This is a genomic window from Microbispora sp. NPDC046933, from assembly GCF_040644635.1.
GTDB lineage: Bacteria > Actinomycetota > Actinomycetes > Streptosporangiales > Streptosporangiaceae > Microbispora.
Window position 1 is genome coordinate 1 of the sequence record NZ_JBEYWW010000005.1, and the last position, 55,874, is coordinate 55,874.

Here is a 55,874-nt window from a genome sequence, read left to right on the forward strand (position 1 = left end):
CCACGCCGACAACTGGAGCACCGGCGGCCTGACCGACCTGAAACTGCTCGGCCCCGCCTGCCAGTTCCACAACCGCGACCGCTACCGCCACCCCGACCGCTACACCCGCCGCAAGGAAGGCACCGACCGCTGGGTCTTCACCTACCACCGGCCCCCAGGAGCCAGACGACTGCGGACCTAGCGGGGCCACGGGTGGCATGGGCTCGCCGAGGTTGGGAGGCGGGACATTCCGAGGCGACCGGCGGCGGTCAGACGGCCGCACGGCGGAGGCGGCGCAGGCCGGCCGCGGCCAGATTCCGCATGCCCAGGTTCCGCATGCCCAGATCGCGTATGCCCAGCGCCGCCGCGACGCAGGCCACGGGAACGGCGGGCAGCACGTAGCGGTGGTCGAAGTCGAGCGCGGCGATGGGGCCGAGGAACAGGAAGGTGGCCACCGTCCAGGGCAGCAGCGCCGCCCGCCGCCGGCCGATCGCCCCGATACCCCCGAGCAGCAGGGCCACGCCGAACAACGGCCCGTGCAGCAGGCCGGGCAAGCGATACGCGCCGAGAAGCGACGCGTACGGCGCGACCGACGACATGCCGCGGATAGCGGGGTCGTACTCGCCGCGCACGGTCTCAATGAGCGGGAAGGAGGGCAGCGGCCAGGAGCCGACGGGGAACGACAGCGCCGGGGACACGCGCCTCGGGTGCCGCACGGGGGTGGGCGCGAAGGCGAGCGAGGCGTCGTGCGCCACCTCGCGCAGGTAGTCGAGCGGCTGCGCCGCGATGGCGCGCAGCGCGAACCGGCGGGCCAGGTCGTTGTGGGAGAAGCGATCGCCGGGCAGCAGGTTGAGCGAGGCGCCCGGCGCCCACACGTACTCGGACGCGGCGTCCACGACCGTGCCGTTCGGGCACAGCTTCGCCTCGTCGGCGGGCGGCCTGATGACCGCGCAGTCGGCGAACGTCATCGTCCGCGCCCACAGCGCCACCCCGTCGGAGCTGCTGAGCGCGAAGCGCCCGTGATGGGCCTGATACCAGCCCGCGTAGGCCGCCAGCGGCAGCACCCCGGCGAGGGCAAGCGCGGCCACCTGACGTACCCCGGACCGCCGCACGACCAGATACAGCAGGACCAGGCCGAGCAGCGGCACGGCGGCGGTCCGGGTGAGCCCGGCCAGCGCGAGCAGCGCCCCCGCGACGGCAGCCGTCCGTACGGACGGTTTCGCCCGCCACATGACGACGGTCAGGGCGGCGACGACGAGGAAGATCAGCTGGGTGTCGGAGAGCACGGCGTGCTCAAGCCGGACGAAAGCCGGGTCGAACAGCACGGGCAGCGTTGCCAGGGTGGCGCCCCACGCGGGCAGCCGGTGGCGGCGCAGCAGCGCGTAGATCATCACGGCGATGCCCAGGCCCATGGCGTGCTGCACGCCGGCCACCAGCTCCACGCTGTGGAACGGCCACAGCAGCCGCAGGAAGAAGGAGTATCCGGCGGGGTGGAACGCGCCGCCCGGCTTCAGGTGCACCGCGGTGTCGAGATAGGTGAACGAGTCGTACCAGTAGAGCTGCGCGGTGTCGTACGCCAGCATGACGAGCACGCGCAGGGCCGCCGCCGCGGTGAGCACGGCGGCGAACAGGCCGTGTCCGCCAGCCGACGCCCATCTCGCGGGGCCCGGCCTGGGCGGCTCGATGCGGACGTCGGGTGTCGAGGCGAGCATGGACGATCCCCCGGGTCAGGGCCGGGGCGGCCCCCCGGCGATGCCCGGACACTTCAGCGAATGATCGATAAACTCGCCGTCACCTGATTCGGTTACGTCCTGGTTATGCCGCTCCTGGCAGCCTGGGACGGTTTCGATGGGTGAAGGGGGCTTCGATGCGGGTGCTGGTCGCGGAAGACGAGCGCATGCTCGCCGACTCGATCGCCGAGGGCCTGCGGGAGGAGGCGCTCGCGGTGGACGTCGCCTACGACGGAGACGGGGCGCTGGAGCGGGTGCGCGTCCACGACTATGACGTGCTGATCCTCGACCGGGACCTGCCGGGGACGCACGGCGACGACGTGTGCCGGGCGGTGGTAGCCGAGGCCGCGCACGTCCGCGTGCTCATGCTGACCGCCGCGGGCGACGTGCGCTCCCGGGTGGAGGGGCTGTCGCTGGGCGCCGACGACTACCTCCCCAAGCCGTTCGCGTTCGAGGAACTGGTGGCGCGGGTGCACGCGCTGGGCCGCCGGGTGCGACCCGCCGACCCGCCGATCCTGGAGCGGGCGGGCATCCGGCTCGACTGGGCGCACCGGCAGGTCTTCCGCGGCGGGCGGTACGTGCCGCTCGCCCGCAAGGAGTTCGGCGTGCTGGCCGAGTTGCTGCGCGCGGACGGTGCGGTGGTCTCCGCCGAGACGCTGCTCGAGAAGGTCTGGGACGAGCACATCGACCCGTTCACGAACACCGTCCGCACGACGATGATGAAGCTGCGCCGCAAGATCGGCGATCCGCCGGTCATCGAGACGGTCACGGGAGCGGGGTATCGCATCCCGTGACGAAGAACCTGCGGCTGCGCTTCGCGCTCGCCTGCGGCGGGGTGTTCGTCCTCGCCGGCGCCGTCCTGGTCGGGGTCGTCGCCTTCGTCGTACGGCAGAGCCTGGAGCCCCGCGACGGGCTGCGTGAGCCCAAGTTCGTCAGCGTCGCGGGCTCCCTCCTGCTGCCGGGGAACGCGTCGTACTACGTGGCCCAGCAGCGGGTCGCGCAGGTCAGGCGGATCTACCAGGCCGACACCGTCAAGAACGTGCTCGTCGCGGGCGGGATCGCGCTCGTCCCCGGGGGCGCGCTGGCGGCGCTGCTCGGCTGGCGGGCGGCCGGATGGGCGCTGCGGCCGATGCGGTCGGTCACGGCGAGCGCCCGGCGGATCGCGCAGAGCCATGACCTGACCGAACGCATCGCGCACGACGGCCCGGACGACGAAGTCAAGGAGCTGGCCGACATCGTGGACACCGTGCTGGGCCGCCTGGCCCGCTCGTTCGACGGCCAGCGGCGCTTCGTCGCCAACGCCTCGCACGAGCTGCGCACGCCGCTGACCATCAACCGCACGCTGGTGGACGTGGCGGTCCGCCGCGCCGACGCGAGCGAGGACGTCAAGCGCCTGGGCGAGTCGCTGCTGCTGGTCAACGCCCGGCACGAACGGCTGATCGACGGCCTGCTCGCCCTGGCCGAGGGCGAGCAGAAGATCCTCGACCGGCGGCCCTTCGACCTGACCGACGTGGCCGAACACGTGCTGGACACCGCGGCCGAGGAGGCGAAGGCGGCCCAGGTGACCGTGCACCGGCTGCTCGACCCCGCGCCGACGGCCGGCGAGGCGGTGCTGGTGGAGCGGCTGGTGCAGAACCTCGTGGAGAACGCGATCCGGCACAACCATCCCGGCGGTGAGGTGTGGGTGTCCACCCGGCGGCGGGCCGATCGGGTGGAGCTCGTCGTGGCCAACACCGGCCTGCCCGTGCCGCCGTACGAGATCGAGACGATCTTCGAGCCGTTCCGGCGGCTGCACGGCGACCGGCTGCGCTCCGAACGCGGCAGCGGCCTCGGGCTGTCGATCGTGCGCGCCATCGCCGACGCCCACGACGGCGTGGTGACCGCCACCCCGCGCGAGGAGGGCGGCCTCACCCTCGCCGTCGAGCTGCCTCACGAGGGCGGCTGAGCGGCCTACGCGAATTCCCGGCGAGCTGCGCCGACCACGAAGGACTCCAGCCGGTACAGCAGGGTGGCGATCTCCGCCTCGGGCAGGCGGGTGGTGTCGGCGCTCAGCTCCACACCGAGCGTGCCCTTCCAGCGCATCAGGGCCACGCAGAAGTGGCAGCTGCGCTGGTCCGTGCCGGGGAGCCATTCCAGCTCGGGCTCCTCGTCCGCCCGGTCGGCGCCGCCCGGATCTTCGCCTGGGCGCAGGTCGTTGAAGCAGCACGACGGAAACACGGAGATGCCCCGGTCGGCGCTCACTCGGTCGATCATCGCGTCGAAGGCAAGCGTGTCGAAGCGGGCGCGCCGGTAGGACGCGAGAACCGCCGGATAGGCGCTCACGAGGGTCTCGGCGAGTCCTCCGCACGGGCCCAGGGTGAACAGTCCCAGCTGGTTCAGGCTGGTGACCAGGTCCCGGGTCCGGTCGTCGAAGCGGTTGTGCACGATCGGGGTGATCGCGCACACCTCGTGCCCGGTCAGCTCGCGCAACTGCATGGCGACCGCCACCAGCAGCACCGTGGCGGAGCTGACGCCGGCACGGCGGGCGAGCACCTGTGCGGCGTGGTTGAGCCGGGGCGACGACAGCACGGCCCGCGCGTACCTCGGCGTCGCGCCCGCCCCGACCGCTCTCGGGAACATGGCGGACGGCACGGTCCGGAGAAGCGCCTCCCACTGCGCGATCGCCCGATCAGAACGGGCCGCCGCCGCCTTCTCCTCCCGCACCAGGTCGAGCAACTGCGACGACGGCGGTCGCGCGATCGCGCCGCGGAGCAGCAGCATCCGCAGGTCACGCGCCACGACGTCGGCCGCGCGCCAGTCCGCGACGACATGACTGATCACGAGCGCCACGTGGGTCACGGCGCCGTCGCAGACCACGAATCCGGCGCGCAGCGGCTGCTCGCCGTCGCCGAAGGACCGCCCGGACAGGCGGGCGACGAGTTCCGCCGCGGCGTCGTCCGCGTCGCCGCGTGCCGCCTCGACCAGCTCGATCGACAGCGTCCCGGCCGCCGTCACCTCCTGGTACGGCCCGGCCTCGCCGAGCCGTACCAGGGATCGCAGGCCGTCGTGCCGGCCCACCGTCTCGGCGAGGGCCGCCGCCACGACCTCAGGATGGCGCGGGCCGCCCGCACGCGGGACGACGAGCAGCCGGGGCACGTTGAAGTAGTGCGCGTCGTCCGGCCCCACGTCGTGGATGGCCCCCCAGATGGCCCGTTGTCCCCACGCGAGCTCCGTTGTGCCGGAACGGTTGGCGGCGAAGTCCACCGAAAGCCGCATGACTCTCCTTCGACTGTCAGGCACGTCTAGCTCCGGAACCGTGGCGGCGCCGAACAGGTCGGCCGAAACAGCGGGGCCGGTGGAACGTGGTGCGGGCGGCCGTGGGAACGCTCCCACAAAGGCTAGGTTTGGCCTCTGGACGGGTCAAGATCTCCCTGTGCCGTTCGCCGCGGCCCGATGTGACCTGACAGGGACGCCCGGCGATTCGTGCACGTGGCGGCTGCCGCCACGAGCGCTCCATCCCGGCGTTTGACAAGCTGGAAACCTCTTCGTCCGATGCCGGCCGCGTCCGGTCCGGCCTTATCCCGAGGATGAGGCCGGACCGGATTATGACGCGGGCGGGTGAGACGCGAGGGCGGCCTTGTCGATCTTGCCGCTGGCGTTGCGCGGCAGGCCGTCCACGAGGACGACCTCGCGTGGCACCTTGAAGTTGGCCAGCCGCTCCCGGCAGTAGGCCGTGAGCGCCCCCGGGGTGACCGCCGCGCCGGGGCGGGGCACGACGTAGGCGCGGCCGACCTCGCCCATGCGGGCGTCCGGAACGCCGATCACCACGGCCTCGGCGACGCCCTCATGGGCGGCGAGCACCTGCTCGATCTCGGCCGGGTACACGTTGAAGCCGCCGGCCACGAACATGTCCTTCGACCGGCCGGTGATGGCGAGGTAGCCCCGCTCGTCGAGCCGGCCGCGGTCGCCGGTCACCAGCCAGCCGTCCACGATCGCCGCCGCGGTCGCCGCGTCGTCGTCCAGGTAGCCGACCATCACGTTGTGCCCGCGCACCAGGATCTCGCCGTCCTGGCCGACCGGCACCGGCGCGCCGTCCGGGCCGGTCACCTTCACCTCCACGCCCTCGATCGGACGGCCGGAGGTGGAGGCGACGGTCACGTCGTCGTCCTCCAGCGAGCACGCTGTGACCGTGCCGCACGATTCGGTCAGCCCGTACGCGGTGACGACCTGGGGGAACAGCTCGGCCCGCAGGCGGCGTACGAGCGCCACCGGGACGACCGAGGCGCCGGTGACCGCGAGCCGCAGCGACGACAGGTCGTGGCGGGAGCGGCCCGGCGCGTCGAGCATGGAGACGTAGACGGTCGGCGGGCCGGGCAGCACGGTGATCTTCTCGGCCTCGATCAGCCGCATCGTCTCGTCCGGCTCGAACACCGGCTGGAGCACCATCGTGGCGGCCCTGAGCAGGCAGGCGAACACCCCGGCCTTGTAGCCGAAGGTGTGGAACATCGGGTTGACGATCAGGTAGCGGTCGCCCTGGCGCAGGCCGGTCCGCGCGCTCCACGCCAGGTAGGTGCGGACGTTCTGCCGGTGGGTGCACATCGCGCCCTTGGACCTGCCGGTGGTGCCGGAGGTGAACAGGATGTCGGCCACGTCGTCGGGGCGCACCGCCGCCGCGCGTTCCCGGGCCGCCTCGTCCGGCATCGCCGCACCGGCCGCAAGGAAGTCCGCCCAGGTCGTGGCGCCCGGCCTGGGGTCCTCGTCGTAGGTGACGACGGTGGTGAGCGCGGGCAGGCCCTCGACGCCGGAATCGGCGACCCCGAGCATGGCGAGGTAGCCGTTGCCGAGGAAGCCGTCCTCGGTGAACAGCACGCGGGCGCGGCCGCGCGCCAGCAGCCAGCGGGCCTCCTCGCCCTTGTATCGGGTGTTGATCGGCACCACGACGGCGCCGGCGCAGAGCGCGCCGAGGGCGGTGACGATCCACCGCGTGCTGTTGGGAGCCCAGATCGCCACCCGCTCCCCCGGCTCAAGGCCGAGCGCGAGGAAACCGCGGGCCACCTCGCGCACCCGGGCGTGCAGCTCCGCGTAGGTCAGGCGGGACGCGCCGTCCACCACCGCCTCCGTGCCCGGGAACTCCCGGGCCGCCTGCTCCAGCACTCCCGGGATCGTCAGCGCCTCGTTCTCGGTCATGACCGTCATGGTGAGCCGTCTCGGCCCGGCCCGTCAGGCGTGGTCCCGCTGGCCGGTACCTCTCCCCCACCGGCGGGCGGCCGGCCGTACCCTCCCTGGGTCGTATCGAGACGTGGGAGGAAACGGTGAACGTGACGATGGACTTCGGCGGCCGGGCGGTGCTGGTCACCGGGGGGACCAAGGGCATCGGCTTCGTGATCGCCGAGGCGTTCCTCGCCGCGGGCGCCGGTGTGGTGGTGTGCGGGCGGAACGAGCCGGACAAGCTGCCCTCGGCGGACGGCCGGACCGCGCGCTTCGTCGCCGCCGACATCCGCGACCCTGAGGAGGCGGCCCGGCTGGTGAAGCAGACCGTGGACCACCTGGGCCGGCTCGACGTGCTGGTCAACAACGCCGGAGGATCGCCGAACGCCGACGCGGCGACGGTCTCCCCGCGGTTCGTCGAGCGGATCGTGGACCTCAACCTGCTCGCGCCGTTCTACGTGGCCCAGCCGGCCAACCTCGTCATGCGCGAGCAGGAGACCGGCGGGTCGATCGTCAACATCGGCAGCGTCTCCGGCGTGGACCCGCAGCCGGGCACCGCGGCGTACTCGGCGGCCAAGGCCGGGCTGCTCGTGCTCACCAGGGCGCTGGCGCTGGAATGGTCGCCGAAGGTGCGGGTCAACCACATCACCACCGGCCTGATCAGGACCGAGGCCGCCGCCTCCCTGTACGGCGAGGACGGCGGCGCGGCGCTGTCGGAGGTCATCCCGATGCGCCGGATGGCGGTGCCGCAGGACGTGGCGAACGCCTGCCTCTTCCTGGCGAGCGACCTCGCCTCCTACCTCACCGGGGCGGACGTCCCGGTGCACGGCGGAGGCGAGGTCCCGGCTCGCTACCTGGTGACCGGCGGCTGAGTGACCGGAGACTGAGCCTCGCGGAAGACGGCACGCCCGCCCGTCAGCACGGGGGTGCCGTTCACCGCCGCCTCGAAGACCACGCCGCCCTCCTCGTCCCACGTACGCAGGTCGAGTCGGTCGCCGGGGAAGACCGGGGCGGCGAACCTGCCCGCCAGCTCGGCCAGGTCGGCCGGGTGCGCGCCCACGGCGTCGGCCAGCGGCAGCGTCACCGCCGCCAGCGTGCACAGGCCGTGCATGAACGGCCCGGGCATCCCGGCCGCCTTCGCCGCCTCCGGATCGATGTGTATGTGGTGCCGGTCGCCGAGCAGGCGGTAGAGCGCGGCCTGGTTGGGCGAGGTGTCCAGCCGCAGCTGACGCGCGGGCGGCGTCTCGGGCCGCTTCGGGGCCGAAGGACCGCGCTCGCCGCCGAACCCGCCGCGGCCTGGCGCGAACAGCGACCAGGTGGCGAGGAAGAACTCGCTGTCCACCTCGACCTCGAAGACCGCGGCGCCGCCCTTGTCCCAGACCCTGGCGACACGGGCCTTCATGGTCAGCTCGCCCGCCGGCGGCAGCGGCTCGCGCACCACCAGCCGCTGGGAGCCGTGCACGGCCGTCCGGGTGTCGAACGCGCCCAGAGAGCCGAGCGCGTCCGGCGCCCACTGGGCCTTGGTCAGCGCGAACGTCGGCAGCACCCGCAGCCGTTCCTCGAAGACGAGGCCGAGGTCGGTGGCCGGGGCGCCGACGGCGAGCGCGTAGAGGATCGCCTCCCGCTCGTCGTAGGCGACCGTGCGCTCGCCGAGGTCGCGGCCGGCCCACTCGCCGGTGTTCATCCCGCCGGTGTTCATCTGTCGGCTCCGAGCACCAGGCCGCTGGTGGGCACCCCGGTGCCCGCCGTCACGATCACGTTGCGCACTCCTTCCGGCTGGTTGACGCTGGTGCCCCGCACCAGGCGGACGGCCTCGGCGATGCCGTTCATGCCGTGCAGGTAGGCCTCGCCGAGCTGGCCGCCGTGGGTGTTGAACGGCAGCCGCCCGCCGAGCTCCAGGTTGCCGTCGGCGACGAAGTCCTTGGCCTCGCCGGGGGCGCAGAAGCCCAGCTCCTCCAGTTGCGGCAGCACCAGCGGCGTGAAGTGGTCGTACAGGATCGCCGCGTCCATGTCGGCGGGGCCGAGGCCGCTCTGCACGTACAGCTGCCGCCCGACCAGCCCCATCTCGGGGATGCCGGTGATGCGGGGACGGTAGTAGCTCGTCATCATGTGCTGGTCGTCGCCCGAGCCCTGGGCCGCGCCGAGGATGACGGCGGGCGGGTGCGGCAGGTCGCGCGCCCGCTCGGCCGAGACCACGACCAGCGCCTGGCCGCCGTCGGTCTCCTGGCAGCAGTCCAGCAGGTGAAGCGGCTCGGCGATCCAGCGCGACGCCTGGTGCTCCTCCAGCGTGATGGGCCGCTGGTAGAACCAGGCCGCCGGATTGTTCGCGGCGTGCCTGCGGTCCACCACGGCCACACGGCCGAAGTCCTCGCTGGTCGCGCCGTACTCGTGCATGTAGCGGCGGGCGAACATGGCCACCCACTGGGCGGGCGTCGACAGGCCGAACGGGTTGAGCCACGCGTACGCCGCGCTGTCCGCGCCCGTCTCGACCGGCCGGTCCGCCTGGCCGAGACCGTAACGCACTCCGGACCGCTCGTTGAACGCCCGGTAGCAGACCACGACGTCGGCGACGCCGGTCGCGACGGCCAGCGCCGCCTGCTGGACGGTGCCGCAGGCCGCGCCGCCGCCGTGCGGGATGCGCGAGAAGAACGTCAGGTCACCCATGCCGGTGTTGCGGGCGACGTGGATCTCGGCGTTGGTGTCGGCGGTGAACGTGACCATCCCGTCCACGTCGGACGGCTTCAGGCCGGCGTCGGCGACGGCCGCGAGCACGGCCTCGCAGGCGAGCCGGAGCTCGCTGCGGCCGGAGTCCTTGGAGAACCGGGTCGCGCCGATACCGGCGATGGCGGCGGCACCCGAGAGACTGCTCATGTCGCACCCTTCGCTGGGAGCCGTACGACGGCGGTGCCGGTGACGTGAGCGCCCAGGCCGTTCTCGCCGCGTACGGCGATCTCGACCCGGTGGTCCTCGTCGTGCTTGGCGGTGACCGTGCCGGTCAGCGTCATCGTGTCGCCGGGGTAGTTGGGCACGCCGAGCCTGATCCTGATCGCCTTGACGACGGCGGCCGGGCCCGCCCACTCGGTGACGTACCGGTCGACCAGGCCGTTCGTGGTGAGGATGTTCATGAAGACGTCCTTCGACCCGCGCTCGGCCGCGAGGCCGGGGTCGTGGTGGACGTCCTGGTAGTCGCGGCTGGCGATCGCGGTCGCCACGATGAGCGTGCGGGTCAGCGGGATCGGCAGCGGGGGCAGCTCCTCCCCCACCGCCACCTCGTCGTACGTCCTGCCGGTCATGACGTGATCCTTCCGGCGGCGATGACCGCGCCGAGCCGGGCGAGGTCGGCGCTCGGCCCGCCGAGCGTGCCCGAGATCTGCCTGGCCCACAGGAAGTGCCGGTGGACCGGATAGTCGACGTCGACGCCGATGCCGCCGTGGACGTGCTGCACCCGGTGCGCCACGGTCAGCCCGGCGTCCCCGGCCCACCATTTGGCGACGAGCACGGCCGCCGCGGCGTCCTCGCCTCCCTGCAGCGAGGTGACCGCCTGCCACAGGCACACGCGCATCGCGTCGACGTCGATGTAGCAGTCGGCGAGCTGGTGCTGCACGGCCTGGAAGGTGCCGAGCGGACGGCCGAACTGCCTGCGCTCGGAGAGGTACGTCACGGCGTGCCGGATCGCGCCCTGGGCGACGCCGAGTTGCACGGCCGCCAGCGCGACCGCCGCCCGCTCGATCGTCCACCCGACCGCGCCGTCCCCCGGCGTGCCGACCGCCCGCGCCGGGGCGTCGTCCAGGGTGAGGGTGCCGGCGAGGTCGTGCGTCGTGGTCTCCTCGGCCTCCCAGGAGACGCCTTCCGCGTCCGAGGCCACCAGGAACAGGCCCGGCACTCCCTCCGCCGCCGCCGAGACCAGTACGTGGGCCGCGCCGAACGGCGAGGGGACCACCGCCTTGACGCCGGTCAGCCGCCAGCTGTCCCCATCCGGGCGGGCCGCGCAGCGCGGCTCGGCCGGGTCGGCCGGGCCGAACTCCTCCAGTGCCACGGTGAGCCGGGACGAGCCGTCCGCCGCCGCGGGGAGCAGGCTTTCGCGCTGCTCGCGGGTGCCGTGCGCGGCGACCGCGAGCGCGCCGACGGCCGCGGGCCACAGCGGCACCGGGGCGACATGGCGGCCCTGCTCCTCCAGCAGCACGCACAGGGCGCCCAGGCCCAGCCCGGCCCCGCCCGCCTCCTCCGGTAGCGCGATGCCGAGCAGGCCGGCCTTGCCCAGCTCCGCCCACAGCTCCTCGTCCAGGCGGTCCGGCGAGCCCTCCGCCTCGCGTACGCGCTCGGTCGTGGCGCGGTCGGCGAAGATCTGGTTCGCCAGGCCACGCACCGCTTCGAGCTCTTCGTCCAGCGTGAAGTCCATCAGTCTTTCTCCTGCGGGCGGAACACCGGAAGTGACAGGTCGGGGTCGGCGTCCAGCCAGTCGAGGACGACGGGCATGCCGATCTCGACCTCTCCGGGTTCCACGCCGACCAGGTTGGTGATGAGCCGCGTGCCCTCGTCGAGCGCCACGACCGCGACGATCAGCGGATACTCGAACGCCGGGTGGCGGGGGTGGTGGGCGACCACGAAGCTGTAGACCTGCCCGCGGCCCGACGCCTCGGCGACGTCCCACTCGAACGAGCCGCAGTGCGGGCAGCACGGGCCGGGCGGGTGGCGCAGCGTCGCGCACCCGGAGCAACGCTGGATCACCAGCCGGTGCTCACGCGCCGCCTCGAACCAGAACGCGTTGTCCCGGTTGACCGCGGGCCTGGGCCGCAGCGCCTTCGGCTCCCGCGTGTTCTTGGGCTTGAAGCGCAACAGACGCCAGCGCTGCACGGCGACGACCTCGCCGTCCTGGTCGGTGTAGGTGCGGACCGTGGTCACGAACCGTCCGACGCCCAGCGCGGTGCTCTTCTCCGGGGAGATCGACTCCACGACCTCCCGGACGCTCACGCGGTCGCCGACGACCAGCTCACGGTGGAACTCGAACTCCGAGTCGGTCGCCACCACCGAGGTGTAGCCGTCCTTCTCGAGCAGCGCGTTCAGCTCCTCGGCCCCCTGACCGTTCGCAACGGTCGCGGCGTACCCCCGCATCGTCCACGCCTGCGTCATCGACGCGGGCGCGACGATCCCTGGGCGGCCGGTCGCGCGTGCGGCGTCGTCGTCCAGGTACACGGGGTTGCGGTCGCCCATCGCCTCGGCCCAGTGCCGGATCATGGGCACGTTCACGGGGTCGGGCCCCTCACGCGGCGGGACGATCTCCCGTCCGGCGAAGTCCTCGTATGCGGTCATCAGCGGCCCGCCCCCATCATCGAGTAGCCCGGGGAAGGCCGAGGCCCTGGGTGGCGACCATGTCCCGCAGGACCTCGTTCACGCCGCCGCCGAAGGTGTTGACGATGCCCTGCCGCGACAGCTGCTCGATCTGCCCGGCGAGCACGGCGCCGGGCGACTCGGGGCGGACGCGCCCGCCCGCGCCGATGATCCCCGACAGCGTGCGCTGCACGTCGATGTGGGTCTCGGTGCCGTAGACCTTGGCCGCCCCGGCGTCCGCGCCCGACAGCGCGTCACGCGCGACCGCGTCGGTCATCTTCCAGTTCATCAGCCGCATCGCCTCCAGGCGGGCGTACGCGCGGGCGAGGTCCCGCTGGACCCACGGCAGCTCCATCGCGCCGTTGTCCCGTGCCCAGTCCGCGACCTGCTCCCAGAGCTGGATCATCCGGCCGCCGAGCGCGGCCAGGCCGATGCGCTCGTGGTTGAGCTGGTGGGTGATGAGCCGCCAGCCGCCGTTCACCTCACCGACGACCGCGTCGGCCGGCACCCGTACGCCGCTGTAGTACGTGGCCGCCACGACCATCCCGCCCACGGCCTGGATGGGGCTCCAGGAGAAGCCGGGCGCGCTCGTCGGCACGATGAGGATCGAGATGCCCTTGTGCTTGGGCGCGTCGGGGTCCGTACGGCAGGCCAGCCACACGTAATCGGCCGTGTTGGCGCCGCTGGTGAAGATCTTGCTGCCGTCGATCACCCATTCGTCGCCGTCCCTGACCGCCCGGGTGGTGAGGGAGGCGAGGTCGGTGCCCGCGCCGGGCTCGGTGTAGCCGATCGCGAAGACCACGTCGCCGGACAGGATGCCGGGCAGGAACCGCTTCTTCTGCTCGGGCGACCCGTGGCTCATCAGCGTCGGCCCGACCGTGTTGACGGTGACGAACGGGAACGGCAGCCCGGCCCGCTGGACCTCGTCGAAGAACACGTACTGCTCCTCGACCGACCGGCCCTGCCCGCCGTACTCGACCGGCCAGCCGATGCCGAGCCAGCCGTCGGCGCCGAGGCGACGCACGACCTCGCGGAACCGGGGGCCGCCGACGCCCTCCTCGCCGACGCGGCGCCGCTCGTCCTCCGGCAGCAGGCCCGCGAAGTACTCCCTCAGCTCCCGGCGCAGCTCGCGCTGCTCGGGACTCTCACGCAGATCCATGTCCGCTCTCCTTCACGCCTGACCGAGGAAACGCAGGCGCCCGTTGGCGGCGAACTCCTCGCGCAGCGCGGCCTTGTCCTGTTCGCCCATGAGGGCATAGCAGGGCGCGCCCCGGCCCGCCCATCGGTGGACCGGGTCGCCGGTCCGCCAGCCGTCCATCTGCATCTCCTTCTTGCGCAGCTTGTTCGACCCGGTGGCCGGCAGCGCGTGGGAGACCCGCACGTAGCGCGGCGCCCCCTTGGTGCCGAGGTCCTCCTGCGCGGCCAGGAACTCCGGCAGGCCGAGGTCGTCGAACGACGTGCCCTCGGGGATCTCGATCGCGGCCATGACCTGGTCGCCGGAGCGCGGGTCGGGCACGCCGAACACGGCGGCCGCGACGATCAGCGGGTGACGGCGCAGCACGCGCTCGGTCAGCAGGGCGGAGATGTTCTCGCCGTCCACCCGGATCCAGTCGCCGGACCGGCCCGCGAAGTAGATGTAGCCGTCCTCGTCGACGTAGCCGAGGTCGCCGGTCCAGTACCAGCCGTGCCGGACCCGCTCGGCGTCGGCCGCCTCGTTCTTGTAGTAGCCCTCGAACCTCGCCGCGCCGTCGACGTCCACGATCTCGCCGACGGCCTCCTCGGCGTTGGTCACCCGGCCGTGCGCGTCCAGCACGGCGCGCGGGCAGGTCTGCCGGGTCTCCGGGTCGACCACCCGTACGCCGGGGCGCGCCGGGCGGCCGAGCGCGGCCGCCGGTCCATCGGGCGCGAGCGTGATCATGCCGGCGCCCTCGCTGGAGCCGTACGCCTCGACGAGCCGGCAGCCGAACCTGCGCAGGAACTCCGCCTGGTCCTCCGGCGACGCCTCGGTGCCGAAGGCGTGGTCGAGCGTGTTGTCGGCGTCGTCGGGCCGCTCGGGCTGGGCCAGGACGTACGCGATGGCCTTGCCGACGTAGGTGAAGAACGTGACGCCGTAGAAGCGGACGTCGGGCAGGAACCCGGAGGCGGAGAACCTCGGCACGAGCGCGACCGTCGCCCCCGCGGTCAGCGACGGCGCCCACAGCGCCATCAGCGCGTTGCCGTGGAAGAGCGGCATGCAGCAATAACTGACGTCGTGCCGCCGCACGTCGTACTTCTCGCAGTTGGCGTAGCCGAGCCCGGTCAGTCGGCCCTGGGAGCAGATGGCGGCCTTGGAGGCGCCGGTGGTGCCCGAGGTGAACAGCAGCAGCATCCGCGTCTTCGGCGTGATCTCCGGATCGCGGACCGGCTCGCAGGCGTGCGCGGCGACCGTGTCCGCGTAGCCGTCGCCGTCCACCAGCAGGAAGCGGTCGCGCGGCACGCCGATGTCGAGGCCGTCCAGCAGCTTCAGGCCGGCCTCGTCGGTGACGACGAGCCGCGGGTCGGTGTGCCTGACCTCCTGCTCCAGGTATGCGCCGCGCCGGGTGCTGTTGATCCCGACGATCGTCGCGCCGCTCAGCGCGGCGGCGCCGAGCCAGAAGACGTACTCGGGAGTGTTGTCGAGCAGCACGCCGATGTGGAACGGCCCGTCCTGCCGCAGTGACCGCGCCAGCGCGGCCCGGGCGGCGCTCTCCCGCACCACCGCGTCCCAGGTCCAGGTGTGCTCGCGGGTGCGCAGGCCGGGGTGGTCGTCGCCCAGGCGGTCGAGCAGCAGGTCGGCGATGGTCTCCCGGCGCACCGCTACCCCTTCTGCCGCGCGGAGGCCGACGCCGGGATCGGGCCGGTCAGCACGCAGTGGGTGCCGCCGTAGATCGCGGTCATGCACTTGTTGCAGTGGATGCACAGCGACCTGACGCTGTTGTCGGCCTGGATGCGGTTGATCAGGTCCGGCTCGCGCAGCAGCGCCCGGGCCATCGCGACGAACTGGAAGCCCTCGGCCATCGCCTGGTCCATGACCTGCTTGCCGGTGATCCCGCCGAGCAGGATGAGCGGCATCTTCAGCGCGGCGCGAAACTGCCGGGCGTCATCGAGCAGGTAGGCGTCCTTGTAGGGGTAGGCACGCAGGAAGTGCTTGCCGACGAGCTGAACGCCGAGCTTCACCGGCTGCTTCATCACCGCGGCGAACTCGCGCAGCGGGGCGTCGCCCTTGAACAGGTACATGGGGTTGAGCAGCGAGCTGCCCGCCGTGAGCTCCAGCGCGTCGAGCGAGCCGTCCTCCTCCAGCCACTGGGCGACCTGGATGGACTCGTCCAGCCAGAAGCCGCCGGGCACGCCGTCGTCCATGTTGAGCTTGGCGGTGATCGCGATCCGGTCGCCGACCGCGTCGCGCACCGCGCGGGCGATGTCCCTGGACAGGCGGGCCCGGTTCGCCAGGCTGCCGCCGTACTCGTCCTTGCGGTGGTTGACCCGAGGGCTGAGGAACGAGCTGGCGAGGTAGTTGTGCCCGAGGTGGATCTCGACGGCGTCGAAGCCCGCCTCGATCGCCATCTTCCCCGCGTGGGCGTGGGCGGCGACGATCCGCCGCAGGTCCTCCCGGGTCGCGGCCTTGGTGAAGCTCGTCGTGGTGGCGTGGAAGTGCCGGGTGGGGCCGAGCGAGGGCAGCCTGTTCGACTTGGGGTTGGCGACCGGCCCGGCGTGGCCGATCTGCGCGGCGACGGCGGCGCCCTCGGCGTGCACGGCCTCGGTGAGCCTGCGCAGGCCGGGCAGCGCCTCGGGGGTCCACTGGATCTGGCGCGCGTCCGTGCGCCCCTCGGGGGCGACCGCGCAGTAGGCCACGGTGGTCATGCCGACGCCGCCCCGGGCGTGCCGCACATGGAACTCGATCAGCTCGTCGGTGACCAGGCTCTTGCGGCTCAGCCCTTCGTACGTGGCGGCCTTGATGACGCGGTTGCGCAGGGTCACGGGCCCGAGCCTGGCCGGGGCGAGCACATCCGGCGCTTGTTCAGTCAATGGGGGATCCTCCACTCCGGTCTTCAAGCTGTCCAGACGTTAGTCAGCGGGACCCGCCGGCGATCCGGCGAATCCCGCTGACCGGGAGAAATCCGGCGGTCAGGCCCCCCGTGCCTCACCTGGGTGGGCGACGGCGGCAGGTGGTGCGGGGTGCTGCGGGTCAGCCGAAGAATGCCTGCCCGCCGTCGAGGGGCACGGTCGCGCCGGTCAGGTAGCGCAGGTCCGGGCCCACGAGCGCGACCACGGCACGGCCGATGTCCTGCTCGCAGTCGCCGATGTAGCCGAGGGGGATGGTCTGGCGGAACGCCTCCGCCTCCTCGGGGAAGGCCTCCGTCCACCGCTTCAGCCCGGGAGACAGGGCGTGCGGGGCGATGCAGTTGGCGCGGATGCCGTCCGGCCCCCACTCGGCCGCCGCCGTGCGGGTCAGCGAGCGCAGCGCCTGCTTGGCCGAGGCGTACGCGCCGTAGGTGGTGGGGTCCCAGCGGACCATGGCCGAGGTGACGAGGTTGACGATGCTGCCGCCGCCGCGTGCCTTCATGTGGGGGTGGCAGGCCTTCATGAACGCGAACGCGGCGAACGGGCCGCTGTGGAAGCCCCTCTGGAAGTCCGCGTCGCTCATCGACAGCAGCGGGCCGTACGCGCCGGAGTAGGCGTTGTTGACGAGGATGTCGATCCCGCCCAGCCGCCCGGCCACCTCCTCCACGATCGAGGGGATGGCGTCGGTGTCGGTCACCTCGGACAGGAACGGCTCGGCCCGCGCCCCGCGCTCGCGGATCAGCTCGCAGGTCGCCTCCAGCTTCGCCATGGTGCGCCCGAGCACCGCCACGGACGCACCCTCGGAGGCGAGGGCGAGGGCGATCCCCTGGCCGACGCCCTGACCGGCTCCCGTAACAATCGCGACTTTTCCGTCCAAACTTCCCATACGTCTTCCGTTCCACCATGCGTTGGGCCGAAATAGTGGGGTGACGCGGAACACCGGAAGTGACGAGTCCCGCTCACTGGGAACAGGCTCTCCGCCGCCACAACGGGAGTCGTGAACCGGTCCCGGTCACCGGGAAGCCGTGGCCGCGGCAGGCAAGGAAGAACGACGAACTGGAGGCGGAACTGCCCTTCGGCGGCGTGAAGGCCGGCGGACACAGGTGGTGAACGTCAGGCAGGGCTGAGCCGCAGGCTCTTGAATTCCGTCGCCTGGGCGGCGATCGCCTTCTCCGTGGGGAGGCGTTCCATCGACGACGCCCCGAAGAAGCCGGCGATCCCGTTCGTGTGATCGAGGACGAACTGGGCGTCCTCCGGTTCGGCGATGGGGCCGCCGTGACAGAGCACGATGACCTCGGGGTTCACCGCGACGGCGGCATCGCGCATCTCCTGCACCGCGGCGGCCGCCTCTTCGAGGGTGAGCGCGGTTTCCGCGCCGATGCTGCCGCTCGTGGTCAGCCCGACGTGCGGCACGAGGACGTCGGCTCCGGCTTCGGCCATCGCCGCGGCCTGCTCGGCGTCGAAGACGTAGGGGGCCGTGAGCAGGTCACGCCGGCACGCTTCGCGGATCATGTCCACTTCGAGCCGGTAGCCCATCCCGGTCTCTTCGAGGTTCTGCCGGAACTTGCCGTCGTACAGGCCGACGGTGGGGAAGTTCTGCACGCCGGCGAAGCCCATCGCCTTCAACTGGTCGAGGAAGGGGCCCATGAGACGGAAGGGGTCCGTGCCGCAGACCCCGGCCAGCACGGGGGTGTCGCGCACGACCGGGAGGACCTCCCTGGCCATGTCGACGACGATCGCGTTGGCGTCGCCGTACGGAAGCAACCCGGCGAGCGACCCCCGGCCGGCCATGCGGTAACGGCCCGAGTTGTAGATGATCAACAGGTCGACGCCGCCGGCCTCCGCGGCCTTGGCCGACAGGCCGGTGCCCGCGCCCGCTCCGATGATGGGCCGGCCGGCCTCGGCGGTGGCGCGCAGGCGTTCGAGAGCGGTCTCACGGTTCATCTCAGTCTCCAGTTCGACGTGCGCGGATGAGGCGGTGCAGGGCTTCTGCCGCGGTCCTGCCGAAGCCCGGATCGTTGATGGCGGCGTCCACGTCGTGGACGGGGACGCCGGTGTCCTTCAGGCCGTCCCGGATCGCGGCGAAGCAGGCGGCGTCGGCGTCGGGGTCGGCGAAGGGCCCTCCTTCGACGTCGATCCCGGAGACGCCCTTCAGCGGCAGGTAGACCTCCACCGGCCCGGTGGCGCGGCTGAGCTTGCCGCCGATCCGGGCGCCCAGCTCGGCCATCTCGTCGCGGGTCGTCCGCATGAGGGTGACCGTGGGGTTGTGCACCAGGAACTTCCGGTCCGCGAACTTCTCCGGCACGGTGTCGCGGGGCCCGAAGTTGACCATGTCGAGCGCGCCGACGCTGACCACCTGCGGGATGCCGGCCCGCCCGGCCGCCTCCAGCCGGTCGGGGCCGGCGGTGAGGACCCCGCCGACGAGGTCGTCGGCCAGCTCGGTGGTGGTCAGGTCGAGGACGCCGTCGAGCATGCCGGAGGCGGCGAGGGCCTCCATCGCCCGCCCGCCGGAACCGGTGGCGTGGAAGACCAGCACCTCGTATCCGAGGCCGGTCAGGTGGTCACGGGCCTCGTCGACGGCTGGCGTGGTGAGCCCGAACATCGTGGCGCCGACGAGCTTCCGCTCGTCGCCGGTGGTCTCATGCCGGACCCGGGCGTACCGCTGCGCCATCCCGGCTACGGCGGCCGCGGCGTTGCCGAGAACCGCTCGCGAGAGGCGGTTGATGCCGGAGATGTCCACGACGGAGTACATGAGGGTGACGTCGACGTCCCCGACGTAGGGGCCGACGTCACCCGAGGCCATGGTCGAGACCAGCAGCTTGGGCACTCCGACGGGCAGAGCCTGAAGTGCCCGGGCGGCGACGGACGAGCCGCTGGAGCCGCCGATCGCGAGAAGGCCGTCGAGGCGCCCCTCGTCGAACAGCCGCCGGACGATCACGGCGGCCCCGGTCGCCATGGCGTCCATCGCGGCGCCGCGGTCGCGGGCGTCGCGGAGCCGGTCGAGCTCGGTCCCTGCCGCCCGCGCCACCTCGTCCGCGCCGACGTCGGCGAGTTCCGCCCCGTGGGCGAAGGTGCCGACGTTGATCAAGAGCACGTCGCAGCCCGCGTCACGGAGTCGGTCGCGGACCCAGCGATACTCCTCGGTCTTGGTGTCCAGCGTTCCCAGCAGCACCACCGTCGCCACCGCGACCTCCTGTCGTCATCGACCTGCGCGTACGGTCGAGGATGTCGGTCCGCCACCGGATCGGCCAGGCCAATCACGCAGAATTGGTCCATGGCACGTGCGGAACACCTCGACAGCGCCGCCTTGGCCCGCTTGATCGGCGGGTGGCGGGCGGAGGACGTGCCGCTGCCGCACGCGCTCGCCGACGCGCTCGCCGAGCTGATCGCCGGCAACGTGCTGGTCGACGGTGCCGCGCTGCCGCCGCAACGCGCGCTGTCCGCCGCGCTGGGGGTGTCCCGCGGGACCGTCGCCGAGGCGTACGCGGAGCTGGCCGCCCGTGGGCACCTGACGTCCCGGCAGGGATCCGGGTCGCGCGTCCGGCGCGACCGGAGCGCGGGCGGGGATCACCCCGTCGAGGGGCGGCTGGCGTCCTTCGGCCGCACCCGCCGCCCTGTCGAGCTGGACCTCTCCAGCGGCGCCCTGCCCGCCCTGTCGCTGGTGCGCGACGTCGTCTCGGCGGTCGACCTGCGCGAGCTCGACGTCTACCTCGCGGATGACGGCTACTACGCCGCGGGGCTGCCGCGTCTTCGCGCGATCGTGGCCGAGCAGTACACCCTGCAGGGGCTGCCGACCGAGCCGGACCAGATCCTCGTCACCTCCGGCTCCCAGCAGGCCGTCTGGCTGTGCGCGTCGTCCCTGGTCGCGCCGGGAGACGAGGTCCTGGTCGAGGAGCCGAGCTACCGCGGCGCGATCGAGGCGTTCCGTACGGCCGGGGCGAGGCTGACGGGGGTGCCCGTGCGGGAGGACGGCCTCGACCTCGACCATCTCGAACGGGTCGCGCATCGGGCCGCCCTCCTCTACTGCCAGCCCGCGGCGCACAACCCCACCGGGATCAGCTGGCCGGCGGCGAGCAGGGAGCGGCTCAGCGAGATCGTCGGCAGGCACGACGTGCTGACGATCGAAGACCGATCCTGTGCCGACCTCGTCCTCGACGACCGCGGGGTCCGGCCCCCGCTGCCCAACCCCGCGCATCCCGGCTCGGTGATCAGGATCGGCACCGCGTCCAAACTGCTCTGGGGCGGGCTGCGGGTCGGGTGGATCCGTGCGGAACGCCCGATGATCGTGCGGTTGACGCAGGCCAAGGCGGCACTGGACCTGGCCGCTCCGGTGATCGACCAGATGGTGACCGCCGAGCTCCTGGCGCAGGCCGGCCGGGCCCGGCAGGAACGCACCCATCGTCTGCGGGCCCATCTCGCCGAGGCGGCGGCGGTCCTGGCGGAACGGCGCCCCGCGTGGCGGTGGACGCCGCCGCACGGTGGTACGGCGCTGTGGGTCGACACCGGAACCGACGCCGTCGCCCTGGCCGAACGCGCGCGGAGGAGGGGCGTGCTGGTCACCGCCGGCCCGGCCTTCTCCCCCTCGAACGCTCAGCGTTCCCGGCTGCGGCTGCCGTTCTGGCGGCCCGTGGACCAGTTCGCGCACGCGGTCGAACTCCTGGAGTGACGCGGGTCCAGTCCTACTGGGTGGTGACGATCTTGGCCGCGAACTAGAATTCGTACTAGTTTGTGGACCCTCCGAATCGCACAGGGAGCGGGACATGAGCTCGAACATCAGCCTTGAGGGCAGGACCGCCGTCGTGACCGGCGCCGGCGCGGGCCTGGGCCGCAGCGAGGCGCTGGCACTGGCCGAGCGCGGCGCGAACGTCGTCGTCAACGACGTGGGCCCCGCCGCCGAGGAGGTCGCGGCCGAGATCAGGGCGCTCGGCCGGGAGGCCGTCGCGGTGACGGGCGACGTCGGCGACTGGTCCATCGGCGACCGCCTCGTCGGAGCGGCGGTGGACGCCTGGGGCCGCCTGGACATCGTGGTGAACAACGCGGGCGTGCTGCGCGACAAGATGCTGTTCAACCTGACCGAGTCCGACTGGGACGACGTCATCCGGGTCCACCTCAAGGGGCACGCCGCGGTCTCCCGGGCGGCGGCGGCCCACTGGCGGGCGGCGAGCAAGGCCGCCGGCGGCCCGGTCTACGGCCGCGTCGTCAACACCTCTTCCGAGGCGTTCCTCTTCGGCTCGGCCGGCCAGCCGAACTACTCCGCCGCCAAGGCCGGCATCGTGGCGCTGACCCTCTCGACGGCCCAGGGCCTGAGCAGGTACGGCGTGCGTGCCAACGCGATCTGCCCCCGGGCCCACACCGGGATGACCGCCCACGTGTTCTCCGGCGGGGACGCGGCCGGAGACGGCGAGGGCCCGGGCATCCTCGCCCCGGAGCGGGTGGGCACGTTCGTGAGCTACCTGGCCTCCCCGGCCGCCGAGGAGATCAACGGCCAGGTGTTCGTCGTGTACGGCGACATGGTGGCGCTGATGGCCGCCCCGACCGTCGAGCGGAAGTTCACCGCCGCCGACGGCGTCTTCTCGGCCGAGGAGTTCGACCAGGTGCTCACGCCGTACTTCAGCGGGCGCAGCCCGTACCAGACCTACGCGGCCTACAGCGTGGCCGAGCTCGACACCACGGGAGTGCAGAACACCGCCGGCCGGAAGTGACCCGTAGACCTCGGGGCCGCGCAGGACGGTCTCCGCGCCGCCGTCGACGTAGACGACCTGCCCGGTGGGGACCGATCATCGCGGCGCGGGGAGCGTCCGGCGGCCCTCGGTCCCGGCCACCGGCACGCGGACCGGAGGATGGGAGGGAAATCACGCCGACCAGTCCCGGTGATTGAGAGCTACGCCACCGCATACCCGGCTGTTGCCGACAATTTCCGCCATCGGCCGACTTCGGGTCGCGGAGCATCCGGGGACTGAAGGGAACTTGATATGTCGACAGATCCGAGGCTCGCGGCGGCGGCCGTCATCGGCCGCCTCACCGGCCCGGGCGGCGAGTTCGAGCTGGCCGAGGAGGACGTCCTCGGCTCCCGCATGACCGTGTTCAAGAACCGCCGCCGCAACCTCGGCGAGGTGCTCACCGCCTCGGCGGCGTACGGCGACCGCGACTACATCGTGACCGCCGGCGGGCGGCTGAGCTTCGCCGGGCACGCGCGGCGGGCCGCCTCGCTCGCCGCCGCGTTGCGCGAGGAGCACGGTGTGCGCCCCGGCGACCGCGTCGCGATCAACGCGGCCAACCACCCCGACTGGATCGTCTCGTTCTGGGCGGCGGTGGCCGCCGGCGCCATCGCGGTCGCGTACAACGCCTGGTGGTCGCGGCACGAGATCGAGTACGCCCTGGGCCACACCGAGCCGAAGGTGCTGATCGTGGACGCCAGGCGGGCCGCGCTCACGCCCCGGGGGCGCACGACGGTGCTGACCCTGGAGGAGGACGTGCCCCGGCTGGTCGAGCGGTATCCGGACGCGCCCCTGGCCCCGCATCCCGCCGCCGAGGACGACCCGGCGGTGATCATCTACACCAGCGGCACCTCTGGACGTCCCAAGGGCGCGGTCCACACCCACCGCAACCTCACCTCCGTCGTCGAATACCACCGGATGAACGACGCGCTGGCCCAGGCGTTCGGCGACCCGACGGACCCGGCGGACCGGCGCTACCTGCTGGCGCTGCCGCTGTTCCACATCGCGAGCCTGCACAACCTCGTGGTGCCCCGCCTCGCGACCGGCAGCGCCGTCGTGATGCACCTGGGCGCCTTCGACGTGGACCGCGTGCTGCGGCTCATCGAGCGGGAGCGGGTCACCAACTGGGGCGCGGTGCCGACGATGGCGAACCGCCTGATCGAGCACGGCGACCTGTCGGGCTACGACCTGTCGTCGCTGACCGCCTTCGCGCTGGCCTCGGCGCCGTCCTCCCCCGCGTTCAAGCAGCGGCTGCGCGAGGCGTTCCCGGTCGCCCGGCAGTCCCTGGTGGACAGCTACGGCCTGACCGAGTCGTCCACCGCGATCTCCGTCGCCACCCCGGCCGACCTGGAGCAGGCCCCCGGAACCCTGGGCCGCCCGATCGCCACCGTACGGCTGGAGATCCGCGACCCCGAGGGCAAGCCGGTGCCGGAGGGCGAGGAAGGCGAGGTCTGCGTCCGCAGCCCGTTCAACATGCTCGGCTACTGGCGGGACCCGGAGGCGACCGCGCAGGCCGTGCGGGAGGACCGGTGGCTGCACACCGGCGACATCGGGGTGATCGAGGACGGGCGGCTGCGCCTGAGCACCCGCCGCTCCGATCTGATCATCCGGGGCGGCGAGAACGTCTACCCCGCTGAGATCGAGAACGCGCTGGCCGAGCACCCGGCGGTGGTGGAGTGCGTCGTGCTCGGCGCCCCGCACCCCGACCTCGGCCAGGAGGTCGTGGCCGTGGTCGTCACCGAGGCCCGGCAGGACGTGGGCGAGGACGACCTGCGGGCGCACCTGAGCGACCGGCTCGCCTACTTCAAGGTGCCGTCGCGGTGGCGGATCACGACCGAGGCGCTGCCGCGCAACGCCACAGGCAAGGTGATCCGCCAGGAGGTCAGGCGCGAGTTCGGCATCGCCGACTCCTGAGACGCCCTCGCGCCTGCCGCCCGTCCTGTGAGAGCGCTTCCCCAGGCGGCCGGGTCAGCGGGGCCGGGCGAGCTGCTTGTCGATGAACAGGCCCTCGGCGCTGACGCACACCTGGCCGCCCGCGCTGATCGCCCCGGCGGTGTAGATCTTGCGCCCGTCCACGGAGGTCTGCCGGCCGGTCACGGTCAGCGGCTCGAACAGCGGGGTGACCCGGTGGTAGCGGAGGGTCAGCTGGGCCGTCATCCCGGAGGCCCCGGCCCAGTGGTTCGCGACGCCCAGCGTGTGGTCGAGCAGCAGCGCCGACACCCCGCCGTGCACGCACCCGGGAGGCCCCTGGTAGGGCATGCCCAGCACGACCTCGCCCTCGATCGACCCGTCCTCCCTGCCGTACAGGTGCAGCGGCGGGGCGATCGCGTTCTCCGGCCCGGTCACCGGGTCGTGCCGGGTCACGCCCTCCCCCCGCCACATGTTGACCATGCGCTCCCCGACTGTGGGGGCGTGCGCCTGTAGGTGGTCGGCCACGGCGTTCAGCTGCTCGGCGACCTGGGTCATCTCGACCGCCGACATGTCGCCCGAGTGCAGCAGCGCGTCGATCACCCGGCGGGCCGCGGCGACCGCCGCGTCCACGCCCTCGTTGTTCGGGGTCGCCGTCAGCTCCGTACGGTCGATCCGGGTCTCCGTCATGATGCAGTCTCCGCTGTCGCGTGGGTGAGCACGGCAGCGTCGCCGCGCTCGGGGCAGGTCGATCGGAACACCAGCCGGTCGCCCTCGTGCCAGACGGTGGTCCGGATCGTCTCGCCGGGGAACAGCACCCCGGCGAAGCGCACCGACAGCCCGGTCAGCCTGGTCGCGTCACCGCCGAGGACGCCGTCCGCCAGCGCCTTCGCCACTATGCCGTACGACGCGAGGCCGTGCAGGATCGGGCGGTCGAAGCCGGCCGCCCGCGCGAAGGCGGGGTCGGCGTGCAGCGGGTTGAGGTCGCCGTTGAGCCGGTAGAGCAGGGCCTGCCCGGGGGTGGTCGGCGAGTCGAGCACGAGGTCGGGCTCCCGGCCGGGCTCCGTCCACGGGGTCTCCGGGCCCGGCTCGCCGCCGAAGCCGCCCTCGCCGCGCGCCCAGATCCGCATGGTCGTGGTCCAGAGCGGGTCTCCCGCGGGATCGGCCGCCGCCTGCTCCATCTCGATCAGCGCGGCCTTGCCCTTGTCCCAGATGTTCGCGACCCGGGATGACACGACGGCCTCGCCGGCCGCGGGCAGCGGACGGTGCACGGTGAGCGCCTGCCCGGCGTGCAGGATCCTGCGCAGGTCGATGTCGATGCCGGGCATGCTCATCGCGGTCGGCGGGCGCTCGCCCGCCGAGATGCCCTGCCCGGCGACCATGGCGAAGGTGGGCAGCACGCGCAGACCGCGCTCGTAGGTGTAGGCCAGCTCGGGATCGGCGCCGGCGTCCGCCCCGGCGCCCAGGCTGAGGTGGTAGAGCAGCACCTCCCTGCTGGTCCAGGCGATCTCCCGGGTGGCCGGCGGCGCACCCGTGGCCTTGTCGAGGTCGATCGGCATGCTTCTCAGTCCTCCGTGCCCTCGACCTGGCGGGGGCCGCTCACGCCCTGACCTCCGGGTCGCGAGGCAGCCCGAGCAGGCGCTCGCCGATGATGTTGAGCTGCACGTCGGTGGTGCCCCCGGCGATCGACATGCAGCGGGAGCTGAGGAAGCGCAACGTGGGGTCGGACCGCCGGCTCATCCCCTCGCCGGTCAGGGACTCCGGGCCGATCCAGTCCATGGCGGTCTCCCAGACCTCCTGCACGTGCTCGACGCCGATCAGCTTGGCCACGCTGGACTCCGCGCCGGGCTGCTGCCCGGTGAGCGACCGCAGCGTGGTCCGCAGGGCGAACAGGGCGCCGGACTGTGCGTCGCACAGGATGCCGCCGAGCCGGGTCAGCCGCTCGTCGTCCATCTCGTCCGGCCGTTCGGCGGCGATGTGGAGCAGCGCCTCGCCGCCGCTGCCGAGCGAGGAGTCGTGCGACAGCGAGACCCGCTCGTTGGCCAGCGTCGTGCGGGCCAGCGTCCAGCCGTCCCCCGGCTGCGCGACGAGCATCTCGTCGGGCACGAACACGTCGTCGAGGAACACCTCGTTGAACAGCGCCTCGCCGGTCAGCTCGCGCAGCGGCCGGATGTCGATCCCGGGGCTGGACATGTCGAGCAGGAAGTACGACAGGCCCTTGTGCTTGGGGGCGGACGGGTCGGTGCGGGCCAGCAGGATGCCCCACTGCGCCTCGCGGGCCATCGACGTCCAGACCTTCTGGCCGTTGATCTTCCAGCCGCCCTCGACCTTCTCCGCCCGCGTGCTGAGGGCCGCCAGGTCGGAGCCCGCGCCCGGCTCGCTGAACAGCTGGCACCACACCAGGTCGCCGCGCAGCGTCTGCGGCAGGAACCGCCCCTGCTGCTGGGGGCTGCCGTGGGCGATCAGGGTCGGCACCACCCAGGCGCCGATGACCATGTCGGCCGCGCGCAGCCCGGCGGCCCTCATCTCCTCGGCGATCACGAGCTGGGTGACCGCGTCGGCGCCCTTCCCCCAGGGCCCGGGCAGGTGCGGCGCGGTGTAGCCGTGCTCGGCCAGATACTTCAGCCGGTCCCGTCCGTCGAGATCGAGGGCGGGCCGCAGCTCTGCACGCACCCCCGCGCGGATCCGCTCGGCCCGCTGCGGCAGCTCGACGCCGAGCTGGCGGCGCACGCCGTCCAGGGTGAGCCGGGCCACCCTGCGGCGCCACCACGAGACCGAGCCGAGCGTGATGCGCAGCGTCTGCGCCCGGCGCAGGTACAGGCCGGCGTCGTGCTCCCAGGTGAAGCCGATGCCGCCCAGCGTCTGGATGCAGTCCTTGGTGACGGAGAAGGCCGCCTCCACGCTGGTCGCCCCGGCGACCGCCGCGGCCAGCGCCGCCTCACCGGAAGAGGCGTCGACCTCGTCGAGAGCCCGGGCCGCGTCCCAGGCACATACCCGGGCCTGCTCGGCTCGGGTCAGCATCCGCGCGCAGCGGTGCTTGACGCCCTGGAACTGGCCGATCGGGCGGCCGAACTGGTGGCGCACCTTCGCGTACTCCGCGGCGGTGGCGGTCGCCCAGTCGGCCAGGCCGGACGCCTCGGCCGCGAACAGCGTGGCGGCCAGGTCGAGCACGGCGCCGTCGGCGAGGCCGGACAACGTCTCGGCCGCGACGCCGTCGGCGCGCACCCGCGAGGGGCGGCGGGTCAGGTCGTGGCCGGGCAGGTCCTCGGTCTCCACCGCCTCGCGCGGCAGCACGACCCAGGCCGTGCCGGTCCCGTCGGCCGCGGGCAGCACGAACAGGTCGGCGACGTGGCCGCCGATGACCGGCTCGGAGACCCCGCGGACCTCGGCCTCCCCGTTCGCGCCGCGGGTGAGGGTGAGCCCGCCCGGCCGCAGCCCGACCGCGGCGGTCCTCTGCCCTCCGGCCAGCGCCGCCAGGTGGGCCGTGTGCCCGGCGCGGGCCAGCACGGCGCCGGCGAGCACCGTGGGCAGGAACGGCCCGGGGACCATCGCCCGGCCCAGCTCCTCCACCACGACGGCGAGTTCGAGCAGGCCGGAGCCCGCCCCGCCCGCCTCCTCGGGCAGGTGCAGCCCGAGCAGTCCCTGCTCGGCCAGCAACGGCCAGAACTTCGGCAGCTCCTCGTGCTCGGCGTCCACCGCCTGCCGCACCACGCCCGGCGTCACGTGCCGGGCCGCGAAGGCGCGTACGGCGTCGCGCAGGTCGCGCTGCTCGTCGGTCAGTCCGATCGACATGCTCCCTCAGATCCGCTCGATGATGGTGGCCGTGGCGTGGGCGCCGCCCGCGCACATGGTGACGAGGGCGGTCGAGCCGCCGGTGCGCTCCAGCTCGTACAGCGCCTGCGTGATCAGGCGGGAGCCGGTGGAGCCGACGGCGTGGCCGAGCGCGATCGCGCCGCCGTTCACGTTGACCTTGTCCATGTCGGCGTCGAGCTCCCGCGCCCAGGAGAGCACGACCGAGGCGAACGCCTCGTTGATCTCGACGAGGTCGACGTCGGACAGCTTCATGCCCGCCCTTCCCAGCACGTGCCGGGTCGCGTCGATCGGTCCGTCGAGGTGGTAGTAGGGGTCGGAGCCGACCATGCCGGAGGCGACGATGCGCGCCCGCGGGCGCAGGCCGAGATCGCGCGCCCGGTCCGCGCTCATCAGCAGCACGCCGGCCGCGCCGTCGCTGATCTGCGAGGAGTTGCCCGCGGTGTGGATGCCCTCCGGTATCACCGGCTGCAACCTTCCCAGGGCTTCCATGCTGGTCTCGCGCAGCCCCTGATCCCTGGTGACGACAGCGGTCTCCCCCGTCGGGCCCTCCGGCCCCATCACGGGCGCCTCGACCGCGAGGACCTGTCCGTCGAACCTGCCCTCCGCCCACGCCCACGCCGCGCGCCCCTGGGAGCGCAGGCCGAACGCGTCGGCGTCCTCGCGGGTGATGCCGCGCCGCCGCGCGATCCGCTCGGCCGCGGTGAACTGGTCGGGCATGTCCAGCGACCACGACGGCGGGAACGGGCTGCCGGCCTCCGGGGTGACCGCCGCGCCGAGGAAGACCCGGCTCATCGCCTCGACCCCGCAGCCGATGCCGACGTCGATCGCGCCGGCCGCGATCAGCCCGGCCACCAGGTGGACCGCCTGCTGGCCGGACCCGCACGCGCAGTCGATCGACGTGCACGCCGTGCCGTACGGCAGGCCGGCGTGCAGCCACGCCTGGCGGGTGACGTTGTTGGCCTGCTCCCCCGCCTGGGTGACGCAGCCGCCGATCACCTGCTCGACCGCCTCGGGGGCGAGGCCGCCGCGCTCGATCAGGGCGCGGTGCACCGCGCCGAGCAGTTCGGCCGGGTGCAGCCCGGACAGGGTGCCGTAGCGCTTGCCGACCGGTGTGCGCACCGCGTCGACGATCACGGCCTCAGCCATCGTTCCTCCTCGTATTCGTTGAAAGCACGTTCTTGGCCCACCGCTAGTCGGCCTTGCCGCTGGGCGACGCAGCCCGCGCCGCGGCGACGGCCTCGAACAGGGATGCCACGTTCAACGTCATGGGGAGAGACTAGAAATCATTTCTGTAGCCGACAACAGTTCGGTCCCGCTCAGCGGTCCACGGCCTCGTCCACAGGCAAGACGGTCATGAGCCCTGGACTAGAATTCATACTAGTATCCCGGCGTGGGGGCGCATCGGACGGCGAGCCGAGCGTCCGCTCGAACCTGCCCATGGCGATCCAGTGTGAAGCGTCAGCGGGAGGCGTTCGAGCGGGACGCGAGCAGCAGCCGGCAGGCGATCCGGATGTCGCTTTCGGTGTCGGGGACCGACGCCCGGCCGTTCAGGCTCGACTGCAGCACGCCATACCAGCACTGCATGAGCAGCCGGATCAGCGTGACGTCCATGACGGTGGGCTCGGCGATGCCGAGCGTTCGCAGGACGATCTGCCGGAACGTCGTGTCGATCCGGCCGGCGTCGGCCACCGCGGCGGCGTTGGCCGAGTTCGCGCACTGCAGCATCGCGGTCGCCAGCGTGGGCCGGCTCAGCAACTGCCTGCTGGCCAGCACCAGCACGTCGGCGACGGCGTCCTCCGGCGCGGTGCCCGGCTTCGGAGGCGGGACACTCTCGTCGAACCGGTCGATCCGCTCGGCCATCACCGCGGTGAACAGGTGCGTCTTCGAGGGGAAGTACCGGTACAGCGTGGCGATCGCGACCCCGGCCTCCTTGGCCACCTCGTGCATCTGGACGCGCTCGAGCCCCTTCTCGGCGCCCATGCGCGCGGCGGCCCGCAGGATTCGCAGGTGCCGGGCGCGCTGCTCCGGCGAGTTCGGCTCCGCCGGCGCCCTGACCTCGGCGATCCTCGGCACGTCTCCCCCTGACCGTTCGTGTTCCGCAACGACGATACACAGCCGCATGGACGCACCGGCCACTGGTTCATACCACTCAGTGGGACGAGCGGGCCTGGCCCGCGTCCGGCTGCGCTTGCCTGTACGCACCCACGAGCAGCGGTGACAGCGCAGGGACGACAGGAGGCGCGGCATGGCGGGCGGGCAGGCCTGGGACGACGAGTACGACGTGGTGGTGGCCGGGTCGGGCGCCGGCGCCATGACCGGTGCGCTGGCCGCGGCCGCCGCGGGGCTGCGCGCGGTCGTGCTGGAGAAGACGGCGCTGCTCGGCGGCACGTCCGCCTACTCCGGCGCGGCCGTCTGGCTGCCCGGCACGCAGGTGCAGCGCCGCGCCGGGATCGGCGACTCGGCGGAGTCGGCCCGCGCCTACCTCGTCGCGCTGCTTGGCGAGGCGGAGGCCCACCGGCGGGAGGCGTTCCTCGCGACCGCGCCCGAGGTGGCCGAGTTCCTGGAGCGCGACCCGGCGGTCGAGTTCGAGTGGCGGGCCTTCCCCGACTACTTCCCGGCGCCTGGGCGGCTCGACGCCGGTCGCTCGTTCGTGCCGCTGGACCTGCCGGCCGAGCGGCTCGGCGACCTCGCCGCCCTGGTCCGGCCCCCGGTGGACCGCGACCGCGCGGGCCTGGGCCACGCCGAGGGGCCTCTGTCCGCCGGACGGGCCCTGATCGGCCGCCTGCTGCTCGCCCTCACGAACACCGGGAACGGCAGCGTGCGCACCGGCACCGCGCTGACCCGGCTCGTCGTCGAGGACGGCCGGGTGACCGGCGTGGAGGCCGCGACCGCGGACGGAACCGTACGGCTGCGCGCCGCGAGGGGCGTCCTGCTGGCCGCCGGCGGATTCGAGGGCGACGCCGCGATGCGCGCCGAGCACGGCGTCCCGGGGGCCGCCGGGTGGTCGATGGCCCCGGCGGGCGCGAACACCGGCGACCCGATCAGGGCCGCCGCCGCGATCGGCGCGGCGACCGGTCTCATGGACGAGGCGTGGTGGTGCCCGGGCGTGGCGCTGCCGGACGGCCGAGCGGCCTTCACGCTGGGCTTCCACGGCGGGCTCATGGTCGACGCGTCGGGCCGCAGGTTCGCCAACGAGTCGCTGCCGTACGACCGCATGGGCCGCGAGATGATCGCGGCGCCCGGCCGCGTGCCCGCTCATCTGATCTTCGACTCCCGCTCGGGCGGGCGGCTCCCGGCGATCTCGCTGCCGGGGCGCCCCGCCGAGGAGCACCTCGAGGCCGGCACCTGGGTGCGCGCCGAGAGCCTGGCCGAGCTGGCGGACCTGATCGGCGTGCCGGGCGAGGCGCTCACGGACACCGTCGAGCGGTTCAACGGCTTCGCCGCGACCGGCGTGGACGAGGACTTCCACCGCGGCGAGGACCCCTACGACCTGTTCTTCGCGGGCAGGGCGGGAGACCGGCCGAACCCGTGCCTGGTCCCGGTGGACACGCCGCCCTACTACGCCGCGCGGGTGGTGCTCAGCGACCTCGGCACCAAGGGCGGCCTGCGCACCGACCCCGACGGACGGGTGCTCGACGGGGACGGGCGGCCGATCCCCGGCCTGTACGCCGCGGGCAACACCAGCGCCTCGTTCTCCGGGCGCCGCTACCCGGGCCCCGGCGTCCCGATCGGCTCGGCCATGGTCTTCGCCTACCGGGCCGCCCGGGACATGGCCGGTTGACGCGGCTCGTCCGGGCCCCCTCGTCTTCCGTCAGATCAGGTTGTCCTCGACGGTCAGGCCGAACTCGCCCTTGCCGTACATCGCGAGGGCCCGCTCGACGTCGTTGGCGACGTGGACGCTGCCCGCGTGAGCGTCGCGCCAGGCCCGCTCGATGGGGTTGCCCCGGCTGAGGGAGTTGCCCCCGGCCGTCTTGAACAGGATGTCGATCGCCTCCAGCGCCCGCTCGGTGGCGCGCACCTGGTCCCTGCGCACCCGCAGCCGCAGCTCCACCGGGATCGTCTCGCCCCGCACCGCGTGCTCGTACATCTCCCGCACGTTGCGGTCGGTCTGCAGGATCGCCGCGTCGATCTCCGACGCCGCCCGGGCGACGGCGACCTGCGCGAACTGGTCCTCGGCGAACCGGCCGCCGCCCAGGCTGAGCCGTACGCGGTCGCGCATCGCGGTCACGTACGACCGGTAGCAGCCGGCGGCCATCCCGATGACCGGAGCGGTGATCGTGGTGGTGAACACGGCGCCGAACGGGATGCGGTAGAGCGGGCCGGTGTTCACCTTCTGGCCGGGACCGCGAAGCTGCGCGAGCTCGTAGTTGCGCACCACCCGATGCGCGGGCACGAAGGCGTCCTCGACGACGATGTCGTTGCTGGCGGTGCCGCGCAGCCCGATGACGTCCCACACGTCCGCGATGAGGTAGTCCACGCGGGGCACCAGCACGGTCATGAAGTCCACCGGCCTGCCCTGGTCGCCGAGGACGAGCCCGCCGACCAGCGCCCACGAGGCGTGCTCGCAGCCGGAGGAGAACCTCCACCGGCCGGACAGCCGGTAACCGCCCTCGACCGGGACGAGCCGCCCGACCGGCGCGTACGACGAGGAGATCAGCGCGTCCGGGTCGCTCCCCCACACCTCGTCCTGGGCGGCCTCGTCGAACAGGGCGAGCTGCCAGGGGTGAACGCCGAGGACGGAGACGGTCCAGCCGGTGGACCCGCACACCGCCGAGATCTCCCTGACCACCTCGTAGAAGCGCACCGGATCGCTTTCCACACCGCCGTACCTCTTGGGCTGCAGCATCCGGAAGACCCCGGCCTGGACCAGCTCCCTGATCGACTCCGCCGGAACCCGCCGGTCCTCGTCCGTGGACCGGGCCCGTTCGGCGATCTTCGGCAGCAGCGTGCGAACCGCGTCCAGGACCTCGTTGCTCATGTGGGAGTCCTCCGTGTCGCGCTCGTCGGTCAGATGCCGTCCATGATGGTGCGCGGCGCGGATGAACGCATGTCAGAACACTCCCGGCCAATGGGACTCGCCGTCCGGCGGCCTCCCGCAACTCCTACGTTGGCGGACTGAGAGAACGTGCGTCCTGAAGGGTCGGATCAAGGTGACTGCAGCAGAAGCCGGGAACGACGGCATCCGCAGGATCGAGGCGGAGGCGGTGCCCACCCGGTTCGCCCGGGGCTGGCACTGCCTGGGCCTGTCGGAGAAGTTCAAGGACGGCAAGCCGCACACGGTCGACGCCTTCGGCCAGAAGCTCGTGGTCTTCCAGAGCGGCGACGGCAGGCTCAACGTGCTCGACGCCTACTGCCGGCACATGGGCGGCGATCTGTCGCAGGGCACGATCAAGGGCGACGAGATCGCCTGCCCGTTCCACGACTGGCGCTGGGGCGGCGACGGCCGCTGCAAGAAGATCCCCTATTCGCGCCGGGTCCCGCTGCGCGCCCGCACCGCGGCCTGGACCACCATGGACCAGGACGGCCTGCTGTTCGTGTGGAACGACCCGGAGGGCAACCCGCCGCCGCCGGAGGTCACGATCCCCCGGATCGAGGGCGCGACGCGGGACGACTGGACCGACTGGGTCTGGACCGAGACCATCGTGAACACCAACTGCCGCGAGGTCGTGGACAACGTCGTCGACATGGCGCACTTCTTCTACGTCCACTACTCGTTCCCGACGTACTTCAAGAACATCTTCGAGGGCCACGTCGCCACGCAGATCATGAAGGGCACCGGCCGCCAGGACACCCGCCCGCCCGCGAAGGACGGCGAGCCGAAGATGCTCGGCAACGACTCGGTGGCGTCGTACCACGGGCCGTCGTTCATGATCGACGAGTTGACCTACCACTACGACACCATGGACATCAACTCGGTCCTGATCAACGCGCACTACCCGATCGACGCGAACTCGTTCGTGCTGCACTCGGGGATCATCGTGCAGCGCACCGACAAGCTCTCCGGGCCCGCGGCCGACGAGATGGCCAGGAGGATGAGCTCCTTCATCCTCAAGGGCTTCGACCAGGACGTGCAGATCTGGAAGAACAAGGCCCGCATCGACAACCCGCTGCTGTGCGAGGAGGACGGGCCGGTCTACCAGCTGCGCCGCTGGTACGAGCAGTTCTACGTGGACGTCGCCGACGTCAGGCCGGAGATGGTGGAGCGCTTCGAGTTCGAGCTCGACACCACCCGCCCGGTCGAGGCGTGGAAGAGGGAGGTCGAGGAGAACCTCGCCCGCAGGGCCGCGGAGCTTTCGGCAAGCACGGGCCGGCCCGCATGACGATCCGCCCGGACAACCGGCTGCTCGACGCGCCCATGCAGCCGCTGACCTGCCAGCGGTGCGGCGCCGGGGTCGAGGTGCGCAAGGCGAGCTGGCACCAGACCAGCGTCCAGTGGAACGCCGAGGCGGCCGGGACCTGCCAGGAGCGCAGCGCCGCCGGACCAGGAGTCTTCCCCGGCTGCGCGACGCTGCGGGACTCCATCGTCCAGGCCGCGCTCGACGGCGAGATCGCCGTACCGGAGGAATCGTGATCGACAAGAACGTGTACGGCCCCTGGGCCGTCGTCGCGGGCGGATCCGAGGGAGTGGGCGCGTCGTTCGCCCACCGGCTCGCCGACGCCGGGCTCAACCTCGTGCTCATCGCCCGCAAGCCCGGGCCGCTGGCCGAGACGGCCGAGCAGGTCAGGGCCAAGGGCGTCGAGGTCCGCACGCTGGAGCTCGACCTGACCGACCCGGGTGCGGTCAAGGCCGTCCGCGCGGTGACCGACGACGTCGAGGTGGGCCTGCTGATCTTCAACGCGGGCGCCAACAGCTACGGCCACGAGTTCGTGACCGGCGACCTCGACCGGGTGCGAGGGGTCGTCGACCTCAACATCACCGCCCAGCTCGCGCTCACCCACCACTTCGGCGCGCTGATGCGCGAGCGCCGCCGCGGCGGCGTCATCCTGGTCGGCTCGCTCGCCGGGTACATGGGCCAGGCGCAGATCAGCGTCTACTCGGCGGTCAAGGCGTTCAGCCGCGTCTTCGCCGAGGGACTGTGGCTGGAGCTGGGCGAGCACGGCGTGCACGTGCTCGAACTCGTTCTCGGCGTCACCCGCACCCCGGCGATGGAACGGGCGGGGCTGCGGATGGACCTGCCCGGGCTCAACGTGGCCGAGCCCGACGACGTGGCACGCGAGGGCCTGGAGCACCTCGCCGACGGCCCCGTCCGGATCGCGGGCGGCAACGAGGAGACGGCCCGCAAGCGCAGCGGCTTCCCCCGGGCCGAGATGGTCCGCAGGGCCCACGAGGCGACGAAGCGGACGATCCCCCCGCCCAGCTCCTGAACGCGCGGGTCATGCTGCCCGGTGAGAGCCGCGGCATCGGCGGCACGGCCGTCCCACAAGGACATACCAGCCGATTACAAGCGCCCACTGTCAAAGTGATCTTGTTGCTCCTCATTCGGGGCAACGGAGTCAGTTGACAGGGGAAACACACGCATGAGGGAAACCACACCATGGTCGATCCTGGCCAGGACGGGGACGGCGCTCGCCCTGAGCGCGGCGCTCGGCTGCACCCCGGGCGCGGTCGCGTCCGAGCCGGACGCGGCCGACATGACCGACACGACCGGTTCAGCCGACGCCGCAGAGCACTACATCGTGAAGGGCAAGGTGGTGAACTCGGCGGGCGAGCCGATCGAGGGCGTCAAGGTCGTGGTGAAAGACCAGCGCTACTACAACAGCGACATCGTGCTGCACAGCGGCGACAACGGCGCCTACAGCTCGCCGCTGCCGCACGAGCCGTCGTCCTGGGTGGCCAGTGCATCGGTGACCCGCGAGTACCACGGCTCCTGGTACACCTTCGACCTCGAGCCCTCCTCGACCGACTCCTTCCGGGCGAGCACCGGAGCCGTCCGCGACTTCACCTGGCGCATCACCGGCAGGCGTCCGGGTGCCGACGGCCGCTACTACGGCGGGCTGGTCGCCACGAACCTCTGGTTCGACAACCTGCCCGAGGAGGTGATCGACCAGGAGAACGTGCGGCTGACGCTCACCCCGGTCACCCCACTGATCGACGGCAGCACGGGCAAGGTCATCTCCGGCCGCGAGCCCGTCTACACCGACAGCGGCTGGGCGGTGGTCGATGTGCCCCTGGGCCGCTACGAGATCACCGCGACCTACGACTCCCCCGACAGCGGGAAAATCTACCCCCTGCAGGTGAAGCAGACCGGCGGCTCCACCTTCGGCTCGCAGGTCACCTGTGACTTCGAGCAGAGCGGGACCAACCAGAGGATCAGGCTGGAGGTGAAATTCGCCTGAACCCCCTCGGGGTGAGGCCGTGTCCACTCAGGTGACGCCCGGCAGCGGACCCGGCCATTGATCATCGCTCGTCCCGTCAGATGCCCAGCCGGGCCGCGATGCCGTCGAGGACGCTCTCCAGGCCCAGCTCGAACTGCCAGTCGTCGTCGTCCTTCCTGACGCCGCCGCGGATGTAGCGCTCGAACGCCGGATAGCGGCCCGACTCCAGCAGCCACCTCATCCGGGATGAGTAGAGGGTGCGCAGGTCGTCCATCTCCTCCGCGCCCTCCTTGCGCATCAGGCCGGCCATCCTGATCCGGGCGGTGGTCGCCCCGGTGACGAACGCGCTGACCGTGCCGATGACGGTCATCGCCGTGTCGGCGTCGAGGCCGAGGCCGTCCAGCGACGCGAGCAGCCGGTCGGTGCGCGCGACGAAGTTGGGGGTCAGCAGCCCGGTGTGGGCCGTGGTCTCCACCAGCCAGGGATGGCGCAGGATGAGGGCGCGCAGCCGCAGGGCGGACACGCGCAGGACCTCCCGCCAGTCGCCGCCGTCGCCGACCCCCGCCTCCTCGGCGTAGACCGCGTCCACCATCAGCTCGATCACGTCGTCCTTGCCGCGCACATAGCGGTAGAGGCCCATGGTGGCGACGCCGAGCCGCTCGGCCAGCCGGCGCATCGACACCGCGTCGAGCCCCTCGGCGTCCGCGATCTCCACTGCCGCCGCGGCGATCTGCGCGTGGGTCAGCGCCGCGCGGGGAGGCCGGGCGGGGCGCTCCATCCGCTGCCAGATGGACTCGTGGGCGCCGTCCCCTGTGTCGCCGGCAGTGCCGTCCGCTTTCTTCCCGGCCATCGTCGTGCTCCTCCCGGTTCGGTGTGTACATCGTACTCGGGCTTGTACGTCGTACGCATCGGCGCGTACGGTGTACTCGTTGCGTACGGTGTACTCACCTCATGGAGGAACCATGTCCGGAGAAGACCGGCTCAATGTGGCGATGATCATCGGCAGCGTCCGGGACGGGAGGGTGGCGCCCCTTGTCGCGAACTGGCTCGCCGGTCAGGCGGAGCGGCGCGACGACGTCGCGCTCGACGTGATCGACCTGGCCGAGACCCGGCTTCCCGACGGGCTGCGCGGCCACTTGGGCGGGGAGAAGCCGGAGGAGGTCGTCGGGCTGCGGCCCCGGGTGGAGGCGGCGGACGCCTTCGTCGTCGTGACCCCGGAGTACAACCGCAGTTTCCCGGCCGCGCTCAAACTGATGATCGACAGCTACCACCAGGAGTGGGCGGCCAAGCCCGTCGGGTTCGTCTGCTACGGCGGCATGTCCAGCGGCCTGCGGGCCGTCGAGCAGCTCCGGCTGGTCTTCGCCGAGCTGCACGCGGTGACGATCCGCGACTCCGTCGCCTTCCAGAGCCCCTGGAGGCTGTTCGACGCGGAGGGGAACTGGCCGAAGGACCCCGCGGGCCCGGAGGGCGCCGCCAAGGTCATGCTCGACGAGCTCGTCTGGTTCGGCCGGGCCCTGCGCGACGCGCGGGCCGCCCGGCCGTACGGGGGCTGAGATGGGCTCCCTGCTCCGCTCCAGCCTGCGTTCCCGGCGCGGCGCCGTCGCCCTGATCGCCGTGCTCCAGGTCGCGCAGGCGCTCGCCGCCCTCCTGCTGCCCACGTTCAACGCCACGCTCATCGACGACGGCGTGCTGCGCGGCGACACCGGGCTGATCCTGCGCCTGGGCGGCGTCATGGTGGCCGGGACGCTGGCACAGGTCCTGTGCTCGGCCGTGGTGGGCGTTCTCGCCGCCAGGACCGCGACCGCCGTCGGTCACGACCTGCGCGCGGCGGTCTACGCGAAGGTTCAGTCGTTCTCCTCCCGGGACGTGGGCCGCTTCGGAGTGCCGTCCCTGATCACCCGCACGGTCGGCGACGTGCAGCAGGTGCAGACGCTGGTCTTCATGGGGCTGACCGGCCTGGCCGCCACGCCCATGATCTTCCTCGGCGGGGTGGCCATGGCGCTGCGGCAGGACCTGCGCCTGTCCACGCTGTTGCTGGTCGCGCTGCCGGCGCTGTCGGCCGTCCTGTGGGCGATCCTGCACCGGCTCACCCCGCTGTCGCAGGTGACGCAGCGCGGCGTCGACCAGGTCAACCGGCTGGTGCGCGAGCAGATCGCCGGGGTCCGGGTGGTCCGGGCGTTCGCCGCCGAGGAACGCGAACGCGCCCGGTTCGCCGAGGCCAACGACGCGCTGCTGAACGCGGCCGTACGGGCGGCGCGGCTGACGGCCGTGATGTATCCCGCCGGGATGCTGATCGGCAACCTCTGTGGGGTGGCGGTCGTCTGGTACGGCGGGCACCTCGTCGACGACGGCGTCACCCAGGTGGGCTCGCTGGTGGCGTTCCTGAACTACCTGGCCGTGATCCTGGGGTCCGCCCTGCTCGCGACCTTCACCGTCCTGGCCGCGCCGCGCGCCCGGGTCTCCGCCCTGCGGATCCGTGAGGTGGTGGACACGGCAACCGACCTCGCGTCACCGGGCGGAACCGATCTGACCTGGCGGGGCCGGATTTGGCAGGGAGAGGTGGAGGTCCGCGACGCGCACGTGCGCTATCCGGGGGCCGAAGATCCGGTGCTGCGGGGCGTGAACCTCCTGGTCCGCCCCGGCGAGACCGTCGCGGTCGTCGGCTCCACCGGCTCGGGCAAGACGACCCTGCTGAACCTCGTGGCCCGGCTGCTCGACCCGACCGGCGGGCGGGTGCTCCTGGACGGGACGGACGTCGCGTCACTGCCCCCGGAGGAGCCGGCCGGCGTCGTCGGGCTGGTGCCGCAGCGGGCGTACCTGTTCTCCGGGACCATCGCCGGCAACCTCAGGTACGGCAGGCCCGAGGCGACGGACGCCGAACTGTGGCACGCGCTGGAGGTCGCGCAGGCCCGCGACTTCGTGGAGGCGTTGCCGGAGGGCCTGGAGACACCGCTCGGGCAGGGCGGCGCGTCGCTGTCCGGCGGCCAGCGGCAGCGCCTGACGGTGGCGCGCGCCCTGGTCGCCCGTCCCCGGGTGCTGCTGCTCGACGACCCGTTCTCCGCGCTCGACCCGGTCACCGAGCGGGCGCTCGCCGACGCGCTGGCGCGGGAGACCCGCGACGTCGCCGTCGTCCTGGTCGCCCAGCGGATCTCCTCGACCCGGCACGCCGACCGGGTGGTGGTGCTCGACGAGGGCCGCGTCGCCGGGTCCGGAACCCACGAGGAGCTGATGGCCTCGTGCCCCGCCTACCGCGAGATCGTGTTCTCCCAGACAGGCCAGGAGGTGGCCGCATGACAGCCCGGAAGCGAGGCGCCGTCCGGCGTCTGCTGGAGACCGCCCGCCCCGAACTCCCGCTCGCCGTGGCAGCCCTGGCCTGCGCGGCCGGCGCCGTGGCCCTGACCGTGGCCGTCCCCCGGCTGCTCGGCGCGGCCACCGACCTGGTGCTGTCGGCCGTGTCCGGGCACAGCCGGGTGGACTTCGCCGCGACCGGCCGGGTGCTGCTGGCCGCCCTCGCCTGCTACCTGGCCGCGTTCCTCCTCTCCTTCATCCAGCAGCGGACGACCGCGACCATCGCGCAGCGGCTGGTCTTCCGGCTGCGGGAGCGGACCCAGGCCAAGCTCGCGCGGCTGCCGCTGGCCTACTTCGACGGGCGGCAGCGGGGCGACGTGCTCTCCCGCGCCACCAACGACGTCGACAACGTCGGCCAGACGCTGCAGCAGGTGCTCAGCGTGGCGGTCACCGCGCTGCTCACGCTCGTCGGCGTGCTGGCGATGATGGTGTGGACCTCGCCGCTGCTCGCCCTGGTCTCCATGGTCATGGTGCCGCTGTCCGTCGTGGCGGCCAGGGCGGCCGGCAGGCGGGCGCAGCCGAGGTTCGCCGAGCAGTTCGCGGCCACGGGCCGGCTCAACGCGCACGTCGAGGAGACCTACACCGGGCACGCCCTGGTCAGGGTCTTCGGCCGGCGACTCCAGGCCGTACGGGAGTTCGGCGAGCGCAACGACGCGGTGTTCCGCGCGGGGTTCCGGGCACAACTGCTGTCCAGCCTGATCGGCCCGTCGATGTCGCTCGTCATGAACCTCAACTACGTGCTCGTCGCGGTCATCGGCGGCCTGAGGGTGGCGGCCGGCGCGCTGTCGGTCGGCGACGTGCAGGCGTTCATCCAGTACTGCCTGCAGTTCGGGCAGCCGGTGAACCAGGTCACGGCGATGTCCACCCTCCTGCAGTCGGTGCTCGCCTCGGCCCGGGCGGATCTTCGAGCTGCTCGACGAGGACGAGGAGGAGCCCGTCGCCGATCCCGTCCACCTTCCGGCCACGGCCACCGGGCGGGTGACGTTCGAGAACGTCTCGTTCCGATACGCGCCCGACCGCCCCCTCATCGAGGACCTGTCCCTGGTCGCCGAGCCGGGGCAGACCGTCGCGATCGTCGGCCCGACCGGCGCGGGCAAGACCACGCTGATCAACCTGCTCATGCGCTTCTACGACGTCACAGGCGGGCGGATCACCGTCGACGGGGTGGACATCGCCCAGGTGCCCAGGCAGGAGCTGCGCGCCAGGATCGGCATGGTGCTGCAGGACACCTGGCTGCGGCACGGCACGATCGCCGACAACATCGCGTACGGCGCCGGCGACGTGCCGCGCGAGCGGATCGTCGAGGTGGCCAGGGCCACCGGCGTCGACCACCTCGTGCGCACGCTGCCCGACGGGTACGACACGGTGGTCGACGACGACGGCGAGGGGCTGAGCGCGGGCGAGCGCCAGCTTGTCACCATCGCCCGCGCGTTCCTGGCCGATCCCCCGATCCTGGTGCTCGACGAGGCCACCAGCGCGCTCGACACCCGCACCGAGGTGCTGGTGCAGCGGGCCATGACCTCGCTGCGGGCCGGGCGAACCGGTTTCGTCATCGCGCACCGCCTGTCGACCATTCGGAACGCCGACCTGATCCTCGTGATGGACGACGGGCGGATCGTCGAGCAGGGCACGCACGAGGAGCTGCTGGCGGCGGATGGCGCCTACGCCCGGCTGTACCGTGCTCAACTCACCGGGGCCCAACTCACCCGGGCCCAACCCGAGTATGGCCAGGCACGACCGGGGCCGGGACGGCGGTCAGCTGTGCGAGCCGCCGTCGACGCGGACCTCGACGCCGTTCAGGTAGGCGCCGTCCGCCGAGGCCACGTACGCGATGGTCCCGGCGATGTCCTCCGGACGGCCCGGCCTGCCCCACAGGGGATAGGTGCGCGCGTACCAGGACGTGTCCACGCCGGCGAACGTCTCCCGGTTGGCGGTCAGCGGTGTGGCGACCCCGCCGGGCGAGACCGGGACGACGCGGATCCTGCGCGGGGCCAGCTCGGCGGCGAGGCTGATCGAGAACGACAGCAGCGCGCCCTTTGAGGCGGCGTAGCCGGTCATCCACGGGTGCGCCTTCGTCGCCGCCGTCGAGGTGACGTTCACGATGACCCCGGTGCGGTCCGGGATGTGCGGCAGCACCTCCCGGCAGAGCACGACCGGGGCGAACACGTTGACCGCGAAGACGTCCCGGTAGTCGTCGAGCCGCACCGACTCCATCGGGGTGACCCGCAGCACTCCGGCGACGTTGGCCAGCACGTCCACCCGGCCCATGCGGGCGACGGCCGCCGCGGCGGCCGACACCACCGCCGTCTCCTCCGCCAGGTCAGCCGGGTGGGGGATGAACCGGTCCGTCCCCGCGAGCTTCCCGGTCTCCGCGAGCCCGTCCTCGTCCCGGTCCACCGCGAACACCGTGGCGCCCTCGGCCAGCAGCCGTACGGCGACCGCCCGCCCGATGCCCGAGGCGGCGCCGGTGAGCAGCACGTTCTTGCCGTCGAACCGGTTCATCACGCCTCCTTGGCGACCGCGCGGCCGGCGCGGCGGCCGAAGAAGGTGCCGTCGCCGAGAGAGGTGCCGCTGACGTATCCCTCGCCGTGGATGCCGGAGGAGGCGCGTCCCGCCGCGTACAGGCCGGGGATCGGCCGCCCCGACTGGTTCAGCACCTCACCGTCCACGGTCGTGCGCAGGCCGCCGAGCGTGAAGCCGGCGGCGCCCGTCCCCCTGCCCGCGCTGTCGCGGTCGCCCATGCCGAATCCCAGGCGCGGATCGGCGGCGGCGAACGGCCCCTTCAACGGGCGCAGCCACTTCGGGTCCTTGTGGAAGTAGGGGTCCTCGCCGCGCTCGGCGTGCCGGTTGTACACCGCGACGGTGTCCTCCAGCGCGCCCGGCGGCACGCCGAGCGACTCCTCCAGCTCGGCGAGGGTCTCGGCCACGAAGACCGGGCGCACGCCCCACAGGTCCCGCGCGGGGATGTCCTCGTAGCCCTCCTCGTCGATGATCGCCCAGTAGGGCCCGGGCTGGTGCCGTACGGCGGCGACGCTGAACAGGCCGGGATAGACGTCCTCGTTGATGAAGCGCCGGCCGAGCCCGTTGACGAGCATGCCGCGCACCAACATGGCGGGCAGCGCGGCCATCGCGATCTCGACCTCGCCCATGCGGCGGGTGGCCGCGCCGAGCGCGGTGGCCATGCGGATGCCGTCGCCGTCGTCCAGGCCGTCGCTGACCTTGCCGTGCCCGAGCAGCACGGGGGCGTGGTCGGCGAGCATCTCCTCGTTGTCGACGAACCCGCCGGTGGTCAGCACCACTCCCCTGCGGGCGCGGTAGGTCACCTCCTCGCCGTACCGGCGGGCCACGACCCCGGCGACGCGGCCGTCGCCGTCGACCACGAGGTTGGTGGCACGGGTGTCGGCGTGGCAGGCGGCCCCGGCCGCCCGCGCCGCCTCCACCAGCTTCTCCATCAGCAGCCGGCCGCCCCAGCTCTCGACGGCCGGGCGGTGGCCGCGCGGCACCGGCCGCGCGAGGGTGTTGTACGGCCAGGCGTTCTCCCCGAGCCACATCAGGCCGTCGGTCGTCGGGGGCATCCAGCTCGGCGCGTCGAACAACGACTCGTTGAACGGCACTCCCCTGGCCCGGAACCACTCGAAGTGCTCGACGCCGCCCTCGCAGTAGAGCCGCAGCTTCTCCTCGTCGGCGTGCGGGCCGAGCGCCGCCGCGAGGTAGGCGAACATGTTGTCCGGGTCGTCCTCGAAGCCGCAGGCCCGCTGCACCGCGGTGCCGCCGCCGAGGTACAGCTCGCCGCCGGACATCGCGGACGAGCCGCCCGGCCCGCCCGCGCGCTCCAGCACCACCACGTCCGCGCCCGCCGCGGCGGCCTCGTACGCGGCGGCCGCGCCGGCGCAGCCGAAGCCGACGACGAGCACGTCGCACTCGTGGTCGAACGCGGCGACGGAGGCCGCGGGAACGGGCTCGACCGACGGCCGGGGAGTCATCGGCCGCTCACTCACTTCTTCGGCACGAAGGTGGCCAGCGGCTCGGAGCCCGACCAGTCGTGGCCCCAGTAGCTGTCGGCGGTGATCTCCTCGGCCGTGTAGTACGTCTCGTCGACGAGCATCCCCTCGGTGCCGTACTCGATGTCCCAGCCGCCCGGGGCACGGACGTAGAAGGAGACCATCTTGTCGTTGGTGTGCCGGCCGAGGGTGGAGGAGATCGAGAAGCCCGCCTCGCGCACCCGGTCGAGCGCCATGCCCACCGCGTCGAGGCTGTCCACCTCGACCATCAGGTGCACCAGGCCGGGGTCGCCGGCGTACCCGGCGGGGCAGATCGCGAGGCTGTGGTGGCGCTGGTTGACGCCCATGAAGCGCACCCGGCGGTACGGCGGCTTCCCGCCGCCCATCTTGATGGCGCCCCGGGGCAGGAAGCCGAGCACCTCGGTGTAGAAGGAGACGGTCTCGTCCATCGCGGTGGTCGGCACCACGACGTGGCCCATCCCCTGCGCGCCGGTCACGAAGCGCTGGCCCAGGCCGGTCACGACCGGGCTGTGGTCGAGCACGGGACCGAAGAAGACCTCGACGGGGACGCCCGCGGGGTCGGTGAAGGCGATGACCGCCTCGGCGTCGCGCTCGGCGGACTCCTCCTCCGACAGCACCTTCACCGGCGTGCCGGACGCCTCGACGGCCCGGCCGACGGCGGCGAGCGCGAACTGGTCGCGCACCTCCCAGCCGACCGCGAGCACCCGGTCGGTGTCGCCGGGCAGCACGACGAGGCGCGCGCGGCGCTCGTCCATGCGCAGGTACAGACCGTCCGGGTCCGGCCCGGACCCCTCGGCGAAGCCGAGACCGTCGATGAGGAGTTCGCGCCAGCGCCCGATGTCACGCGTCTGGACCTTGAGGTAGCCGAGTCCTCGGATCTGCGTCACTTGTGCTCAATCCAATCTGCCGGTCGGGGGGCCGAGCGTCGATCCCCACCGTGACAGACCCCGCGCCCGGCCGCCCCCGCCCTCCCGCTGAGTGAGAGTCCCCGGCCATCGCGCGCTCGGCGCCTCCTGAACCGGACGGCCCCCGCGCCTCCTCTTCCGGCGCGACGCGGGGACCGGTTACCCGCCGTACGTCAGCGGGCCTCGTGGCGCCGCTGGCAGGTGATGCAGTAGCGGGCCATGGGCCGGATCTTCAGCCGGCCGAACGGGATGACCGCGGTGCAGTCGGCGCACCGGCCGTAGCTTCCCTCCTCGATTCGCTGCAGCGCCTTGCGCAGCTCGGCGACCGCCCGCTCGGTGGCGGCGACGTCGGCGAGCAGGGCGAGCCTGGCGGTGTCGTCGTTGCCGCCGTCGACGGCGGCCCGCAGGTCGCGCAGCTGCACCTCACGCCACTGGAGCTGCTCCTCCAGGTCGGCGCGCATCGCCTGCGTCTGCGGCTCGCTGATGGCGGTGAACTCGTCACTGGTGGTCATCGTCGACGTCCTTTCGTCCGATGGCGGAGGTGCCGGGAGTGCGGTGCCCGACCGTGGACAGCAGGCAGGCCAGTCCTCTGACGGTCGCGTTGGCGGGGTCGGCCGCGGGGCTGACGGTGATCCGCAGCTCCGCGCAGAGCTTGCGGGCCAGCTCCGGGTCGCGGGCGCCGCCGCCCGTGATCAGCAGGCCTTGTTGCCGGGCGGTGGCCCGCAGGGCGGCGGGAACGCGCGCGATCAGGTCGGCGACCATCGCCACGACGCGTTCCCGCGCGTACGGCGGGCAGCCGGTGCCCTCCGCGGGGTCGCCCGCCGCGACCTGTACGGCGCCCGCGTCGGCGATCTCGCCGGCGCGGATGACGACGGCCTCGGCGATCCCCGCCCCCACGTCGAGCAGGAGGCGGGGCCTCGGGTCGGCGATGTCCACGCCGCAGCCGACCGCGGCGGCCAGCGGCTCGTCGACGATCGTCACCCGGCAGCGGGCGGCGCTGCTGACCGCCGCGTAGGCGGCTCGCCGGTCGAGTCGCGAGGCCGCGACGGGCACGCCGAGCAGGACGCGTTCGAGGGGCGGCTGCCGCTCGGACATCGCGTCGCTCAGCGCCGTGCGGACCAGCCGGGCGCATCCCGGCATGTCGGCGACCATGCCGTGCCGCACCGGCCACTGCCGGGCCGTCCCCTGGCCGCCGCACGCCGACGGCCGCTCCCTGATCGCCGTGCTGCCGGACAGCAGCAGCCGGGTCCGCGCGGTGCCGAGATCGAGGGCGAGGGCCGCTCCCCCGCCTCTCCTCCCGTTGACACCGGTCATACCGGCCATGACCGTCATGCCGTCATCCGGGTTTCGCCGGCGCAGGAGGCGCACTGCTGCACGTGCGGCGCGAGCCGGAGCCGGTCGAGCGGCAGGAACGCCTCGCATCGGGTGCAGGTGCCGTAGAGGCCCCGATCCATCCGCTCCAGCGCCGCCTCGATCGCGGCGACGTCGAGGCGCGCCTGCCGCACGCGCGCGGCGGGCGGGCGGGTCCGGGCGGCGGACGGCGCCACCTCGGACGGATCGCGCGTCCGGGCCAGCTCGGCCCGGGCGACATGGAGCCGCTCCTCGAGCAGCATGCGCAGCTCGGACAGCTGCGCGGTGTACCGCCGGCACTCCTCCATGAGGAGGCGCGGCGACCTGATCTCTGCCATAAGCGGCATCACTCCAGGTGAAGGATGATGTGGGCGCGCGCGAGCACGCGCGCCTCGGCGCACCGGTGCCGGTGCCACGAGACGGGTACGCGGGCAGGCCCGCGTGACGGTGGTCAGAGGCTCGGAGGGCGGACCCACTGCGACAGCCGCGACGACAGCCGCGACGACAGCCGGGGCATCGCGGGCACGCGACCGGCGCCGGACCGAGCCGGGCGGCCCGGGACGGCGCGCCACCACCGGCAGCGGTGCGACGCGGAGTCGCGCCGCGGCCGGGGCGGTAGGGCAGGGTGCGGATGCGCGGAAGCGGGCACCGTGTCACCCCGTCACCCCGTGTCACCCCGTGTCACCGGTCACGCCGCCGGTCGCCCGACACGGCGCGTCGGCGTGGCCGGGGACGGGTCAGGCGCGCGACGACGAGGACCGGGACAGTGCCGCGGTTCCGGCGCGCTCCGAGCGAGCTCGTGTCATCAGGCCTGTGGTGGGCTGCGCGAGCCGGCGGTGCGGTGCCCGGTTTGCTGTGGGCTGAGGACGATGTCCTCGTGGTGCCAGGTGTGCGCCGGCGTGGAGACGGGAGCCGCCGCCGCGGCCGCCGCGTTGCGCGGCCGGACCGGGAACGGCAGGTGCTCGGGACCGGCGGCGCCGGCGGGCAGCGTCGCCGACTGCGGCGTCCACGCCCCGGGCGTCCACACCTCGGCGGCGGCCTGCGGCATGCGCTGGGCGGGATCGCCGCCGTACCAGGCGGGCGTGGATGCGACCAGCGCGAGGGCAAGCATCAGCAGGCCCACCACCAACGTGAAGGCGGTGGACCCGCACGTGCCACGTCGTGAGGTCGCCATGAGACCGACCATAACCCACCTTCGCGAAACGGTCATCCGCGTTTCCCGCCGCCCGTTTCTTCCGCACGGTCCCCGATCGATTCCGGCCATTCGTTGTCGGTACCCGTTTCCCGGGGCCGTTTCCCGTCCGCCCGGGTGCGTTTCCCGTTCCCCGGCTCCCGTGTTTCCGCCGGCTCCCGTTCTCGTCGGTACGGCATGCGGCATCCGCGGGCGGAACTCGCTACGGTGGCCGGAAGACCGGGCCTCGTGAGAGGGGACCGGCCGTGCGGGAGGAAGGGAGGGAGGGATCGTGCCACGCAGGCTGACCGCCGCGCTGCTGCTCCTGCTGCACGCGATCTTCCTGACCTCCGGCGGCGTGCCCGCCTCCGCGTCCGCGTGGGAGACGCCGCATCGCGCCGGGGGCCTCCCCACCGGCCTCCACGCGGGTCTCCACACCGCGGGTCCGCGCGCAACGGGCCCCCACCTCGCCGCGGGCCGTCCGGCGGCCGGGGCGGGCGGCGTACGCGAGGCGGCCCGCGCCTGGTCCGCGGCGCGTGACGGCGCCCGGATCACGGACAGCCGGATCCGCCCTCCGGCGCACGCGACGCGGCCGGCCCAGGGGGACCCGCCCCGGGCCCAGGCGGGCGCGGGCGGCCCCGGCGTGTCCGGCGGGCCGGTCGTGCTGCCCAACCCCGCGGCGCCGCGCGGCGGCACCCGGGTCACCCGGGCCGGGCCGCACCACGACGGCCCGCCCGCCCAGTGCCCGCGCCGGGCCGCCACGGCCCGCGCCCCTCCTTCCACCGCGTACTGAGACCTTTCCCACTCGTACGCCTGTGGAGGCTTCATGTCCCGTGCGCCCCTGTGGCGCGCGGTGGCGGCGCTCGCCGTCATCGCGACCTCACTGCTGCTCGCCCTCACCATGGCCCCGCGCCTCGGCCTCGACCTGCGCGGCGGCACCCAGCTCGTCTTCGAGACGAAGGACTCCCCCACGGTCAAGGCGGACGCCGACGCCACCGACCGTGCCCTCGACGTGCTCCGGCGCAGGGCGGACGCCCTCGGAGTCGTCGATCCCACCCTGGTCCGCTCCGGCGAAAAGCGGATCATCGTCGAACTGCCCGGCGTGCTCGACCCGCGCGAGGCCGCCGCGGTCATCGGCAAGACCGCTCAGCTCAACTTCCATCCGGTGCTCGGTCCCGCCGAGGACGGCGACAAGGACGCGGTCGCCGACGAGAGCGGCCAGAAGCTGAAGCTCGGCCCGGTCGCCCTCAGCGGGGCCGGCGTCACCGACGCCGCCGCGCGCACCGACCCCCAGATGGGGCCGGGCTGGTTCGTCACGATCGACTTCAAGGAGCCCGGCCCCTGGCGGGAGCTGACCGGGAAGGCGGCCTGCGCGCCGGTCGGCGACCACAAGCGCCGCGTCGCCATCGTCCTCGACAACGAGATCATCTCCTCGCCGCAGGTGGCCGACTCGGTCGCCTGCGAGGCGGGGATCTCCGGCGGCACCACGCAGATCACCGGGTCGTTCACCCCGCAGGAGGCGCAGAACCTCGCGGTGCTGATCAAGGGCGGCTCGCTTCCGGTGCCGCTGGATCTGGTCGAGCAGCGGACGGTCGGCCCGACCCTCGGCGCCGACGCCATCGCGGCGAGCGCCAAGGCGGGCGTCGTCGGGGTGATCCTGACCGCGGTGTTCATCGGCGTCGTCTACCGGCTGGTGGGCGTGCTGGCCGCGGTCGCGCTCGCCTGCTACGGCCTGATCTCGTACGCCGGGCTCGTGGCCATGGGAGCCACACTCACACTGCCCGGCCTGGCCGGGTTCGTCCTGGCGATCGGCATGGCGGTGGACGCCAACGTGCTGGTCTTCGAACGGGCCAGGGAGGAGTACGGCGCGGCGCCCCGCCGGGGCCTCAAGGCGGCCCTCGACCGGGGCTTCAAGAACGCCTGGAGCGCGATCGCCGACTCCAACATCACCACCCTGCTCGCCGCGGGGCTGCTGTTCTGGCTCGCCTCCGGGCCGGTGAAGGGCTTCGGCGTGACGCTGGCCATCGGCGTGCTCGCCTCGCTGGTCTCGGCGATGCTGATCACCCGGGTGCTCACCGCCGCCCTGATCGGCAGGATCGGCCCCCGGGCGTCCGGCATCGGCTCGATCGGCCGGGTCAGGACCTGGCTGACCCGGCGCGACCCGGACCTGATGCGCGGCAGGCGGCTGTGGCTCGCCGTCGCGGCCGGGCTGCTGGTGCTGGCGGGCGCGGGGCTGGTCACCCGCGGGCTGAACTACGGCGTCGAGTTCACCGGCGGCCGCATCGTGGAGTTCGGCACGAGCAGGCCCGTCGACGTCGCCGCGGCGAGGCAGGCGGTGGCGGACGCCGGGTTCCCCTCGGCCGTCGTGCAGCGGTCGGACGACGCGATCTCGGTGCGTACCGGGCAGATCAGCGCCGACGACGTGGTCCGCATGGAGGAGGCGCTGGACCGGCGCGTGGGCGAGGTCTCCAAGCAGCGCGACGAGCTCATCGGGCCGAGCCTCGGCGAGGAGCTGCGCCGCAACGCGCTCATCGCGCTCGCCGTCGCGCTCGCCGCGCAGCTCGTCTACCTGGCGTTCCGGTTCCGGTGGACGTTCGGCACGGCGGCCGTGGCGGCGCTGTTCGTGGACGCGGCGGTCGTCGTCGGCGCGTTCGCCTGGATGGGCAAGCCGATCGACGGGGTGTTCCTGGCCGCGATGCTCACGATCATCGGCTACTCGGTCAACGACAAGGTCGTGCTCTTCGACCGGGTGCGCGAGCTGTGGCCGGTGCGGCGCGGGGAGCCGTTCGGCCGGGTGGTGAACACCGCGATCCTGCAGACCGTGCCGCGCACGGTCAACACCGGGCTCGGGGCGTTGTTCATCCTGGCGGCGCTGGCGGTGTTCGGCGGCGACTCGCTGCGCGACTTCGCGGTCGCCCTGCTGATCGGCATCGTCGTGGGCACGCTGTCGTCGTCGTTCGTGGCCGGGCCGGTGGCCATCGCGCTGGAGAGGCGCACCACGAAGCCGCCGCCGGCTCCCGCCGCCCCGCGGGCCAGGCCCGTGCGGCGCGACGGCTCCGGCGCGGTGGTCTGATCGGCCGGAACGGGCCCGGGGCGGGCGTCCCGCCCCGGGCCCAGTGCGGCTACGGACGGCCGAGCGCGCGCAACTGGAGGGGCGTCAGCGCCGAGACGTTCTGGTCGATGGGCGAGTCGGTGTACTGGTGGATCGCCCAGGACTTCCAGTCGGCGGGCGGCGTGATGTCGCCCGGGGCCTTGCTGTAGTGGGCCACCCAGAGCGGGTACTGGCCGAGGCCGTGGCCGTACTCGTCGGCGAAGTTCCAGCCGCTGTAGAACATCGGCCTGGTGCCGGTCTTGGCCGTCACGTACTCCAGCCAGGTCTTGGCCCACTGGTTGACGTGTTCGACGGACTCGCCGTCGCTGGTCTCCAGGTCGAGCACCAGGATGTCGCCGGGCTTGCTCGGCTGCGCGTTCACCACCTCAAGGAAGTGGTCGGCCTCGGCGATGGGGTCGTTGGAGGGATGGCCGTAGTGGTAGACGCCGCGGACGATGCCCTTCTTCTCCAGCTCCCGCCAGTGGCGGGCGAAGGACGAGTCGGTCCACGAGGTCCCCTCGGTGGCCTTGATGAAGCCGAACTGCGCGCGGCTGTTCATCCAGTCGTGGTCGGCCTCGTAGCCGGAGACGTCCTGGCCGTACGTGTGCGGGTTCGCGTAGGCGGGGGCGGGCAGGACGACGGCCGCCGTGACGGTGGCCGTGGCGGCCGTGACCGTGAGGGTCGCCGCCGCGAGGGCGGAGCGCAGGCGCCGGCGGGAGGGCCGGCTCCCGAGGGAGAGCCGATGGCTGGACATGCGGGGTTGACTCCTTGCTTCCATGCCGCCTACCGGGTTAGCTGACGGGTTCGGGCAGGAAGTGCCCTACGGGCGCATCTGGGGGCCTGCGCGCCGATTCACCCCGAAGAGAGTGGGTCCCCGGCTCCGCATGACGCGGATTCGGCGGCCGCGCGATCATCGCGCGGTCCGGGCAACGACACGGCAAGGGATACGACAGCGGAAGTCGGCCGGGTACCCATGCCGTGTGCCCTAAAGGTACACACAGCACAAGAATGGTGTAAACAGGACAAAACATGTCTTTACCTGAACAGATCACCCCGCACCGGCCGGAGGCGCACACCGATTCCGGGGGTCAGGCGCGCGGGGCGGCCGGCGTGGACAGTCCCGTGCCGAACAGGCGGGCGTCCACCTCGTCGAGGGCCAGACGCAACGCGCCCAGGGCGACGCTCTCGGCGCCGAGTGTGGAGGCACGGATCTCGGGCACACGCAGGCAGGTGCGGCGGAGTTCGCGGGCCAGCTGGTCGAGGATGAGATCGGCGGAGCGGGAGAAGCCGCCGCCGAGGACGACGACCTGCGGGTCGAGGGTGAGGACCAGGGCGGCGGTGCCGACGGCGAGGTCGCGGGTGTAGCGCCGGACCGCGGTCCTGGCCGCCTTGTCCCCGGCACGGGCGGCGTTGAACACCCAGGCCGCCGCGTCGTCGGTGTCGACGGCCGCGGGCAGGCTGGCGCAGTTCTCCAGGTGGGAGGGCGCGGTGAGCCAGCGGACCTCGCGCAGCGCGCCGATCTCGCCGGCGGCGCCGCCGTAGCCGCGGCGCAGCGTGCCGTCGATGATCAGGCCGGCGCCGGTGCGCATGCCGGCCAGCAGGTAGACGATGTCGTCGGCGTCGCGGGCCGCTCCCTGCCAGCGCTCGGCGACGGCGGCCAGCTTGCAGTCGTTCTCCACCTGGATCGGGCAGGAGAAACGCCCGGTCAGGTGCTCGGCCGGGTTCACGCTGGCCCACCCGGGCAGCGGCGTGAACAGCGTGGTACGGCCGCTGGCGTCGACCGGCCCGGTCACCCCGACGGTGATCGCCCAGATCTCGTCCGGGCGCAGTCCGGCCGCGCTCAGGCACTCGTCGATGGCCGCGTCGACGACGGTGAGCCGCGCGGCCGGGTCGGCGCCGGGGTCGACCGGCAGCCGGCTGGTGGCCGCGACGGTGCCGTCCAGGTCGGCGAGCATGGCCAGCACCTTGTGCGCGCCGACGTCGACGCCGATCACGTGACCGGCGCCGGCGTTGAACCGGTAACGGCGGGCGGGGCGCCCGACGACGCTGCTGCCGTCGGGCTCCACGACGGTGAGCCAGCCGTCGGCGACCAGGCCCTGCACGATGACGTCCGCACCGGGCCTGGACAGCCCGGTGCGGGTGGCCAGCTCCGTGACGGTGGACGGCGGGTGGCCCCGCAGCGCCCGGACGATGCTGAGCGCGTTCAGCTCCCGCATCCGGGTGACGTCCGTCCCGGTCGTGACCAGAGTCCCGGTCGTGACCTGCTCGGTCACCGTCGCCCCCTTCGATCCCTGAATGCGATCCCCTGAATAACGCTGAGCTCTTTACAAAAGAGTAGTGCGAAATCAGGAGATCGGATACCACTGCCCTTCGGGGGCGACGGCCGGGCCGAAGTCCACCTCGCGGCCGTCGATGGCGAACTCGTACCGGCCCTTCCGCACGACGGCGGGCCGTGCGGAAAGGTACGCCGTCATGTCCGCCAGCTCCTCCGCGCGCAGCCACCCCGGCGGGTCGGACACCGCGCGGAAGCCGCACACCGTGGCCAGGTCACGCAGCCAGCCGAGCTGCCGGTCGGTGAGCAGGTTGAGCCGGCTGCGGAAGTACACGACGTCGGGGTCGACCTCGGCCAGCGGCGCGTGCCACAGCCGGTGCAGTGTGTTGACCACCGCGTTGCGCGCCATCGCGTCGGACGGGTCGTCGCTGGCGTAGTTCTGCCACATCGGCGCGACGTCCGGCCCGCTGCGCAGCCCGTCGAGCAGACCGAGCGAGGGCAGCAGGATCGCGCCGCTGCCCAGCAGGTACACGTCCTCCCCCGCCGTCCGCCTGATCAGCTCCAATGCCTGCCGGTAGGCCTGCTCGCGCCCGATGCCGCCCTGCCGCACGCCGGGGGCGGCGCCGGCGTTGATGAAGTCGAGCTTGAGGTAGCCGAAGCCCCACTCGTGCACCACCCGCCGGATGAGCCGCTCCACGTGGTCGAGCGCGTCGGCCCGGGACAGGTCCAGCGCCCAGTATCCGGTCCCCCAGTTGTGGCCGGCGACCACGGGTTCGCCCCGTTCGTCGCGCAGCAGCAGCTCGGGCCGCTCGCGGGCGGTGCGCGAGCCCGGCAGCACGATGAACGGCGCCAGCCACAGCCCCGGTGTCATCCCGGCGCCGGCGATGCGGTCGGCGAGCGCGCGCATCCCGGACGGGAACTTGGCGTTCGGCTCCCAGTCGCCGACCGCCTCCTCCCATCCGTCGTCGACCTGCAGCACGTCGAAGGGCAGCCCCTTCAGCGCGGCGATGTCCTCGGCCAGCCCCGCCTCGGTGATGCCCTCGTAGTAGGCGTACCAGCTGCACCAGACGTTCCCGGCGCGCCGGTCGCGGCTGCCGAGGCGGGCGGCGAGCGCGCGGGTGTAGGCGCCGAAGACCTCCTCCTCTTCGCCGTACGCGAGGAACCACGGCGCCCCGTCGTCCTCGTACCAGCCGGCGAGCGTGTCGCGGTCGGCGGCCAGGCGCGGGGTGCCGACGCCGAGCGCGCCGAGCAGCAGGACCCGCCCGTCGTCGCCCTGCAGGGCGGCGACGGCCGAGGAGTGGTGGCGGGACGGGTCGTCCCAGACGGGGTCGTCCGCGGTGGTCCGGCGCCGCGGGTCGGCGATGCGCAGCGGGGGCTCGGACAGCCGCCGCCACCCGCACGGGCTCCACGAGTTCTGCCCGTGCCGGTAGAACAGCGCGTCGCCGAGGCCGTGCAGCACGGCCACCCGGCCCGGCGGCAGCACGACCCCGCCATCGATCTTCTCAGGTGGCTCGGAGCCGGTCGGCTCAACGGCTACGGTACGGCCTGCCAGCTCGACGAGCAGCGGCATGATGCTCCTTTGTCTGTGCTCGGAATCTCAGGTGAACAGCGCGTTGACCTGGTCGTTGGCCTTCTTCAGGGCGTCCGCTGCGCCGGCCTGGCCGAGGATGATCGACTGGATCGCGTCCTGCACGATCTGGCTCACCTCGTTGCCGTGGTCGGTGATCGGCAGCAGGAACGTGCCGCCCGGCGTCTTGGTCGGGTCGAGGTAGGCGTGCACGTCACGCCCCTTGGCCTGGTGGGCGGCCGCGGCCTTGTCGCTGGCCGTCTTGATCGCGGGGAAGACGACGGCGTTGCCCGCGACGATGTCCTGGCAGTCGGCCGATGCGAGGAACTTCACCCACTTCCAGGCCTCCTCCTTGTGCGGCGTGCCGGTGAAGATCGCGTCGGACAGGCCGTTGATGGCGGTCTTGCGCACGCCGGCCGGGCCGACGGGCATCGGGGCGAGGGCGAACTTCTGCTCGGCGTCGGAGCCCAGGTAGGTGTTGATGGTCCACGACCCTGCGAAGGTCATCGCGCCGTTGCCGGCGTTCATCACCGCGTCGCGGCCGAGGGTGGACTGCTTGTCGAACTTCGGCGCGTAGCCCTTGTCGATGAGCTGCTTGTACCAGTCGATGGTCTGGACGAGCTTGGGGTCGTCGTACCTGTAGTGCGTCCCCCAGGGGTTCTTGTCCAGGTATGTCCACCCGTTGGCCACGGCCAGGTCGCCCCAGCCGTTCTGGCCCTGCGACCCGTCGGCCCACTCCGGCAGGAAGCCGTACACCTTGACGTGGTTCTTGTCGAACGCCGGGTCGAGGCCGTTGCGCCCCTTCTCGTCGACCGTGAGCTTGGCGATGACCTGCTGGAGCGTGCCGCCGTCGGTGGGGTTCCAGGTGAGGTTCGCCATCTCGTCCGCCTTGATCCCCTGCTCGGCGAGCATGGTGCTGTTGTAGACGAGCGCCTCGGTGTCCCAGTCCTTGGGCAGGCCGAACCGCTTGCCGTCCTTCACCCACAGGTCGGCCAGGCCGTCCTGGTACTGGGTCAGATCCACCTTGTCGCGGGTGACGTACGGCTGGATGTCGAGGATCTGCCCGCTGCCGACGAACTGCGGGTAGTAGGAGACCTGGTCGGTCCACACGTCCGGGGCCTGGCCGGCGGCGAGCTGGGTGGTGAGGTTCTGCCAGTACTGGTTCCAGGCCGTCTGGGTGATCTTGATGGTGATGTTCGGGTTGGCCGTGTGGAAGGCGTCGGCGCAGGCCTGGTACGACGCCTGCTGGTTGTCGTCCCAGAGCCAGTAGTCGATCGTGACGTTGCCGCCGGCCGCGTCGTCCTGCGACTCGCCGCCCGACCCGCAGGCGGCGAGCGTGCCGGCGAGCGCCAGCGACAGCAGCGCCGCGCCTGCCCGCTTGGTGGTGTTCATAGGGTCGTGCCTCTCTTGTGGGGGGTTATTTGATTCCGGAGAAGTTGAGCGACTGGACCAGCCGCCGGCCGAGGAAGACCAGCAGGAGCAGAACCGGCAGGACCGAGAGGGTCGACCCGGCCATGAGCCCGGTCCAGTCCGGGCGGGTGTTGGGCGACTGCTGCAGGAAGACGCCGAGCGCGACGGTGAGGACGCGCGTCTGCTCCTCACGCCCGACCAGCAGCGGCCACAGGTAGTCCTTCCACGCCCACACGGTCGTGGTGAGCCCGATCGTGATCAGCGGCCCGCGGCTCATCGGCAGCACGATGCGCCAGAACACGCCCCAGGGGCCGTTGCCGTCCAGCCGGGCCGCCTCCTCCACGTCGCGCGGGATGGACAGGAAGAACTGCCGCAGGAAGAACACCGCGAACGGGGTCATCAGAATCGTCGGGGCCACCATCCCGGCGAAGGTGTTCACCATGCCGAGGTTCTTCACCAGCACGAAGTTGGGCAGCAGCGTGAAGATCGGCGGCACCATGAGCGCGGCGATCATCACACCGAAGACGACCTCGCGCCCGGGGAAGCGCAGCCGGGCGAACGCGTACCCGGCCATCGCGCAGAAGAAGGTCTGCAGCGTCGCGATCAGGCCGCTGTAGACGACCGAGTTGAGCAGGTAGCGGGCGAAGTCGAGCTGCGCGCCCGACCCGCCCGCCGCGCGG

General features: G+C 72.7%; 50 protein-coding genes, 2 pseudogenes and 1 riboswitch (1 of these 53 running past the window's edge). Of the genes and pseudogenes, 18 read left to right on the forward strand and 34 right to left on the reverse strand.

Annotated features, from left to right (window positions below; genetic code table 11):
- On the forward strand, nt 1–181 hold a 181-nt coding region (locus ABZ857_RS08070), incomplete at its 5' end, for a hypothetical protein (protein ID WP_357039391.1).
- 67 nt (nt 182–248) lie between these two features.
- On the opposite strand, the gene ABZ857_RS08075 is transcribed toward ABZ857_RS08070, so the two are convergent.
- Nucleotides 249–1,691 carry a hypothetical protein gene (locus tag ABZ857_RS08075; protein ID WP_357039393.1) on the reverse strand — a complete coding sequence of 481 codons (1,443 nt, stop codon included), beginning with the start codon at nt 1,689–1,691 and terminating at the stop codon, nt 249–251.
- Nucleotides 1,692–1,846: 155 nt separating this feature from the next.
- Between ABZ857_RS08075 and ABZ857_RS08080 the strand changes: the two genes are divergently transcribed.
- Nucleotides 1,847–2,503, forward strand: coding sequence for a response regulator transcription factor (locus ABZ857_RS08080; RefSeq protein WP_357039396.1), 657 nt, complete (start codon nt 1,847–1,849; stop codon nt 2,501–2,503).
- Nucleotides 2,500–3,654, forward strand: a complete 1,155-nt coding sequence (locus ABZ857_RS08085) for a HAMP domain-containing sensor histidine kinase (RefSeq protein ID WP_357039399.1) — start codon at nt 2,500–2,502, stop codon at nt 3,652–3,654. Before ABZ857_RS08080 ends, ABZ857_RS08085 begins: the two co-directional genes overlap by 4 nt.
- A gap of 5 nt (nt 3,655–3,659) precedes the next feature.
- Here ABZ857_RS08085 and ABZ857_RS08090 read toward each other — a convergent pair whose 3' ends face one another.
- A complete protein-coding gene (locus tag ABZ857_RS08090) occupies nt 3,660–4,964 on the reverse strand; it encodes a condensation domain-containing protein (protein WP_357039402.1) in 1,305 nt (434 codons plus the stop codon).
- 327 nt (nt 4,965–5,291) lie between these two features.
- Nucleotides 5,292–6,875 carry a FadD3 family acyl-CoA ligase gene (locus tag ABZ857_RS08095; protein WP_357039405.1) on the reverse strand — a complete coding sequence of 528 codons (1,584 nt, stop codon included), beginning with the start codon at nt 6,873–6,875 and terminating at the stop codon, nt 5,292–5,294.
- A 125-nt stretch (nt 6,876–7,000) separates the two neighbouring features.
- On the opposite strand from ABZ857_RS08095, the gene ABZ857_RS08100 reads away from it, so the two are divergent.
- Nucleotides 7,001–7,768, forward strand: coding sequence for an SDR family oxidoreductase (locus ABZ857_RS08100; RefSeq protein ID WP_357039408.1), 768 nt, complete (start codon nt 7,001–7,003; stop codon nt 7,766–7,768).
- Here ABZ857_RS08100 and ABZ857_RS08105 read toward each other — a convergent pair.
- The 11 genes from ABZ857_RS08105 to ABZ857_RS08155 form a co-directional block, all read right to left on the reverse strand.
- Nucleotides 7,747–8,595: a MaoC/PaaZ C-terminal domain-containing protein gene (locus ABZ857_RS08105; RefSeq protein WP_357039410.1), complete on the reverse strand. Its 849-nt coding sequence runs from the start codon at nt 8,593–8,595 to the stop codon at nt 7,747–7,749. The genes ABZ857_RS08100 and ABZ857_RS08105 overlap by 22 nt on opposite strands.
- Nucleotides 8,592–9,767: a lipid-transfer protein gene (locus ABZ857_RS08110; protein WP_357039413.1), complete on the reverse strand. Its 1,176-nt coding sequence runs from the start codon at nt 9,765–9,767 to the stop codon at nt 8,592–8,594. The genes ABZ857_RS08105 and ABZ857_RS08110 overlap by 4 nt, the downstream gene beginning before the upstream one ends.
- The gene (locus tag ABZ857_RS08115; protein WP_357039416.1) at nt 9,764–10,189 is read right to left on the reverse strand and encodes a MaoC family dehydratase; all 426 of its coding nucleotides are present in this window, start codon (nt 10,187–10,189) and stop codon (nt 9,764–9,766) included. Before ABZ857_RS08115 ends, ABZ857_RS08110 begins: the two co-directional genes overlap by 4 nt.
- A complete protein-coding gene (locus tag ABZ857_RS08120; RefSeq protein WP_357039419.1) occupies nt 10,186–11,295 on the reverse strand; it encodes an acyl-CoA dehydrogenase family protein in 1,110 nt (369 codons plus the stop codon). The genes ABZ857_RS08115 and ABZ857_RS08120 overlap by 4 nt, the downstream gene beginning before the upstream one ends.
- Nucleotides 11,295–12,206 (reverse strand): MaoC family dehydratase N-terminal domain-containing protein, encoded by a 912-nt coding sequence (locus ABZ857_RS08125; RefSeq protein WP_357039422.1) that lies wholly within the window; start codon nt 12,204–12,206, stop codon nt 11,295–11,297. Before ABZ857_RS08125 ends, ABZ857_RS08120 begins: the two co-directional genes overlap by 1 nt.
- 16 nt (nt 12,207–12,222) lie before the next feature.
- Entirely contained in the window at nt 12,223–13,383 is a 1,161-nt protein-coding gene (locus ABZ857_RS08130) for an acyl-CoA dehydrogenase family protein (RefSeq protein WP_357039425.1), read from the reverse strand.
- Between the two features lie 12 nt (nt 13,384–13,395).
- Entirely contained in the window at nt 13,396–15,057 is a 1,662-nt protein-coding gene (locus ABZ857_RS08135; protein WP_357039428.1) for an AMP-binding protein, read from the reverse strand.
- Nucleotides 15,058–15,059: 2 nt separating this feature from the next.
- Entirely contained in the window at nt 15,060–16,268 is a 1,209-nt protein-coding gene (locus tag ABZ857_RS08140) for an NADH:flavin oxidoreductase (RefSeq protein ID WP_357039431.1), read from the reverse strand.
- A 160-nt stretch (nt 16,269–16,428) separates the two neighbouring features.
- The gene (locus ABZ857_RS08145; protein ID WP_357039434.1) at nt 16,429–17,190 is read right to left on the reverse strand and encodes an SDR family oxidoreductase; all 762 of its coding nucleotides are present in this window, start codon (nt 17,188–17,190) and stop codon (nt 16,429–16,431) included.
- 227 nt (nt 17,191–17,417) lie between these two features.
- Nucleotides 17,418–18,248 carry a phosphoenolpyruvate hydrolase family protein gene (locus ABZ857_RS08150; RefSeq protein WP_357039437.1) on the reverse strand — a complete coding sequence of 277 codons (831 nt, stop codon included), beginning with the start codon at nt 18,246–18,248 and terminating at the stop codon, nt 17,418–17,420.
- A 1-nt stretch (nt 18,249) separates the two neighbouring features.
- Nucleotides 18,250–19,488: a Tm-1-like ATP-binding domain-containing protein gene (locus ABZ857_RS08155; RefSeq protein WP_357039441.1), complete on the reverse strand. Its 1,239-nt coding sequence runs from the start codon at nt 19,486–19,488 to the stop codon at nt 18,250–18,252.
- A gap of 90 nt (nt 19,489–19,578) precedes the next feature.
- Between ABZ857_RS08155 and ABZ857_RS08160 the strand changes: the two genes are divergently transcribed.
- From ABZ857_RS08160 to ABZ857_RS08170, 3 genes are all read left to right on the forward strand, one after another.
- On the forward strand, nt 19,579–20,970 hold the full coding sequence (locus ABZ857_RS08160; RefSeq protein WP_357039444.1) for a PLP-dependent aminotransferase family protein: 1,392 nt from the start codon (nt 19,579–19,581) through the stop codon (nt 20,968–20,970).
- Nucleotides 20,971–21,064: 94 nt separating this feature from the next.
- A complete protein-coding gene (locus ABZ857_RS08165) occupies nt 21,065–22,006 on the forward strand; it encodes a 3-oxoacyl-ACP reductase (protein WP_357039446.1) in 942 nt (313 codons plus the stop codon).
- A gap of 270 nt (nt 22,007–22,276) precedes the next feature.
- Nucleotides 22,277–23,935: a class I adenylate-forming enzyme family protein gene (locus ABZ857_RS08170; protein WP_357039449.1), complete on the forward strand. Its 1,659-nt coding sequence runs from the start codon at nt 22,277–22,279 to the stop codon at nt 23,933–23,935.
- 54 nt (nt 23,936–23,989) lie between these two features.
- On the opposite strand, the gene ABZ857_RS08175 is transcribed toward ABZ857_RS08170, so the two are convergent.
- The 5 genes from ABZ857_RS08175 to ABZ857_RS08195 all read right to left on the reverse strand — a co-directional run bounded on the left by ABZ857_RS08175 (nt 23,990) and on the right by ABZ857_RS08195 (nt 29,815).
- Nucleotides 23,990–24,619 carry a PaaI family thioesterase gene (locus tag ABZ857_RS08175; RefSeq protein WP_357039452.1) on the reverse strand — a complete coding sequence of 210 codons (630 nt, stop codon included), beginning with the start codon at nt 24,617–24,619 and terminating at the stop codon, nt 23,990–23,992.
- Complete coding sequence (locus tag ABZ857_RS08180; protein ID WP_357039454.1) at nt 24,616–25,488, reverse strand: MaoC/PaaZ C-terminal domain-containing protein; 873 nt, start codon at nt 25,486–25,488, stop codon at nt 24,616–24,618. The genes ABZ857_RS08175 and ABZ857_RS08180 overlap by 4 nt, the downstream gene beginning before the upstream one ends.
- Nucleotides 25,489–25,528: 40 nt before the next feature.
- Nucleotides 25,529–27,721, reverse strand: coding sequence for an acyl-CoA dehydrogenase (locus ABZ857_RS08185; RefSeq protein WP_357039457.1), 2,193 nt, complete (start codon nt 27,719–27,721; stop codon nt 25,529–25,531).
- Between the two features lie 6 nt (nt 27,722–27,727).
- Complete coding sequence (locus ABZ857_RS08190; RefSeq protein ID WP_357039460.1) at nt 27,728–28,888, reverse strand: steroid 3-ketoacyl-CoA thiolase; 1,161 nt, start codon at nt 28,886–28,888, stop codon at nt 27,728–27,730.
- Between the two features lie 312 nt (nt 28,889–29,200).
- Entirely contained in the window at nt 29,201–29,815 is a 615-nt protein-coding gene (locus ABZ857_RS08195) for a TetR family transcriptional regulator (RefSeq protein ID WP_357039463.1), read from the reverse strand.
- 172 nt (nt 29,816–29,987) lie between these two features.
- Here ABZ857_RS08195 and ABZ857_RS08200 point away from each other — a divergent pair, with 172 nt between their 5' ends.
- The gene (locus ABZ857_RS08200; RefSeq protein WP_357039466.1) at nt 29,988–31,523 is read left to right on the forward strand and encodes an FAD-binding protein; all 1,536 of its coding nucleotides are present in this window, start codon (nt 29,988–29,990) and stop codon (nt 31,521–31,523) included.
- Between the two features lie 30 nt (nt 31,524–31,553).
- Here the strand turns inward: ABZ857_RS08200 and hsaA are convergent, their stop codons facing one another.
- On the reverse strand, nt 31,554–32,720 hold the full coding sequence (hsaA, locus tag ABZ857_RS08205) for a 3-hydroxy-9,10-secoandrosta-1,3,5(10)-triene-9,17-dione monooxygenase oxygenase subunit (protein WP_357039469.1): 1,167 nt from the start codon (nt 32,718–32,720) through the stop codon (nt 31,554–31,556).
- A 172-nt stretch (nt 32,721–32,892) separates the two neighbouring features.
- Between hsaA and ABZ857_RS08210 the strand changes: the two genes are divergently transcribed.
- From ABZ857_RS08210 to ABZ857_RS08225, 4 genes are all read left to right on the forward strand, one after another.
- Complete coding sequence (locus ABZ857_RS08210) at nt 32,893–34,062, forward strand: Rieske 2Fe-2S domain-containing protein (RefSeq protein WP_357039472.1); 1,170 nt, start codon at nt 32,893–32,895, stop codon at nt 34,060–34,062.
- Nucleotides 34,059–34,313 carry a ferredoxin gene (locus ABZ857_RS08215; protein ID WP_357039475.1) on the forward strand — a complete coding sequence of 85 codons (255 nt, stop codon included), beginning with the start codon at nt 34,059–34,061 and terminating at the stop codon, nt 34,311–34,313. Before ABZ857_RS08210 ends, ABZ857_RS08215 begins: the two co-directional genes overlap by 4 nt.
- Nucleotides 34,310–35,107 (forward strand): SDR family NAD(P)-dependent oxidoreductase, encoded by a 798-nt coding sequence (locus tag ABZ857_RS08220; RefSeq protein ID WP_357039478.1) that lies wholly within the window; start codon nt 34,310–34,312, stop codon nt 35,105–35,107. The genes ABZ857_RS08215 and ABZ857_RS08220 overlap by 4 nt, the downstream gene beginning before the upstream one ends.
- A gap of 153 nt (nt 35,108–35,260) precedes the next feature.
- Nucleotides 35,261–36,079, forward strand: coding sequence for a hypothetical protein (locus tag ABZ857_RS08225; protein ID WP_357039481.1), 819 nt, complete (start codon nt 35,261–35,263; stop codon nt 36,077–36,079).
- A 76-nt stretch (nt 36,080–36,155) separates the two neighbouring features.
- Here ABZ857_RS08225 and ABZ857_RS08230 read toward each other — a convergent pair whose 3' ends face one another.
- Nucleotides 36,156–36,908 (reverse strand): TetR/AcrR family transcriptional regulator, encoded by a 753-nt coding sequence (locus ABZ857_RS08230; protein WP_357039484.1) that lies wholly within the window; start codon nt 36,906–36,908, stop codon nt 36,156–36,158.
- A 112-nt stretch (nt 36,909–37,020) separates the two neighbouring features.
- Here ABZ857_RS08230 and ABZ857_RS08235 point away from each other — a divergent pair, with 112 nt between their 5' ends.
- The 3 genes and pseudogenes from ABZ857_RS08235 to ABZ857_RS08245 form a co-directional block, all read left to right on the forward strand.
- The gene (locus ABZ857_RS08235; protein ID WP_357039487.1) at nt 37,021–37,611 is read left to right on the forward strand and encodes an NAD(P)H-dependent oxidoreductase; all 591 of its coding nucleotides are present in this window, start codon (nt 37,021–37,023) and stop codon (nt 37,609–37,611) included.
- A gap of 1 nt (nt 37,612) precedes the next feature.
- Complete coding sequence (locus ABZ857_RS08240) at nt 37,613–39,352, forward strand: ABC transporter ATP-binding protein (RefSeq protein WP_357039490.1); 1,740 nt, start codon at nt 37,613–37,615, stop codon at nt 39,350–39,352.
- Nucleotides 39,349–40,188, forward strand: a pseudogene (locus ABZ857_RS08245) (ABC transporter ATP-binding protein); the annotation flags it as partial. The gene ABZ857_RS08240 and the pseudogene ABZ857_RS08245, both read left to right, overlap by 4 nt.
- On the opposite strand, the gene ABZ857_RS08250 reads toward ABZ857_RS08245, so the two are convergent.
- Complete coding sequence (locus tag ABZ857_RS08250) at nt 40,140–40,271, reverse strand: hypothetical protein (RefSeq protein WP_357039493.1); 132 nt, start codon at nt 40,269–40,271, stop codon at nt 40,140–40,142. The pseudogene ABZ857_RS08245 and the gene ABZ857_RS08250 sit on opposite strands and share 49 nt — an antisense overlap.
- Nucleotides 40,272–40,384: 113 nt before the next feature.
- Between ABZ857_RS08250 and ABZ857_RS08255 the strand changes: the two are divergent.
- Nucleotides 40,385–40,822 (forward strand): annotated as a pseudogene (locus ABZ857_RS08255) (ATP-binding cassette domain-containing protein); the annotation flags it as partial.
- 339 nt (nt 40,823–41,161) lie between these two features.
- On the opposite strand, the gene ABZ857_RS08260 reads toward ABZ857_RS08255, so the two are convergent.
- The 7 genes from ABZ857_RS08260 to ABZ857_RS08290 all read right to left on the reverse strand — a co-directional run bounded on the left by ABZ857_RS08260 (nt 41,162) and on the right by ABZ857_RS08290 (nt 46,857).
- Nucleotides 41,162–41,908: an SDR family oxidoreductase gene (locus ABZ857_RS08260; protein ID WP_357039495.1), complete on the reverse strand. Its 747-nt coding sequence runs from the start codon at nt 41,906–41,908 to the stop codon at nt 41,162–41,164.
- A complete protein-coding gene (locus tag ABZ857_RS08265; RefSeq protein ID WP_357039498.1) occupies nt 41,908–43,389 on the reverse strand; it encodes an FAD-dependent oxidoreductase in 1,482 nt (493 codons plus the stop codon). The genes ABZ857_RS08260 and ABZ857_RS08265 overlap by 1 nt, the downstream gene beginning before the upstream one ends.
- 11 nt (nt 43,390–43,400) lie before the next feature.
- The gene (locus tag ABZ857_RS08270; protein ID WP_357039501.1) at nt 43,401–44,315 is read right to left on the reverse strand and encodes a VOC family protein; all 915 of its coding nucleotides are present in this window, start codon (nt 44,313–44,315) and stop codon (nt 43,401–43,403) included.
- A 191-nt stretch (nt 44,316–44,506) separates the two neighbouring features.
- On the reverse strand, nt 44,507–44,845 hold the full coding sequence (locus ABZ857_RS08275; RefSeq protein ID WP_357039503.1) for a TraR/DksA family transcriptional regulator: 339 nt from the start codon (nt 44,843–44,845) through the stop codon (nt 44,507–44,509).
- Entirely contained in the window at nt 44,832–45,665 is an 834-nt protein-coding gene (locus ABZ857_RS08280; protein ID WP_357039506.1) for a rod shape-determining protein, read from the reverse strand. The genes ABZ857_RS08275 and ABZ857_RS08280 overlap by 14 nt, the downstream gene beginning before the upstream one ends.
- Nucleotides 45,662–46,021 carry a TraR/DksA C4-type zinc finger protein gene (locus ABZ857_RS08285; protein ID WP_357039509.1) on the reverse strand — a complete coding sequence of 120 codons (360 nt, stop codon included), beginning with the start codon at nt 46,019–46,021 and terminating at the stop codon, nt 45,662–45,664. The genes ABZ857_RS08280 and ABZ857_RS08285 overlap by 4 nt, the downstream gene beginning before the upstream one ends.
- A 467-nt stretch (nt 46,022–46,488) precedes the next feature.
- Entirely contained in the window at nt 46,489–46,857 is a 369-nt protein-coding gene (locus ABZ857_RS08290; protein ID WP_357039512.1) for a hypothetical protein, read from the reverse strand.
- A 289-nt stretch (nt 46,858–47,146) separates the two neighbouring features.
- Between ABZ857_RS08290 and ABZ857_RS08295 the strand changes: the two genes are divergently transcribed.
- Both ABZ857_RS08295 and secD read left to right on the forward strand, forming a co-directional pair.
- On the forward strand, nt 47,147–47,647 hold the full coding sequence (locus tag ABZ857_RS08295) for a hypothetical protein (RefSeq protein WP_357039515.1): 501 nt from the start codon (nt 47,147–47,149) through the stop codon (nt 47,645–47,647).
- A 33-nt stretch (nt 47,648–47,680) separates the two neighbouring features.
- A complete protein-coding gene (gene secD / locus ABZ857_RS08300; RefSeq protein ID WP_357039518.1) occupies nt 47,681–49,927 on the forward strand; it encodes a protein translocase subunit SecD in 2,247 nt (748 codons plus the stop codon).
- Between the two features lie 49 nt (nt 49,928–49,976).
- Here secD and ABZ857_RS08305 read toward each other — a convergent pair whose 3' ends face one another.
- From ABZ857_RS08305 to ABZ857_RS08325, 5 genes are all read right to left on the reverse strand, one after another.
- Nucleotides 49,977–50,699 (reverse strand): GH25 family lysozyme, encoded by a 723-nt coding sequence (locus tag ABZ857_RS08305; RefSeq protein WP_357039521.1) that lies wholly within the window; start codon nt 50,697–50,699, stop codon nt 49,977–49,979.
- 11 nt (nt 50,700–50,710) lie between these two features.
- Nucleotides 50,711–50,856: riboswitch (cyclic di-AMP (ydaO/yuaA leader) on the reverse strand.
- A gap of 177 nt (nt 50,857–51,033) precedes the next feature.
- Nucleotides 51,034–52,218, reverse strand: coding sequence for an ROK family transcriptional regulator (locus tag ABZ857_RS08310; protein WP_357039524.1), 1,185 nt, complete (start codon nt 52,216–52,218; stop codon nt 51,034–51,036).
- 72 nt (nt 52,219–52,290) lie between these two features.
- A complete protein-coding gene (locus tag ABZ857_RS08315; RefSeq protein ID WP_357039527.1) occupies nt 52,291–53,787 on the reverse strand; it encodes a glycoside hydrolase family 36 protein in 1,497 nt (498 codons plus the stop codon).
- A 27-nt stretch (nt 53,788–53,814) separates the two neighbouring features.
- Nucleotides 53,815–55,176 carry a sugar ABC transporter substrate-binding protein gene (locus ABZ857_RS08320; protein ID WP_357039530.1) on the reverse strand — a complete coding sequence of 454 codons (1,362 nt, stop codon included), beginning with the start codon at nt 55,174–55,176 and terminating at the stop codon, nt 53,815–53,817.
- A 25-nt stretch (nt 55,177–55,201) separates the two neighbouring features.
- On the reverse strand, nt 55,202–55,874 hold the 3' portion of the coding sequence (locus ABZ857_RS08325) for a carbohydrate ABC transporter permease (protein WP_357039533.1). 209 nt of this gene lie beyond the right edge of the window; the window shows 673 of its 882 coding nt (coding positions 210–882); its start codon lies off the right edge, out of view — the gene reads right to left on this strand; the stop codon is at nt 55,202–55,204.

What these genes read in the sequence shown, in the direction of transcription:
- ABZ857_RS08150 (WP_357039437.1), bottom strand. Translation starts at nt 18,248, where the DNA reads ATGAACCGTGAGACCGCTCTCGAACGCCTGCGCGCCACCGCCGAGGCC.
- ABZ857_RS08290 (WP_357039512.1), bottom strand. Translation starts at nt 46,857, where the DNA reads ATGGCGACCTCACGACGTGGCACGTGCGGGTCCACCGCCTTCACGTTG.
- ABZ857_RS08225 (WP_357039481.1), top strand. Translation starts at nt 35,261, where the DNA reads ATGAGGGAAACCACACCATGGTCGATCCTGGCCAGGACGGGGACGGCG.
- ABZ857_RS08160 (WP_357039444.1), top strand. Translation starts at nt 19,579, where the DNA reads ATGGCACGTGCGGAACACCTCGACAGCGCCGCCTTGGCCCGCTTGATC.
- ABZ857_RS08265 (WP_357039498.1), bottom strand. Translation starts at nt 43,389, where the DNA reads ATGACTCCCCGGCCGTCGGTCGAGCCCGTTCCCGCGGCCTCCGTCGCC.
- ABZ857_RS08165 (WP_357039446.1), top strand. Translation starts at nt 21,065, where the DNA reads ATGAGCTCGAACATCAGCCTTGAGGGCAGGACCGCCGTCGTGACCGGC.
- ABZ857_RS08170 (WP_357039449.1), top strand. Translation starts at nt 22,277, where the DNA reads ATGTCGACAGATCCGAGGCTCGCGGCGGCGGCCGTCATCGGCCGCCTC.
- ABZ857_RS08175 (WP_357039452.1), bottom strand. Translation starts at nt 24,619, where the DNA reads ATGACGGAGACCCGGATCGACCGTACGGAGCTGACGGCGACCCCGAAC.
- ABZ857_RS08320 (WP_357039530.1), bottom strand. Translation starts at nt 55,176, where the DNA reads ATGAACACCACCAAGCGGGCAGGCGCGGCGCTGCTGTCGCTGGCGCTC.
- ABZ857_RS08215 (WP_357039475.1), top strand. Translation starts at nt 34,059, where the DNA reads ATGACGATCCGCCCGGACAACCGGCTGCTCGACGCGCCCATGCAGCCG.
- ABZ857_RS08095 (WP_357039405.1), bottom strand. Translation starts at nt 6,875, where the DNA reads ATGACCGAGAACGAGGCGCTGACGATCCCGGGAGTGCTGGAGCAGGCG.
- ABZ857_RS08190 (WP_357039460.1), bottom strand. Translation starts at nt 28,888, where the DNA reads ATGGCTGAGGCCGTGATCGTCGACGCGGTGCGCACACCGGTCGGCAAG.
- secD (WP_357039518.1), top strand. Translation starts at nt 47,681, where the DNA reads ATGTCCCGTGCGCCCCTGTGGCGCGCGGTGGCGGCGCTCGCCGTCATC.
- ABZ857_RS08185 (WP_357039457.1), bottom strand. Translation starts at nt 27,721, where the DNA reads ATGTCGATCGGACTGACCGACGAGCAGCGCGACCTGCGCGACGCCGTA.
- ABZ857_RS08180 (WP_357039454.1), bottom strand. Translation starts at nt 25,488, where the DNA reads ATGCCGATCGACCTCGACAAGGCCACGGGTGCGCCGCCGGCCACCCGG.
- ABZ857_RS08130 (WP_357039425.1), bottom strand. Translation starts at nt 13,383, where the DNA reads ATGGATCTGCGTGAGAGTCCCGAGCAGCGCGAGCTGCGCCGGGAGCTG.
- ABZ857_RS08075 (WP_357039393.1), bottom strand. Translation starts at nt 1,691, where the DNA reads ATGCTCGCCTCGACACCCGACGTCCGCATCGAGCCGCCCAGGCCGGGC.
- ABZ857_RS08200 (WP_357039466.1), top strand. Translation starts at nt 29,988, where the DNA reads ATGGCGGGCGGGCAGGCCTGGGACGACGAGTACGACGTGGTGGTGGCC.
- ABZ857_RS08235 (WP_357039487.1), top strand. Translation starts at nt 37,021, where the DNA reads ATGTCCGGAGAAGACCGGCTCAATGTGGCGATGATCATCGGCAGCGTC.
- ABZ857_RS08090 (WP_357039402.1), bottom strand. Translation starts at nt 4,964, where the DNA reads ATGCGGCTTTCGGTGGACTTCGCCGCCAACCGTTCCGGCACAACGGAG.
- ABZ857_RS08260 (WP_357039495.1), bottom strand. Translation starts at nt 41,908, where the DNA reads ATGAACCGGTTCGACGGCAAGAACGTGCTGCTCACCGGCGCCGCCTCG.
- ABZ857_RS08115 (WP_357039416.1), bottom strand. Translation starts at nt 10,189, where the DNA reads ATGACCGGCAGGACGTACGACGAGGTGGCGGTGGGGGAGGAGCTGCCC.
- ABZ857_RS08285 (WP_357039509.1), bottom strand. Translation starts at nt 46,021, where the DNA reads ATGGCAGAGATCAGGTCGCCGCGCCTCCTCATGGAGGAGTGCCGGCGG.
- ABZ857_RS08275 (WP_357039503.1), bottom strand. Translation starts at nt 44,845, where the DNA reads ATGACCACCAGTGACGAGTTCACCGCCATCAGCGAGCCGCAGACGCAG.
- hsaA (WP_357039469.1), bottom strand. Translation starts at nt 32,720, where the DNA reads ATGAGCAACGAGGTCCTGGACGCGGTTCGCACGCTGCTGCCGAAGATC.
- ABZ857_RS08125 (WP_357039422.1), bottom strand. Translation starts at nt 12,206, where the DNA reads ATGACCGCATACGAGGACTTCGCCGGACGGGAGATCGTCCCGCCGCGT.
- ABZ857_RS08110 (WP_357039413.1), bottom strand. Translation starts at nt 9,767, where the DNA reads ATGAGCAGTCTCTCGGGTGCCGCCGCCATCGCCGGTATCGGCGCGACC.
- ABZ857_RS08280 (WP_357039506.1), bottom strand. Translation starts at nt 45,665, where the DNA reads ATGACGGTCATGGCCGGTATGACCGGTGTCAACGGGAGGAGAGGCGGG.
- ABZ857_RS08145 (WP_357039434.1), bottom strand. Translation starts at nt 17,190, where the DNA reads ATGGGAAGTTTGGACGGAAAAGTCGCGATTGTTACGGGAGCCGGTCAG.
- ABZ857_RS08105 (WP_357039410.1), bottom strand. Translation starts at nt 8,595, where the DNA reads ATGAACACCGGCGGGATGAACACCGGCGAGTGGGCCGGCCGCGACCTC.
- ABZ857_RS08230 (WP_357039484.1), bottom strand. Translation starts at nt 36,908, where the DNA reads ATGGCCGGGAAGAAAGCGGACGGCACTGCCGGCGACACAGGGGACGGC.
- ABZ857_RS08305 (WP_357039521.1), bottom strand. Translation starts at nt 50,699, where the DNA reads ATGTCCAGCCATCGGCTCTCCCTCGGGAGCCGGCCCTCCCGCCGGCGC.
- ABZ857_RS08315 (WP_357039527.1), bottom strand. Translation starts at nt 53,787, where the DNA reads ATGCCGCTGCTCGTCGAGCTGGCAGGCCGTACCGTAGCCGTTGAGCCG.
- ABZ857_RS08240 (WP_357039490.1), top strand. Translation starts at nt 37,613, where the DNA reads ATGGGCTCCCTGCTCCGCTCCAGCCTGCGTTCCCGGCGCGGCGCCGTC.
- ABZ857_RS08080 (WP_357039396.1), top strand. Translation starts at nt 1,847, where the DNA reads ATGCGGGTGCTGGTCGCGGAAGACGAGCGCATGCTCGCCGACTCGATC.
- ABZ857_RS08120 (WP_357039419.1), bottom strand. Translation starts at nt 11,295, where the DNA reads ATGGACTTCACGCTGGACGAAGAGCTCGAAGCGGTGCGTGGCCTGGCG.